General features: G+C 61.6%; 45 protein-coding genes and 1 tRNA gene. 38 read left to right on the forward strand and 8 right to left on the reverse strand.

All coding sequences use genetic code 11. The features are described 5' to 3' along the window. Positions 1–7436: retention module-containing protein (locus tag AAEZ10_RS11310; protein WP_350569226.1), on the reverse strand; the 7436-nt coding region annotated here is incomplete at its 3' end. A 361-nt stretch (positions 7437–7797) separates the two neighbouring features. On the opposite strand from AAEZ10_RS11310, the gene AAEZ10_RS11315 reads away from it, so the two are divergent. The 24 genes from AAEZ10_RS11315 (at position 7798) to pgaD (ending at position 36611) form a co-directional block, all read left to right on the forward strand. After that, complete coding sequence (locus tag AAEZ10_RS11315; RefSeq protein WP_350569228.1) at positions 7798–9150, forward strand: TolC family outer membrane protein; 1353 nt, start codon at positions 7798–7800, stop codon at positions 9148–9150. A gap of 33 nt (positions 9151–9183) precedes the next feature. Beyond that, positions 9184–11340 carry a type I secretion system permease/ATPase gene (locus AAEZ10_RS11320; RefSeq protein ID WP_071174003.1) on the forward strand — a complete coding sequence of 719 codons (2157 nt, stop codon included), beginning with the start codon at positions 9184–9186 and terminating at the stop codon, positions 11338–11340. Then, positions 11330–12697 (forward strand): HlyD family type I secretion periplasmic adaptor subunit, encoded by a 1368-nt coding sequence (locus AAEZ10_RS11325; protein ID WP_024011116.1) that lies wholly within the window; start codon positions 11330–11332, stop codon positions 12695–12697. The genes AAEZ10_RS11320 and AAEZ10_RS11325 overlap by 11 nt, the downstream gene beginning before the upstream one ends. A gap of 333 nt (positions 12698–13030) precedes the next feature. Further along, the gene (locus tag AAEZ10_RS11330) at positions 13031–13927 is read left to right on the forward strand and encodes a TauD/TfdA dioxygenase family protein (protein WP_350569231.1); all 897 of its coding nucleotides are present in this window, start codon (positions 13031–13033) and stop codon (positions 13925–13927) included. 17 nt (positions 13928–13944) lie between these two features. Then, positions 13945–14805, forward strand: a complete 861-nt coding sequence (locus AAEZ10_RS11335) for an ABC transporter ATP-binding protein (RefSeq protein ID WP_323167856.1) — start codon at positions 13945–13947, stop codon at positions 14803–14805. Between the two features lie 20 nt (positions 14806–14825). Further along, complete coding sequence (locus AAEZ10_RS11340) at positions 14826–15692, forward strand: ABC transporter permease (RefSeq protein ID WP_041477414.1); 867 nt, start codon at positions 14826–14828, stop codon at positions 15690–15692. A gap of 132 nt (positions 15693–15824) precedes the next feature. Next, on the forward strand, positions 15825–16742 hold the full coding sequence (locus AAEZ10_RS11345) for a LysR family transcriptional regulator (RefSeq protein ID WP_243241557.1): 918 nt from the start codon (positions 15825–15827) through the stop codon (positions 16740–16742). 223 nt (positions 16743–16965) lie between these two features. Then, the gene (locus AAEZ10_RS11350; protein WP_122705342.1) at positions 16966–18504 is read left to right on the forward strand and encodes an MFS transporter; all 1539 of its coding nucleotides are present in this window, start codon (positions 16966–16968) and stop codon (positions 18502–18504) included. Between the two features lie 27 nt (positions 18505–18531). Continuing rightward, a complete protein-coding gene (locus AAEZ10_RS11355) occupies positions 18532–19599 on the forward strand; it encodes an HlyD family secretion protein (protein WP_122705340.1) in 1068 nt (355 codons plus the stop codon). Next, complete coding sequence (locus AAEZ10_RS11360) at positions 19596–21164, forward strand: efflux transporter outer membrane subunit (RefSeq protein ID WP_350569234.1); 1569 nt, start codon at positions 19596–19598, stop codon at positions 21162–21164. Before AAEZ10_RS11355 ends, AAEZ10_RS11360 begins: the two co-directional genes overlap by 4 nt. A 78-nt stretch (positions 21165–21242) precedes the next feature. Next, positions 21243–21488 (forward strand): DUF2789 domain-containing protein, encoded by a 246-nt coding sequence (locus AAEZ10_RS11365; RefSeq protein WP_110644740.1) that lies wholly within the window; start codon positions 21243–21245, stop codon positions 21486–21488. Between the two features lie 90 nt (positions 21489–21578). Beyond that, positions 21579–21824, forward strand: a complete 246-nt coding sequence (locus tag AAEZ10_RS11370; protein WP_041477418.1) for a type II toxin-antitoxin system Phd/YefM family antitoxin — start codon at positions 21579–21581, stop codon at positions 21822–21824. Continuing rightward, the gene (locus tag AAEZ10_RS11375; RefSeq protein WP_071174010.1) at positions 21814–22095 is read left to right on the forward strand and encodes a type II toxin-antitoxin system RelE family toxin; all 282 of its coding nucleotides are present in this window, start codon (positions 21814–21816) and stop codon (positions 22093–22095) included. The genes AAEZ10_RS11370 and AAEZ10_RS11375 overlap by 11 nt, the downstream gene beginning before the upstream one ends. A gap of 361 nt (positions 22096–22456) precedes the next feature. Next, positions 22457–22885 (forward strand): MarR family winged helix-turn-helix transcriptional regulator, encoded by a 429-nt coding sequence (locus AAEZ10_RS11380; RefSeq protein ID WP_016772266.1) that lies wholly within the window; start codon positions 22457–22459, stop codon positions 22883–22885. After that, positions 22882–24945: an FUSC family protein gene (locus AAEZ10_RS11385; RefSeq protein WP_350569236.1), complete on the forward strand. Its 2064-nt coding sequence runs from the start codon at positions 22882–22884 to the stop codon at positions 24943–24945. The genes AAEZ10_RS11380 and AAEZ10_RS11385 overlap by 4 nt, the downstream gene beginning before the upstream one ends. After that, entirely contained in the window at positions 24942–25151 is a 210-nt protein-coding gene (locus AAEZ10_RS11390) for a DUF1656 domain-containing protein (protein ID WP_016772264.1), read from the forward strand. Before AAEZ10_RS11385 ends, AAEZ10_RS11390 begins: the two co-directional genes overlap by 4 nt. Continuing rightward, complete coding sequence (locus AAEZ10_RS11395) at positions 25148–26035, forward strand: efflux RND transporter periplasmic adaptor subunit (RefSeq protein WP_071174012.1); 888 nt, start codon at positions 25148–25150, stop codon at positions 26033–26035. Before AAEZ10_RS11390 ends, AAEZ10_RS11395 begins: the two co-directional genes overlap by 4 nt. Next, positions 26032–27474 carry an efflux transporter outer membrane subunit gene (locus tag AAEZ10_RS11400; RefSeq protein ID WP_350569238.1) on the forward strand — a complete coding sequence of 481 codons (1443 nt, stop codon included), beginning with the start codon at positions 26032–26034 and terminating at the stop codon, positions 27472–27474. The genes AAEZ10_RS11395 and AAEZ10_RS11400 overlap by 4 nt, the downstream gene beginning before the upstream one ends. 93 nt (positions 27475–27567) lie before the next feature. Next, positions 27568–28203 carry an NADH:ubiquinone oxidoreductase subunit N gene (locus AAEZ10_RS11405; protein ID WP_071174014.1) on the forward strand — a complete coding sequence of 212 codons (636 nt, stop codon included), beginning with the start codon at positions 27568–27570 and terminating at the stop codon, positions 28201–28203. Positions 28204–28494: 291 nt separating this feature from the next. Beyond that, positions 28495–30000 (forward strand): YdgA family protein, encoded by a 1506-nt coding sequence (locus AAEZ10_RS11410; RefSeq protein WP_016772258.1) that lies wholly within the window; start codon positions 28495–28497, stop codon positions 29998–30000. A gap of 236 nt (positions 30001–30236) precedes the next feature. After that, positions 30237–32717, forward strand: coding sequence for a poly-beta-1,6 N-acetyl-D-glucosamine export porin PgaA (gene pgaA, locus AAEZ10_RS11415; RefSeq protein WP_350569241.1), 2481 nt, complete (start codon positions 30237–30239; stop codon positions 32715–32717). A gap of 12 nt (positions 32718–32729) precedes the next feature. Beyond that, positions 32730–34727 (forward strand): poly-beta-1,6-N-acetyl-D-glucosamine N-deacetylase PgaB, encoded by a 1998-nt coding sequence (gene pgaB, locus AAEZ10_RS11420; RefSeq protein WP_350569243.1) that lies wholly within the window; start codon positions 32730–32732, stop codon positions 34725–34727. A gap of 1 nt (position 34728) precedes the next feature. Continuing rightward, a complete protein-coding gene (gene pgaC, locus AAEZ10_RS11425) occupies positions 34729–36084 on the forward strand; it encodes a poly-beta-1,6-N-acetyl-D-glucosamine synthase (RefSeq protein WP_073471480.1) in 1356 nt (451 codons plus the stop codon). Continuing rightward, complete coding sequence (pgaD, locus tag AAEZ10_RS11430; protein ID WP_350569245.1) at positions 36081–36611, forward strand: poly-beta-1,6-N-acetyl-D-glucosamine biosynthesis protein PgaD; 531 nt, start codon at positions 36081–36083, stop codon at positions 36609–36611. Before pgaC ends, pgaD begins: the two co-directional genes overlap by 4 nt. Positions 36612–36629: 18 nt before the next feature. On the opposite strand, the gene AAEZ10_RS11435 is transcribed toward pgaD, so the two are convergent. After that, positions 36630–38153, reverse strand: a complete 1524-nt coding sequence (locus tag AAEZ10_RS11435) for an FAD-dependent oxidoreductase (RefSeq protein ID WP_350569247.1) — start codon at positions 38151–38153, stop codon at positions 36630–36632. Between the two features lie 139 nt (positions 38154–38292). Here AAEZ10_RS11435 and AAEZ10_RS11440 point away from each other — a divergent pair, with 139 nt between their 5' ends. Further along, positions 38293–38853, forward strand: coding sequence for a YbhB/YbcL family Raf kinase inhibitor-like protein (locus AAEZ10_RS11440; protein WP_016772253.1), 561 nt, complete (start codon positions 38293–38295; stop codon positions 38851–38853). Between the two features lie 94 nt (positions 38854–38947). Further along, positions 38948–39169: a hypothetical protein gene (locus AAEZ10_RS11445; RefSeq protein WP_502947687.1), complete on the forward strand. Its 222-nt coding sequence runs from the start codon at positions 38948–38950 to the stop codon at positions 39167–39169. A gap of 77 nt (positions 39170–39246) precedes the next feature. Here the strand turns inward: AAEZ10_RS11445 and AAEZ10_RS11450 are convergent. Beyond that, a tRNA-Arg gene (locus AAEZ10_RS11450) sits at positions 39247–39323 on the reverse strand. Between the two features lie 432 nt (positions 39324–39755). Here AAEZ10_RS11450 and gabD point away from each other — a divergent pair. The 3 genes from gabD to AAEZ10_RS11465 all read left to right on the forward strand — a co-directional run bounded on the left by gabD (position 39756) and on the right by AAEZ10_RS11465 (position 44007). Further along, the gene (gabD, locus tag AAEZ10_RS11455; RefSeq protein ID WP_350569251.1) at positions 39756–41198 is read left to right on the forward strand and encodes an NADP-dependent succinate-semialdehyde dehydrogenase; all 1443 of its coding nucleotides are present in this window, start codon (positions 39756–39758) and stop codon (positions 41196–41198) included. Between the two features lie 185 nt (positions 41199–41383). After that, positions 41384–42661 carry a 4-aminobutyrate--2-oxoglutarate transaminase gene (gabT, locus tag AAEZ10_RS11460; RefSeq protein ID WP_016772251.1) on the forward strand — a complete coding sequence of 426 codons (1278 nt, stop codon included), beginning with the start codon at positions 41384–41386 and terminating at the stop codon, positions 42659–42661. Between the two features lie 134 nt (positions 42662–42795). Beyond that, positions 42796–44007 carry a response regulator gene (locus AAEZ10_RS11465; RefSeq protein WP_110602277.1) on the forward strand — a complete coding sequence of 404 codons (1212 nt, stop codon included), beginning with the start codon at positions 42796–42798 and terminating at the stop codon, positions 44005–44007. A gap of 135 nt (positions 44008–44142) precedes the next feature. Here AAEZ10_RS11465 and AAEZ10_RS11470 read toward each other — a convergent pair whose 3' ends face one another. Both AAEZ10_RS11470 and desA read right to left on the reverse strand, forming a co-directional pair. Next, on the reverse strand, positions 44143–45132 hold the full coding sequence (locus tag AAEZ10_RS11470; protein WP_151551823.1) for a GGDEF domain-containing protein: 990 nt from the start codon (positions 45130–45132) through the stop codon (positions 44143–44145). Between the two features lie 195 nt (positions 45133–45327). Then, complete coding sequence (gene desA / locus AAEZ10_RS11475) at positions 45328–46512, reverse strand: delta-9 fatty acid desaturase DesA (protein ID WP_071174023.1); 1185 nt, start codon at positions 46510–46512, stop codon at positions 45328–45330. A 147-nt stretch (positions 46513–46659) separates the two neighbouring features. Here desA and dibA point away from each other — a divergent pair, with 147 nt between their 5' ends. The 6 genes from dibA (at position 46660) to AAEZ10_RS11505 (ending at position 53037) form a co-directional block, all read left to right on the forward strand. Continuing rightward, on the forward strand, positions 46660–48579 hold the full coding sequence (gene dibA / locus AAEZ10_RS11480) for a phosphodiesterase DibA (RefSeq protein WP_350569254.1): 1920 nt from the start codon (positions 46660–46662) through the stop codon (positions 48577–48579). A 298-nt stretch (positions 48580–48877) separates the two neighbouring features. Beyond that, positions 48878–49060 carry a sulfur starvation response protein OscA gene (oscA, locus tag AAEZ10_RS11485; protein ID WP_007917682.1) on the forward strand — a complete coding sequence of 61 codons (183 nt, stop codon included), beginning with the start codon at positions 48878–48880 and terminating at the stop codon, positions 49058–49060. A gap of 139 nt (positions 49061–49199) precedes the next feature. After that, positions 49200–50213 (forward strand): sulfate ABC transporter substrate-binding protein, encoded by a 1014-nt coding sequence (locus AAEZ10_RS11490; protein ID WP_024011134.1) that lies wholly within the window; start codon positions 49200–49202, stop codon positions 50211–50213. Between the two features lie 127 nt (positions 50214–50340). Continuing rightward, positions 50341–51159: a sulfate ABC transporter permease subunit CysT gene (gene cysT, locus AAEZ10_RS11495; protein WP_016772245.1), complete on the forward strand. Its 819-nt coding sequence runs from the start codon at positions 50341–50343 to the stop codon at positions 51157–51159. 12 nt (positions 51160–51171) lie between these two features. Beyond that, positions 51172–52044, forward strand: coding sequence for a sulfate ABC transporter permease subunit CysW (gene cysW / locus AAEZ10_RS11500; protein WP_007917679.1), 873 nt, complete (start codon positions 51172–51174; stop codon positions 52042–52044). Between the two features lie 3 nt (positions 52045–52047). Further along, entirely contained in the window at positions 52048–53037 is a 990-nt protein-coding gene (locus AAEZ10_RS11505) for a sulfate/molybdate ABC transporter ATP-binding protein (RefSeq protein ID WP_024011135.1), read from the forward strand. Positions 53038–53119: 82 nt separating this feature from the next. Here AAEZ10_RS11505 and AAEZ10_RS11510 read toward each other — a convergent pair whose 3' ends face one another. Further along, positions 53120–53644, reverse strand: a complete 525-nt coding sequence (locus AAEZ10_RS11510; RefSeq protein WP_122508379.1) for an Mpo1 family 2-hydroxy fatty acid dioxygenase — start codon at positions 53642–53644, stop codon at positions 53120–53122. An 84-nt stretch (positions 53645–53728) separates the two neighbouring features. Here AAEZ10_RS11510 and AAEZ10_RS11515 point away from each other — a divergent pair, with 84 nt between their 5' ends. Continuing rightward, on the forward strand, positions 53729–54406 hold the full coding sequence (locus AAEZ10_RS11515; protein ID WP_350569258.1) for a Crp/Fnr family transcriptional regulator: 678 nt from the start codon (positions 53729–53731) through the stop codon (positions 54404–54406). A 159-nt stretch (positions 54407–54565) separates the two neighbouring features. On the opposite strand, the gene uraH is transcribed toward AAEZ10_RS11515, so the two are convergent. Both uraH and AAEZ10_RS11525 read right to left on the reverse strand, forming a co-directional pair. After that, positions 54566–54976 (reverse strand): hydroxyisourate hydrolase, encoded by a 411-nt coding sequence (gene uraH / locus AAEZ10_RS11520; RefSeq protein WP_042610175.1) that lies wholly within the window; start codon positions 54974–54976, stop codon positions 54566–54568. An 11-nt stretch (positions 54977–54987) separates the two neighbouring features. Beyond that, positions 54988–55473, reverse strand: a complete 486-nt coding sequence (locus AAEZ10_RS11525) for a GlcG/HbpS family heme-binding protein (protein WP_350569260.1) — start codon at positions 55471–55473, stop codon at positions 54988–54990. A 136-nt stretch (positions 55474–55609) separates the two neighbouring features. On the opposite strand from AAEZ10_RS11525, the gene AAEZ10_RS11530 reads away from it, so the two are divergent. Next, positions 55610–56290, forward strand: coding sequence for a heavy metal response regulator transcription factor (locus tag AAEZ10_RS11530; RefSeq protein ID WP_041477440.1), 681 nt, complete (start codon positions 55610–55612; stop codon positions 56288–56290). Then, positions 56280–57668 (forward strand): heavy metal sensor histidine kinase, encoded by a 1389-nt coding sequence (locus AAEZ10_RS11535; protein WP_350569262.1) that lies wholly within the window; start codon positions 56280–56282, stop codon positions 57666–57668. The genes AAEZ10_RS11530 and AAEZ10_RS11535 overlap by 11 nt, the downstream gene beginning before the upstream one ends. Positions 57669–57671: the final 3 nt, after the last annotated feature.

Here is a 57671-nt window from a genome sequence, read left to right on the forward strand (position 1 = left end):
AGCGACAGATTGGTAGTGTCGGCAACGTCGGTGACAGAAGTCGAAACCGGAGTTTTGTCTGCAACCAGATCTTCGAAGTTGCCACCGGTTACGCCAGTGATCGAATTGGTGATCGGAGCGTTGCCCGTCAGCGCATCGTTCGAAGCAACAGCAGTTGCAGTGCCAGTAGTCTGACCGACGCCGATGGTGATGGTCTGGCCGTTGGCCAGAGTCACGACCACAGGCGAGCCAGTAACTGGCGCACCAACCGTGGCGGTGTAAGTCACGGTGCCGCCTTCGGCCACCGATGTATCGGCGGTCAGTTTGACGGTCGAAGTGTCGATGGTGTCGGTGACATTCGTCACCGCTGGAACCGCGCTTGGCACCAGGTTCTCGAAGTTGCCGCCGGTCGCACCCTCGATGGTCACTTCGACTTTGCCGGCATCTTTATAGACGTCATCTTTCGGTGCGTCGACGGTCACGGTGCCGGTGGTTTTACCCGCGTCGATAGTGATCGTGGCGCCATTCGACAGGGTCACGGTCACCGGTGTGCCGGCCGGGTTGGTCAGGGTTGCGGTGTAGGTGATCTGGCCGCCTTCGGCGACCGAATCGCTGGCGGTCAGGTTCAGGTTGGTGGTGTCGGTGGTGTCGGAAACCACGGTGTCTGCGGACTTGCCGTCGACCACCAGTTTTTCGTAATTGCCACCCGTGGCGCCATCAATGGTCACGCTCAACGAGCTGCCGCCCGCCAGCGGGCTGTTCGGCGCGACGTAGTTGACGCTGCCGGTGGTTTCGCCAACGGCGATGGTGATGGTCTGGCCGTTGGACAGGCTGACGGTGACCGGCGAACCGGTCACTGGCGCGCCCACCGTGGCGGTGTAGACCACGGTTTCGCCTTCAGCGACGTTTGCAGTGGCGCTCAGCGACACGGTGGTGGTGTCGATGGTGTCGTTGACCGTGGTCACCGCCGGCGCTGTGCTGGTGACGAGGTTTTCGAAGTTGCCGCCGGTTGCGCTCTGGATGGTCGCTTCAACGCTGCCGGCGTCTTTGTAGAAGTCGTCTTTCGGAGCATCGACAGTCACGGTGCCGGCGGTCTTGCCGGCCTCGATGAGGATGGTCGCACCGTTCGACAGGGTCACGGTGACCGGTGTGCCGGCGGCGTTGCTCAGGGTTGCGGTGTAGGTAATCTGGCCGCCTTCGTTCACCGCGCCGGTCGCGCTGAGCGACAGGTTGGTGGTGTCGGCGGTGTCGGTCACGGTGGTGCTGACCGGGGTCTGGTCGGCGACAAGATTTTCGAAATTACCGCCGCTGACGTTGGTGATCGAGTTGGTCAGCGGCGCGTGGCCGGCGAGGACGTCGTTCGGCGCGGTGGTGCTCACGCTGCCGCTGGTCTTGCCGACTTCAATAGTGATGTTCTGACCATTGGCCAGGGTCACGACCACAGGCGAGCCGGTGACCGGCGCGCCGACGGTGGCGGTGTAGGTGACGGTGCCACCTTCGGCCGCGGTTTCGGTGGCGGTCAGTTTGACCGTCGAGGTGTCGACGGTGTCGGTGACATCAGTGACCGCTGGCGTGGTGCTTGGCACCAGGTTTTCGAAGTTGCCGCCAGTGGCGTCCTTGATCGTGACTTCAACTTTGCCAGCGTCTTTATAGACGTCGTCGGCAGGTGCCGGAACGGTGACGGTGCCGCTGGTTTTGCCGGCCTCGATGGTGATCACCGCGCCGTTGCTCAGATTCACGGTCACGGGGGTACCGGCCGGGTTGCTCAGGGTTGCGGTGTAGACAATCGAACCGCCCTCGGCCACGGAGCCGGTCGCGGACAGCGACAGGTTGGTGGTGTCGGCAACGTCAGTTACCGAGGTCACCGCCGGGGTCTGGTCAGCCACGAGATTTTCGTAATTGCCACCACTGGCGCCGTCGATTTTCACGCTCAGAGTGTTGCCGCCGGCCTGTGCATCGTTCGGCGCGGTGAAGTTGACGCTGGCGCTGCTGGCGCCGACCGGAATGGTGATGGTCTGGCCGTTGGACAGGGTCACCAGCACTGGCGAACCAGTGACCGGGGCGGTCACGGACGCGGTGTAGACAACCACGCCGCCTTCCACCGCGCTGGCGCTGGCGGTCAGCGAAACAATGCTGTTGTCGATGGTGTCGGTGACATCAGTTACCGCAGGCGTCTTGTCGATCACCAGGTTTTCAAAGTTGCCACCGCTGGTCTTGGTGATGCTCGCATCGACCTTGCCGGCGTCCTTGTACACGTCATCGCCAGGCGCGGCTACGGTCGCAGTGCCAGTGCTCGCACCCTTGGCAATGTTGATCACCGCGCCGTTGCTCAGGGTCACGCTCATGGCGGTGCCGGCCGGATTGCTCAGGGTCGCGGTGTAGACGATCGAGCCGCCCTCGGCAACGCTGCCGGTGGCGCTCAGGCTGATGTTGGTGGTGTCGACGGCGTCGGTGACTTTGGTCACCACAGCCGAACGATCGGCCTCGACGCGCTCGAAATTGCCGCCGCTGTGGCTGGCGATCGCCGTCCGCACGTTGCTGCCATCGATGTACGGCGTATTGGCGGGCGCCGGGAAATTCACCGAACCGCTGGTCGCACCGGCCGCGATGTTGATCACCGCGCCGTTGGCCAGGGTCACGGTCATCGCAGTGCCGGCCGGGTTGCTCAGGGTCGCGGTGTAGGTGATCTGGCCACCTTCGCTGACGGTATCGCTGGCGGTCAGGGTCAGTGCGGTTGTGTCGACGGTGTCGTTGACCGTGGTGCTGACCGGAGTCTTGCTGACGTCGAGTTTCTCGAAGTTGCCACCGCTGGCGTCGGTCATGGTCACGGTGAGCTTGCTGAGGTCCTTGTAGACGTCATCGCTCGGTGCGGCGATCGTCACCGAACCGCTGGTCTTGCCGGCTTCGATGGTGATGGTCTGGCCGTTGCTCAGGTTGACGGTTACCGGCGTTTGCGCGGCGTTGGTCAGCGTTGCGGTGTAAGTGATCGAAGAGCCTTCGAGCACATAGCTTTCTGCGCTGAGGGTCAGGTGCGTGGTGTTGACCGTGTCGGCAACATTGGTCACCGCAGGCGTAGTGCTCGGCACCAGATTTTCGAAGTTGCCACCGGTGGCGTCCTTGATGGTCACTTCGACTTTGCCGGCGTCTTTGTAGACATCGTCGGCAGGTGCCGGAACGGTCACGGTGCCGGTGGTCTTGCCCGCTTCAATGGTGATGACCGAACCGTTGCTCAGATTGACGGTTACCGGCGTGCCGGCCGGGTTGCTCAGCGTCGCGGTGTAGGTGATCTGCCCACCTTCGTTGACGTTGCCGGTGGCAGTCAGCGCGACGCTGGTGGTGTCGACGGTGTCGGTCACGGTGGTGCTGACCGGGGTCTCGTCGGCGACCAGATTTTCGAAGTTGCCGCCGCTGACGTTGGTGATCGAGTTGGTCAGCGGTGCGTGACCGATCTGCACGTCATTCGATACCGGGGCGGTAACGCTGCCGGTGGTCTGGCCGACGGCGATGGTGATGTTCTGGCCGTTGGCCAGGGTCACGACAACAGGCGAGCCGGTGACGGGCGCGCCGACAGTGGCGGTGTAGGTGACGGTGCCGCCTTCAGCGACCGAGGTGTCGGCGGTCAATTTGACCGTCGAGGTATCGATGGTGTCGGTGACTTGAGTGACCGCTGGCGTGGTGCTCGGAACGAGGTTCTCGAAGTTGCCGCCGGTGGCGCTGGTGATGGTGGCCTGCACGGAACCGGCGTCTTTGTAGACGTCGTCGGACGGAGCCGGGAAGGTCACATTACCGCTGGTTTCGCCTGCCTTGATGGTGATGACGGCGCCGTTCGACAAGGTCACGGTCACTGGCGAACCAGCAGCATTGGTCAAAGTGGCGGTGTAAGTGATCTGGCCGCCTTCAGCCACGGAAGCGGTCGCGCTCAGCGACAGATTGGTGGTGTCGGCCACGTCGGTGACGGTGGTCGAAACTGGGGTTTTGTCAGCCACCAGATTTTCGTAGTTGCCACCGCTTACGCCAGTGATCGAGTTGGTCAGCGCAGCGTTGCCGGTCAAGGCATCGTTCGGTGCGGTGTAAGTGACGGAGCCGGTGGTCTGGCCGACGGCGATGGTGATGTTCTGGCCGTTGGCCAACGTCACGACCACAGGCGAGCCGGTGACTGGCGCGCCGACGGTGGCGGTGTAAGTTACGGTGCCGCCTTCGGCAACCGAGGTGTCTGCGCTCAGCTTCACCGTCGAGGTATCGACGGTGTCAGTGATTTCGGTCACTGCCGGCGTAGCGTTCGGCACCAGATTTTCGAAATTGCCGCCGGTGGCGTCCTTGATGCTGACTTCGACCTGGCCGGCGTCCTTGTAGACGTCATCGGCCGGCGCTGGAACGGTAACGGTGCCGGTGGTTTTGCCGGCATCAATGGTGATCACCGAACCGTTGCTCAGGGTCACGGTTACCGGGGTGCCGGCCGGATTCGTCAGCGTGGCGGTGTAGGTGATCTGGCCACCCTCGGCCACAGAACCGGTGGCGCTGAGGCTCAGGCCAGTGTCATCGACCGAGTCGGTAATCGTGGTAACGGCTGGCGTGGTGCTTGGCACCAGATTTTCGAAGTTGCCGCCGGTAGCGCCGGTGATGGTGGTGCTGACGGTGCTGCCATTGTTGTAAACGTCATTGGCCGCAGTCGGCACGTTGACGGTGCCAACGGTTTCGCCAGCCGCAATGGTGATGGTCGAGCCGTTCGACAGAGTGACGGTCACCGGGGTCTGCGCTGGATTGGTCAGTGTCGCGGTATAGGTGATCTGACCGCCTTCAACAATGTTGTTGGTCGCGGTCAGCGTCAGGCCGGTGTTGTCGACCGAGTCGGTGATCGTAGTGACTGCTGGCGTGGTGTTCGGCACCAGGTTTTCGAAGTTGCCGCCGGTAGCCCCGGTGATCGTCGTGCTGACGGTGCTGCCATTGTTGTAAACGTCATTGGCCGCAGTCGGCACGTTCACGGTGCCAACGGTCTCGCCCGCAGCAATGGTGATGGTCGAACCGTTCGACAGGGTGACGGTAACTGGCGTCTGCGCTGGATTAGTCAGCGTTGCGGTGTAAGTGATCTGACCGCCTTCAACGATGTTGTTGGTCGCGGTCAGCGTCAGGCCGGTGTTGTCGACCGAGTCGGTGATCGTAGTGACTGCTGGCGTGGTGTTCGGCACCAGGTTTTCGAAGTTGCCGCCGGTAGCCCCGGTGATCGTCGTGCTGACGGTGCTGCCATTGTTGTAAACGTCATTGGCCGCAGTCGGCACGTTGACGGTGCCGACGGTTTCGCCAGCCGCGATGGTGATGGTCGAGCCGTTGGACAGCGTGACGGTTACCGGGGTTTGTGCCGGGTTGGTCAAGGTCGCGGTGTAGGTGATCTGGCCGCCTTCAACAATGTTGTTGGTCGCAGTCAGGCTCAGGCCAGTGTCATCGACCGAGTCGGTAATCGTGGTAACGGCTGGCGTGGTGCTTGGCACCAGATTTTCGAAGTTGCCGCCGGTAGCGCCGGTGATGGTGGTGCTGACGGTGCTGCCATTGTTGTAAACGTCATTGGCCGCAGTCGGCACGTTGACGGTGCCGACGGTCTCGCCGGTAGCAATGGTGATGGTCGAACCGTTGGACAGAGTGACGGTTACCGGCGTCTGCGCTGGATTAGTCAGCGTCGCGGTGTAGGTGATCTGACCGCCTTCAACGATGTTGTTGGTAGCGGTCAGGGTCAGCCCGGTGTTGTCGACCGAGTCGGTGATGGTGGTCACCGCTGGCGTGGTGTTTGGCACCAGATTTTCGAAGTTGCCGCCGGTAGCGCCGGTAATGGTGGTGCTGACGGTGCTGCCATTGTTGTACACGTCATTGGCCGCAGTCGGCACGTTGACGGTGCCGACGGTCTCGCCGGCTGCAATGGTGATGGTTGAGCCGTTCGACAGAGTGACGGTAACTGGCGTCTGCGCTGGATTAGTCAGCGTTGCGGTGTAAGTGATCTGACCGCCTTCAACGATGTTGTTGGTCGCGGTCAACGTCAGACCGGTGTTATCAACCGAATCAGTGATCGTGGTAACGGCTGGCGTGGTGTTTGGCACCAGATTTTCGAAATTGCCGCCAGTTGCGCCAGTGATCGTGGTGCTGACGGTGCTGCCATTGTTGTAAACGTCATTGGCCGCTGTTGGCACGTTGACGGTGCCGACGGTTTCGCCAGCCGCGATGGTGATGGTCGAGCCGTTCGACAGAGTGACGGTCACCGGGGTTTGCGCCGGGTTGGTCAACGTCGCGGTGTAGGTGATCTGACCGCCTTCAACGATGTTGTTGGTAGCGGTCAGGGTCAGCCCGGTGTTGTCGACCGAATCAGTGATCGTGGTAACGGCTGGCGTGGTGTTTGGCACCAGATTTTCGAAGTTGCCGCCAGTTGCGCCAGTGATCGTGGTGCTGACGGTGCTGCCATTGTTGTACACGTCGTTCGCTGGCGTCGGCACGTTAACAGTGCCGGTAGTCTGGCCAGCGCCAATGGTAATGGTCGAGCCGTTCGACAGAGTGACGGTTACCGGAGTTTGCGCCGGGTTGGTCAAAGTCGCCGTATAGGTAATCTGGCCGCCTTCGGTCACGCTCGAACCAGCCGTCAGCGTGACGGTAGTGGTATCGACGGTGTCGGTGACCTGCGTGGTCGCCGGGATAGTTGGCGGGGTCACGGTGATGCCGTTGCCGCCGCTGGTGCCGGTGACGGTCACGTCGATCTGGGTCGGGTCGTTGTAGACCGTGTCGTTCGGCGCCAGCGGCACGTTGACGGTGCCGGTGGTGGCGCCGGCCGGGATGACGATTACTGCGCCATTGGACAGGGTGATGGTCAGGTCGGTCAGCGGCGCCTGGGTCAGGGTCGCGGTGTACACCAGCACGCCGCCGGCTTCGGTGATGGTCGGCGTGGCGCTGAGGCTCAGGGTCGAGTCGCGCAGCGCGTTGGTGGTGGTGTCGGTGGTCAGGCCGCCGGTGGTGTCCTGCGCGACTTGGCCGGCAGAATTGATGCCCGCCGTCGGAAAGCCAATGGTCGGATCGACGCGGCCAGCGGTGGCGTCGAGCATGACAAAGCTGTGACCACCACCGGCGGCGCCACCGGTACCTGCGGCGGTCGGGCCGGCCGCGGTGGATTCGAGTGCGGTGGTCGGGTCGACACCGGCGGCGATGGCTTGCTGCAGTTCTTCTACAGAAGGCGCAGCCTGCGCGGTGGCTTCGGCCAGGTCAGTGCTGGAGTCAGGCGAGCTGGCGCTCCACTGGGTGTCACGGCCCAGATCGAGCATGCGGCCATCGGCCAGTTCCAGCGACACCGCGCCGGACAGGCCGGTATCGATCTGGTCGCCGACATACAGGCGATCGCCTTCAACGAGTACGCGACGCACGCCCTCTGGGGACACCACGAAAACCTGACCGACAATGCTTTTGACGACGGCAACAACACTGCTCATTGAAGACTCTCCGGGGTGTCACATTCAGTTGACTTCCATGGACCTGACGGGCGTCGGCGCCACTTCAGTCTGGACGTACTTTCTATAAATGGATAACTTATTGACGCTGTATTTCCGTCAATAATCTGGCTATAAATTATCGCGATTAACTTTATGCCAAACTATTGACCTTCTGGGAGCCATCCTAAACAATCGCCCCACTAATGTCACATTGATATTTCCGCGGCGACCTGTCCTTCAGCCTGTCATCCAGTTCCTGTTTTGAACTTTCCGACATACGGTCTTTCGGGTTGCCATCATCCGACGCAGCACCACGTTTCTGCTGTGATTCAAGACAAGAAGTTCCGGGAAAATTCCAACCATGCGTTCGCTTTTGCTCCTTGCCGCTCCCTTCGCTCTCGCCGCCTCTTTTGTACAAGCACAATCCTTACCAGAAGCCATGCAACAGGCGCTGGATGTCCATCCGGAGATTCAGGCGGGGGTCAATAGTCGATTGGCGGCGGATTATCAGTTAAAGGCTGCGAAAGGGGGATACCTGCCCAAGGTCGATCTGCTCGGCGGTTATGGCCGTGAAGGCACCGACAGTGTGACCACTCGAGCGAACGGTGGAAGCAATCACTGGGAGACGTTGAACCGCAGCGAGTCAAGTTTACGTCTCTCGCAAATGGTTTTTGACGGTTTCGCGACGTCCAACGAAGTTGCGCGTCAACAAGCCAACGTCAGCTCCCGTGCTTACTCGTTGCTGGGCACTTCCGAACGCACTGCGCTGACCGTCGCCCAGGTTTATCTGGACGTGCTGACCCGTCGCGAATTCGTCCGTCTGGCCGAGGAAAACCTCAAGAGCCACCAGCGCATCTACGATCAGATCCAGCTGCGCACCCAGCGCGGCGTCGGCAGCGGTGCCGACCTTGATCAGGCCGAAGCCCGTATGGCCCAGGCCCGCAACAATCTGATCACCGAACAGACCAACCTCGCCGACGCGGAAACCAACTTCCTCAGCGCCGTCGGCCAGATGCCCGACCAGCTCGAGCGCCCGGCGCCGTTCATGGCGATGATGCCCGCCAACCTCAATGAAGCCCGCGCGCAGATGCTGGAAAACAGCCCGATCCTGCGTTCCGCCGAGTCGGATATTGCCGCTGCCGAGAGGCAGTTCGCCACCGCCAAATCGACCTTCTACCCGCGCTTCGACGCTGAGCTGGGCCGTACCGCCGACAACGATCTCGACGGCCAGAACGGCCACAACAACGAATGGCAGGCCATGCTGCGCATGCGTTTCAACCTGTATTCCGGTGGCAGCAACAAGGCCGATCTGGAATCCAAGTCGTACCTGGCCAACCAGGCGCTGGACATCCGCAACAACGCCCTGCGTCAGTTGAACGAAGAGCTCGGCCTGGCCTGGAACGCGCTGAACAACGCCAACGCTCAGGTGCCGATCGCTCAGCAGTACGTCGATCGCAGCACCTCGGTGCGTACTGCCTACCAGCGTCAATTCAGCCTCGGCGAACGCACCCTGCTGGATTTGCTCGACAGCGAAAACGAACTGTTCACCGCCTCGCGGCGTCTGGCGGAAATCAAGAACATTCAGTTATTTACTCAGTACCGAATCAAGGCGACCATGGGCCAATTGCTCAAAAGCCAGGGAGTGGTCGCGCCGTTGGCATCCGTTGTGCAGAACGACGTGAAGCCCAAGGTCCAGCTGCCTGGGATGAACTGAGTTATCCCTTTCAACTGTTAAAGAGTGTCGAGCGTGGAATCAGAAGTCAGTCGAGTTCAACTCAGCCATGATCCACGCGCGTTGCATGACGATCCGTTGCTGGATGGTCTGCTCGCCCTGTGCATGCTGCACCAGAAGCCTGCCAGCGCGGCGATGCTGACCACTGGCCTGCCGCTGCCCAAACAACGTTTGAGTGTCGAGTTGCTGCCGCGCGCAGCGGCTCGCGCCGGGCTGCAGGGGCGGGTGTTGCAGCGCAAGCTCGAAGAAATTCCGGCGATCGCCATGCCCGCGCTGTTGCTGCTCAAGGATGGCCGCAGCGCCGTCCTGCTGGGCTGGCAGGGCGACAACGAAGCACGAGTGCTGCTCAGCGAAAGCGATGGCGGCGAGTCGGTGGTCAGCCGTGAACTACTGACCGACGATTACACCGGCAAAGTGTTCTTCGCCCAGCCGCAGCACAAATTCGACGTCAACCACGGCACGCTGATCCCGCGTGCACGCTCGTGGTTTCGCGACACCCTCAAGCGTTCGCGCTGGCTGTACGCCGATGCGATCGCCGCCAGTTTCCTGATCAACATCATCGCCATGGCCGCGCCGCTGTTCGTGATGAACGTCTACGACCGCGTGGTACCGAACCAGGCCGAAGCAACCCTTTGGGTGCTGGCGCTGGGCATCACCGGCGCTTACATCTTCGACTTGATCCTCAAGAGCCTGCGCAGCCTGTGCCTGGATCTGGCCGGGAAGAAAACCGACCTGATCATCTCCGCCACGCTGTTCGAGCGCATTGTCGGCATGGCGATGAAATACCGCCCGGCGCGGGTCGGCAGTTTTGCCCAGAACATCCACGAGTTTCAAAGCCTGCGCGACTTTCTCGCGTCGCTGACCCTGACCAGTCTGATCGACCTGCCGTTCACCATCCTGATTTTCATCGTCATCGCCATTCTCGGCGGGCATCTGGTGTGGATTCCGGTGCTGGCGTTCCCGATTGCCCTGTTGATCGGCTACGCCTTGCAGAAGCCGCTGATCGCGACCATGGAGCGCACCATGGCGCTGGGCGCCGAGCGCCAGTCGAGCCTGATCGAAACCCTCGCCGGCCTGGATGCGGTCAAGGTCAACAACGCTGAAAGCGAGCGCCAGTATCAGTGGGAGCAGACCATCGGCACCCTCAGCCGTCTCGAGCTGCGAGTGAAAATGCTCTCCGGTCTGGCAATGAACATCACCTTGCTGATCCAGCAACTGGCCGGGGTGATCATGATCGTCTTCGGCGTGTACCAGATCATCGCCGGCAACCTGAGCATGGGCGGGCTGATTGCCTGCTACATGCTCAGTGGCCGCGCCCTCAGCCCGCTGGCGTCGCTGTCCGGCCTGCTCACGCGCTATCAACAGGCGCGGGTGACCATGACCTCGGTCGACCAGATGATGGAGCTGCCGCAGGAGCGCAACTTCGAGGAGCGCCCGTTGAGCCGCAAGGTTCTGCAGGGTGCGATCGAATGCCGTCAGCTCAGCTTCACCTACCCGGACCAGCAGAACCCGGCGCTGAAGAACATCAACCTGGTGATCCGTCCCGGCGAGAAGATCGGCATCATCGGCCGCAGCGGTTCGGGCAAGAGTTCGCTGGCGAAACTGCTGGTGGGCCTGTACCAACCGGACGACGGTGCGTTGCTGGTCGATGGCGTGGACATCCGCCAGATCGACGTCAGCGAACTGCGCTACAACATCGGCTACGTACCGCAGGACATTCAGCTGCTGTCCGGCACCCTGCGTGACAACCTGGTGTCCGGCGCGCGTTACGTCGAAGACGAGCTGGTGCTGCAAGCCGCCGAACTGGCCGGCGTCCACGAATTCGCCCGTCTGCACCCGCAAGGCTACGAGCTGCAAGTCGGCGAGCGTGGGCAAAACCTCTCCGGCGGCCAGCGGCAGAACGTCGCCCTGGCCCGGGCGCTGTTGCTCAATCCACCGATCTTGCTGATGGACGAGCCAACCAGTGCGATGGACAACACCGGCGAAGAACGCCTCAAGCAACGCCTCGCAGCAGTGATTGAAAACAAGACCGTGGTGCTGGTCACGCACCGGGCATCGCTGTTGTCGCTGGTCGATCGCCTGCTGGTGATCGATCGCGGGCAGATTCTCGCCGACGGCCCGAAAGCCGCCGTGATGGAAGCGTTGAAGAAGGGGCAGATCAGTGTTGCTTAAGTCCGGTGTCAAGGAGTCGATCCGTCGCTACTTCAAGGGCTCTGCCTCGCTGCAGGGCCAGCCGCTGCCGGAGGTCAACAAGGCGCTGATCGAAGACGCCCCGCGCGTCGTGCGCCTGACCATCTGGGCGATCATCGGCTTTTTCGTGTTCCTCATGCTCTGGGCCAACTTCGCCGTGATCGACGAGGTGACCAAGGGCGACGGCAAGGCGATTCCGTCGTCGAAGATCCAGAAAATCCAGAACCTGGAGGGCGGTATCGTCTCCGAGCTGTTCGTCAAGGAAGGCCAGATCGTCGAGGCCGGCGCGCCGCTGATTCGTCTCGACGACACGCGTTTTGCCTCCAACGTCGGCGAAACCGAGGCTGATCGCCTGTCGATGTTGCTGCGGGTCGAGCGTCTGAGCGCGGAAGTCGATGATCGTCCGCTGAATTTCCCCGAGGACGTGCTCAAAGCCGTGCCGGGCCAGGCGAAAAGCGAAGAGTCGCTGTACATCAGCCGCCGTCAGCAGTTGCACGATGAAATCGGCGGCCTGCAGGAGCAATTGATCCAGCGTCAGCAGGAGCTGCGTGAGTTCAGCTCCAAGCAGGCGCAGTACCGTCAGCAACTCGGCTTGCAGCGTCAGGAAATCAACATGTCCGAGCCGCTGGTGGCGCAGGGCGCGGTCTCGCCGGTGGAAGTGTTGCGCCTCAAGCGTGCCGAAGTGGAAACCCGTGGCCAGCTCGATGCGACCACGCTGGCCATCCCGCGCGCCGAATCGGCGATCAAGGAAGTGCAGCGCAAGATCGACGAAACCCGCGGCAAATTCCGCAGCGAAGCGCTGACCCAGCTCAACGAAGCACGCACCGATCTGAACAAGGCCCAGGCCACCGGCAAGGCGCTGGAAGACCGCGTCAGCCGTACGCTGGTTACCTCGCCGGTGCGGGGCATCGTCAACAAGTTGCTGGTCAACACTATCGGCGGCGTGATCCAGCCGGGCAGCGACATGGTCGAAATCGTGCCGCTGGATGACACCCTGCTGGTCGAAGCCAAGATTCGCCCGCAAGACATTGCGTTCCTGCATCCGGGACAGGAAGCGATCGTCAAATTCACCGCCTATGACTACACCATTTACGGCGGCCTGAAGGCACAGCTGGAGCAGATCGGTGCGGACACCATCACCGACGAAGACAAGAAAACCACCTACTACGTGATCAAGGTGCGCACCGAGCGCAGCCACTTGGGCACGGATGAAAAGCCACTGCTGATCATCCCGGGGATGGTCGCTTCGGTGGATATCATCACCGGCAAGAAGTCGGTGTTGAGCTATTTGCTCAAGCCGATCATCCGCGCACGGGCTGAGGCGTTGCACGAGCGCTAGATTTTCGGCGCTGGTGACGGCCTATTCGCGAGCAGGCTCGCTCCCACAGGAGATTGCATTCCAACTGTGGGAGCGAGCCTGCTCGCGAAGGCGCCCGCTGGGGCGCTGCATATCCGTCGGTAAGTGACACAAATGGTCACCCACGCCCTCACCATTCGCCATATCGTTATTCATTAACGGTATTTAATTTCCAATTCTTATAGCTATAAAGTCACCCACCTGCGTACCTGCCGACCAATCGGCGCGCCGCACGACCTGAACCGACACGCAATCCAGCGTGAGTGTCTGATCGACGAGCGCGTCCATGAGCGCGCCGTGCGTGGGAGATAATTGATGTCCGCCGCTACTGCCACCGAAAGCGCCGCAACTGCCGCGCCGCAAATCTTCGAAATTCGCCCCTTCAGCGGTGCCGTCGGCGCCGAGATCGTTGGCCTCGACCTGCGCCGGCCGGTCAATGATCAGGACTTCGCGCGGATTCACCGCGCGCACCTGGATTACCACGTCGTGGTCTTTCGCGATCAGCAGATCACCCCGCAACAGCAAATCGATTTCAGCCGCCGTTTCGGCGTGTTGCAGATCCACGTGCTCAAACAATTCCTCTTGGCCAACCACCCGGAAATCCTCATCGTTTCCAACATCATCGAGAACGGCCAGAACATCGGTCTCGGTGACGCCGGCAAATTCTGGCATTCCGATCTCTCCTATAAGGAACTGCCGAGTCTCGGCTCGATGCTGCACGCCCAAGAGCTGCCCGCCGAGGGTGGCGACACGCTGTTTGCCGACATGCACAAAGCCTGGGATGACTTGCCCGCTGCCTTGCGCACTGCGGTCGAAGGACGTTCCGCTGCGCATTCCTATACCGCGCGCTACAGCGAAACCAAGTTCGAAGGCAACTGGCGCCCGACCCTGACCCCGGAACAGTTGGCTCAGGTCGCCGAAGTGGTGCATCCGGTGGTGCGCACCCATCCGGAAAACGGCCGCAAGGCCTTGTTCGTCAGCGAAGGCTTCACCACGCGAATTGTCGGTCTGCCGGAAGACGAAAGTCGTCAGTTGCTCGGCGAACTCTTCGCCCACAGCGTGCTGCCGCAAAACATCTACCGCCATCAGTGGGAACCGCATGATCTGGTGTTCTGGGACAACCGCTCGCTGATCCACCTCGCCGCCGGCTGCCCCGCGCATCTGCGCCGCAAGCTGTATCGCACGACCATTCAGGGCGACGCGCCTTTCTGATTTGCCGGAGATCGATCATGAATGCCCCTTTGCCAGGCCACGCGGCCAGCAACCCGATCGCCCGCAGCGAAGCGTTGCTGGCCGTCGATCACGTCAGCCTCGAATACCGCACGCCGCAGCGGGTGGTGCGCGCCACCCACCAAGTCAGTTTCGCCGTCGACCCGGCTGATCGTTTCGTCCTGCTTGGCCCGTCCGGTTGCGGGAAATCGACCTTGCTCAAAGCGGTCGCCGGATTCATCCAGCCCTGCGAAGGAGAGATCCGCCTGCAAGGCCAGCGCGTCGATGCGCCGGGGCCGGACCGCATTGTGGTGTTTCAGGAATTCGACCAGTTGCCGCCGTGGAAAACCGTTAAGCAAAACGTGATGTTCCCGCTGCTCGCCTCGCGCACCTTGAACAAGAAAGAAGCCGAAGAGCGTGCGTTGCATTATCTGGAAAAGGTCGGCCTCGCAGCATTCGCCGACGCCTATCCACACACCTTGTCCGGCGGCATGAAAGCACGGGTGGCGATCGCCCGGGCGTTGGCCATGCAACCTAAAATTCTTTTGATGGACGAACCCTTCGCTGCACTCGACGCGTTGACTCGCCGCAAGATGCAGGAGGAATTGCTGCTGCTCTGGGAAGAGGTGCGCTTCACCCTGCTGTTCGTCACCCATTCGATCGAAGAAGCCTTGGTGGTCGGCAATCGCATCCTCTTGTTGTCGCCACATCCGGGCCGGGTGCGCGCCGAAGTGCACAGCCATCAATACGACCTGCACAGCCTCGGCGGCGTGGCGTTTCAGGAATCGGCGCGGCGCATTCATCGTCTGCTGTTCGATGAGGGCCAGGCGCTGGAGACCGAGCGTGATCACGACTTCAACGACATTCGCATCGCCTATTGAGCGGCCAGGAGGACTACCCGATGAGCCATTCATCATCCGTGCGTGAAGAATTCGAAACCGTGCTCGAGCCGCTGACCGCAGTGCCGGTCGAGCGCGAATTGCCGCTTGGCACGCGCCTGTGGCAACAGGGCTGGTTGCGTAAAAGCCTGATCCTGATCGTGCTGGCGATCATCTGGGAAGTGGTCGCGCGGATTCAGAACAACGACCTGATGCTGCCGAGTTTTCTGCAAACTGCGCAGGCCCTGTTCGACGGGCTGCTCAGTGGCGAGTTGCTGGCCAAGGTGTGGATATCCCTGGTGGTGCTGATCAAGGGCTACCTGATCGGCATCGTCCTCGCGTTCGCTCTGACGACATTGGCGGTCTCGACCCAGTTGGGACGTGATCTGCTCAGTACGATGACTTCGATGTTCAACCCGTTGCCGGCGATCGCCCTGTTGCCGCTGGCACTGCTCTGGTTCGGATTGGGGCAGAACAGTCTGATTTTCGTGCTGGTGCATTCGGTGCTGTGGGCGCTGGCGTTGAATACCTATGCCGGATTTCTCGGCGTCTCCGAAACGCTGCGTATGGCCGGGCGCAATTATGGTCTCAAGGGGTTGCGCCTTGTGTTGTTCATACTGATCCCGGCGGCACTGCCGTCGATTCTCGCCGGTTTGAAGATTGGCTGGGCGTTTGCCTGGCGCACCTTGATCGCTGCCGAACTGGTGTTTGGCGCGACCAGTGGCAAGGGCGGGCTGGGCTGGTACATCTTCCAGAATCGCAATGAGCTGTACACCGACAAGGTGTTTGCCGGGTTGGCGGTGGTGATCCTGATTGGTCTGCTGGTGGAGAATCTGGTGTTTGCCACCCTTGAGCGGGTGACCGTCAAGCGCTGGGGTATGCAGCGCTGACTTGAAAAGATCGCAGCCTTCGGCAGCTCCTACATGGGAAAACCATCCTCTGTAGGAGCTGCCGCAGGCTGCGATCTTTTGATCTGCTAGCATTGCGCCTGGATCAATCCAGATCAGCCAAGAGTGCTCAGCATGCAACTCCCGGACATGAACCTTCTGGTTGCCCTCGATGCCTTGCTCGACGAGGGCAGTGTGGTCGGTGCGGCGCGGCGGATGAACCTCAGCCCGGCGGCCATGAGCCGCACGCTGACGCGGATTCGCGAAGCCATCGGCGATCCGATTCTGGTGCGCGCCGGGCGTGGCCTGGTGCCGACCCCCAAAGCCCTCGAACTGCGCGAACAGGTGCGCGACGTGGTCGAGCAGGCGGCGCTGCTGTTCCGCTCCGCCGACAGCGTCGAGCTGTGCACCTTGCGCCGGCGCTTCAGCATCCGCGCCAATGATTTCTTCGTCGGCGTTTACGGCGGCAAGCTGTTCGACACCCTCGACCAGCTCGCCCCGTATTGCGAATTGCGCTTCGTCCCGGAAGGCGACGGCGACGATGAGGCGCTGCGCGAAGGACGCATCGATCTGAGCGTCAGCAACACCCGTCCGCTTACGCCGGAAGTGAAAGTGCAGAACCTGTTCTCCACGCATTTCGTCGGCCTGGTGCGCGAGAATCATCCGTTGCTCGATGGCGAAATCACGGCTGAGCGCTACGCCGGTTTTTCCCACATCAGCATGTCGCGGCGTGGCATCGCTCGCGGCCCGATCGACACGGCGTTGAATGCGTTGGGGCTGGAGCGTCGAGTGGCGGTGATCGCGCCGAGCTTCCACGCGGCGATGTTTGCCTTGCCCGACTCCGACCTGATCTTGCCGGTGCCCAAAGAAGCACTGCTCAGCGTGCGGCGGCTGGGCCTGAAACTGCGTTCGTTCGACCTGCCGATTCCGCTGCCCATGCTCATGCTGACCCAGGCCTGGCACCCGCGCTTCGACAAGGACCCGGCCCACCGCTGGCTGCGTGAAACCCTCAAGACCTGCTGCGATGAGACATGGCTGGCGGCACAGCCCTGATCTCTGCGCCAACACCAAACCCTGTGGGAGCGAGCTTGCTCGCGAATGCGTCAGGTCAGCTGTATTAACGGCGACTGACAAACTGCTTTCGCGAGCAAGCTCGCTCCCACAGGGGGATTTAAATACTGCACGCAATGCACTTATAACCTGCCCATAAGTCAATTTTCGTCAGCATCAAGCCCCACTAAAATGCTCCGGTATTTCACCCCCGGAGTTTTCATTCATGACATCCCTGACGGTCCCGGCGCCTCTCGCCGCGACCAGCCCGGCAACGGCGGCTGCGCCTGCGGTGTTCGGGGCGCGGATCATCATTGGTCTGGTCGGCGTGCTGTTGGCCGTGCTGGTCTCGGGCCTCAACGAGATGGTCACCAAAGTCGCACTCGCCGATATTCGCGGCGCGCTGCACATCGGCTACGACGAAGGCACTTGGCTGGTCGCCAGCTACACGGCGACGTCGGTCGCGGCCATGGCCTTCGCGCCGTGGTGCTCGGTGACCTTCTCGCTGCGCCGCTTCACCCTCTGCGCGATCGGCCTGTTTACCTTGCTCGGCGTGCTGTGCCCGTTCGCCCCGAACTACGAAAGTCTGCTGCTGATGCGCATCCTCCAGGGCCTCGCCGGTGGTGCATTGCCGCCGATGCTGATGACCGTCGCACTGCGCTTTCTCCCAGCGAACATCAAACTCTACGGACTGGCCGGCTACGCACTGACCGCGACTTTCGGCCCGGGACTCGGCACGCCGCTGGCCGGTCTGTGGACTGAATACGTCGGCTGGCAGTGGACGTTCTGGCAGATCATCGTGCCGTGCCTGATCGCCATGGCCGCAGTGGCTTACGGATTGCCGCAGGATCCGCTGCGGCTGGAACGTCTCAAGACGTTCAACTGGAAGGGCCTGCTGCTGGGCTTTCCGGCGATCTGCATGCTGGTGATCGGTTTGTTGCAGGGCAATCGACTGGACTGGTTCGAGTCGAATCTGATCTGTGGATTGCTTGGTGCCGGTTCGCTGCTGCTGGTGGCGTTTCTGATCAATGAGTGGTCGCAGCCGATTCCGTTTTTCAAACTGCAGATGCTCGGCATCCGCAACCTGTTGTTCGCCCTGATCACCCTCGCGGGGGTGTTGATCGTGCTGCTGGCGGTGGTGTTGATTCCGTCGAGTTATCTGGCCCAGGTGCAAGGTTATCGTCCGGCGCAAACCGCGCCGATCATGCTCATTGCCGCGCTGCCGCAGTTGATCGCGCTGCCATTGGTGGCGGCGCTATGCAATTTGCGCTGGGTCGATTGTCGCTGGGTGCTCGGCATGGGTCTGAGCATGCTCGCGCTGTCCTGCCTCGGCGGTTCGCACCTGACTTCGGCGTGGATTCGCGATGATTTCTACGTCCTGCAATGGCTGCAGATTTTCGGCCAGCCGATGGCGGTGTTGCCGCTGTTGATGTTGTCGACCGGCAGTATCACGCCGATGGAAGGACCGTTCGCGTCGGCGTGGTTCAACACCGTCAAGGGCCTTGCCGCCGTGGTCGCCACCGGCGTCATCGAAGCGCTGACCACCGCGCGCCTGCATTTTCATTCGAGCATGTTGGTCGACAGCCTCGGCAATTCGCCGCTGGCCGATCACAGCGATCCGGGTCTCGCTCACCGCGTGCACGAGCAGGCGGTGGTGCTGACTTCGTCCGATTTGTACCTGTGCATGGCCGGCGTTGCCGTGGCGTTGATCCTGCTGATTTTCTGGCTGCCGACGCGGATTTATCCGCCGCGCGCGCCGACCTGATCGCTGTACTGAAACTGAAGGTTTTTTATGACTCAATCCAAGCAAAAACTCGCGGTGGCCGTGGCTGCCGCGCTGGCGGTGGGCGTGCTGGTGTACCTGGCAATGCCCGGGCTGTTCGGCCAACGCACCGAGCAAACCACCAACGACGCCTTCGTCTCCGCCGACTACACGCTGGTGGTGCCGCGCGTGGCCGGGTTCATCAAGCAGGTGCTGGTCGAAGACAATCAGCAGGTCAAGGCTGGGCAATTGTTGGCGCTGATCGATGACCGTGATCTCCGCGCAGCGGCGGAAGCGGCGGATGCGCAAACCCTGGTCGCGCGTGCGCAGTTGCAGAACGCCAGCGCGACCCTGGAGCGGCAGGCTTCGCTGATCGCTCAGGCGCAGGCCACCGTGGTCTCGGCCAAAGCGGAAATGGCTTTTGCGCAGCAGGAACTGAACCGCTACAACCATCTCGCCGGTGTCGGCGCCGGCACCGTGCAGAACGCGCAGCAGGCGCGCACGCGCATTGATCAGGCCTCGGCGCGTCTCGACACCGCGACGGCGAAACTGGCGGCCGAACGCAAACAAGTCGAAATCCTCACTGCCCAGCGCAACGCCGCTGAAGGCAATCTGAAACACGCGCAGGCGGCACTGGAAATCGCCAGTTTCAACCTCTCTTACACGCGCATCACCGCGCCGCAGGACGGCATGATCGGCGAGCGCGCGGTGCGCGTCGGCGCCTACGTCACCCCGGGCAGCAAGCTGTTGGCGGTGGTGCCGTTGCAGCAGGCCTACGTGGTGGCTAATTTTCAGGAAACCCAGTTGACCGATGTGCAGCCCGGGCAGGATGTGCAAGTCCGAGTGGATAGTCTCGGTGGCGAAGCCCTGACCGGCCGCGTCGAGAGCATCGCGCCGGCGACCGGCGTGACCTTCGCTGCGGTGAAACCGGATAACGCCACCGGTAACTTCACCAAAGTGGTGCAGCGGATTCCGGTGAAGATCGTGCTGGAACCGGGCCAGCCACTGGCTGAGCGCTTGCGGGTGGGGATGTCGGTCGAGGCGAGTATTGATACCGCCAGCTCAAAGGCGTCCGGGCGCGAGGTGACGCAGCGATGATCGGTGTTGAATCGGCTGTCGCCTTCGCGAGCAGGCTCGCTCCCACAGGGACAACGCATTGCAGAATGTGGGAGCGAGCCTGCTCGCGAAAAAACCAGTGGCAGCAGCTAACCTTCAGTGCCTTGCTCACAATGAGTCTCACCGCCTGCACTGTCGGCCCAGACTTCCAGAAACCCGAAACCAAGCAGCCTGCCGACTGGGCCAAACCGAGCCAATCCGCCCCGAGCCAAGCCGTCAGCGAGCCCCTGAACGAACGCTGGTGGGAAACCTTCCACGACCCGCAACTTTCCGCACTCACCCAGCGCGCGCTGAACAACAACCTCGACCTGCAACTGGCCAGCAGCCGCCTGCAACAAAGCCGCGCCGCGCGCCAGGTGATCACCGCCGAGCGTTATCCGCACAGCACCGCCAGCGGCAGCTACGGGCGCAAACGCAACAGTGGCAAAGGCTTGAACGATCCATCGGGAAATAACGGCGACGAGGCCTTCAACCTGTGGGATGCCGGCTTCTTGGCGTCATGGGAACTGGACTTCTGGGGCCGCGTGCGCCGTGAAACCGAAGCCGCTGATGCCAATCTCGAAGTGGCAGAAAACGACCGTCGTGACGTACTGCTGACCGTGCTCGCCGACACAGCGCAAAACTACATTCAGCTGCGCGGCGTGCAGAACACCCGCGCCGTCACCGAGCAGAACCTCGACGTCGCTCGCCACAGCCTGAAACTCTCGCAGCTGCGGCTGGCCGATGGCGTGGCGACCGACCTGGACGTCGCCGAAGCTGCCGCGCAAGTCGCCGCCATCGAGGCACGGCTGCCGGCGCTCGAGCAGCGTCAGGCGCAACTGATCAACGCGATCAGTCTGTTGATGGGCGAACCACCGCAGGCCCTCGCTCAAGCGTTATCCACAGACGCGGCAGTGCCGCAGTCACCACTGCAAGTCGCCATCGGCCTGCCGTCACAATTGGCCGAACGCCGCCCGGATATCCGCCAGGCCGAAGCGCGTCTGCACGCCGCCACCGCCAACATCGGCGTGGCCAAGGGCGATTTCTATCCGCGCATCACCCTGTCCGGCAACCTCGGTTCACAGGCCATGCAGCTGAGCGATTTCGGTTCATGGGGCTCGCGTGCCTTTGCCATCGGCCCGCAATTCAGCCTGCCGTTGTTCGACGGCGGACGCCTGCGCGGCATGCTGCAACTGCGTGAAGCGCAACAGCAGGAAGCGGCCATCGCCTACCAGCGAACCGTGCTGCGCGCCTGGCATGAAATCGATGATCAACTGACCGCCTACAACGCCAGCCAGCGCCGTCGCGACAGCCTCGCCGAAGCCGTGCGCCAGAACCAGATCGCCCTGCGCACCGCGCAACAGCAATACATCGAAGGCGTGGTCGATTTCGTCAACGTCCTCACCGTGCAGAGCGCCTTGCTCGCCACGCAGGAACAATGGGTGGAAAGCTCGACCGGCGTGTCCCTGGCGATGGTCGGTTTATACAAAGCGTTGGGCGGCGGATGGCAGTCGGTCTATCCGGCAGCGCAACTGGCCGCAGGCTCACCTGACGTCGCCAGACCCTGAACCCGCAGTGACAGCTATGATCAACTCCACTGCAGCGAACGGCGCAACGCCGGACCTGAATTGCAGAGGAGTTGCATCATGGAAAATCCGCAGCACAGCCTACCGGCCCTGTTCAAACAACTCGGCCTCGATGACGATCCGACCGGCATCGAACAATTCATCGCCAGCCATTCACCGCTCAAACCGGATTTGCATCTGGCTGACGCGTTTTTCTGGACGGCAGGTCAGGCGCAGTTTCTGCGCGAGGAGATTCTGGATGATGCGGATTGGGCGGAAGTGGTGGATCAGTTGAATGTGATGTTGCGTAAGGGGCGGGTGGGGTGATCATCGCGAAGTTGTATCCTCGTTGAACGCCACAGTTGTCCACATGGCATAAATAGACCAAAATCACGTCCTAATTTGAGGTTCTTAATTATGCAAAGCGTTCTCGCCGATATGGCTGTCAGTGTCTCTGAACTGAAGAAAAATCCTACTGCCGTGTTGAACGGTGCACATGGGGGGGCCGTCGCTGTCCTCAACCACAATCGCGTCATGGGCTATATGGTGCCGGCCGAAGTTTATGAAGCAATGATGGAGCGGCTTGATGATCTTGAGCTGGCTGACATTGTTCGTTCGCGCCTCCACGAAACGCCCATTTCGGTAAGCCTGGATGACTTATAAGCTTGAGTTTCTGCCGTCTGCGCACAAAGAGTGGAACAAGCTGGGTCATACGTTGCGGGAGCAGTTCAAAAAGAAGCTGGGTGAGAGGCTGAAGCTTCCGAGAATCCCGGCTGACGCCCTCCACAGCATGCCCGACTGCTACAAAATCAAACTCAAAGCCTCGGGATATCGATTGGTTTACCAAGTCATCGACGAACGAGTCGTGGTTTCCGTGCTAGCGGTTGGCAAGCGCGAACGCAGCAGCGTTTACGATGCTGCCAGGAACCGTTGAACGAGCCCCCGCTTTATTCAAGTGGCCGATGTTTGTCGATGAGATTCTTGAGTGACCGGACTGGGCCACCAAAGTGTGGGATCAGTTGATGTATCGTCTGGCATGAGGCGCAGCATGTAAAAAAATTGCGCGAAAAGGCTCAGATGTAAAAAAAACCTCCTTACTGTAAAAAAATTTCGTTTTGTCCGTCGCATTAGATTTTTCCTTCGAAAAATTACAAATCCAACTCGTGGTACGCCTCGGCCAAGCGTGGGGAGATTTGTTTCAAAACTTGACTGAAATTCCCCTCCAATGCGATATTGATAGTTAGCAAACTAACAGTGTCCGTTATCCCGTGTCCGATTCCCTCGACAGTCTCCAGATGAACATCAGCAGCGCCATGGTGGTGGCCGCGCGGCATTGGCGGAAGATCTGCCAGACCACGCTGGTCAACTATGGAATTTCCGAAGCCTGCGCCGTGCCCTTGTTGATGATCGGGCGTTTGGGCGAGGGCGTGCGTCAGGTGCAAGTCGCCCAGGCTGCGGGGATGGAGAGTCCTTCGCTGGTGCGCTTGCTCGATCAGCTGTGCCACGCCGGTTACGTCTGTCGCACCGAAGATGCTCAGGATCGCCGCGCCAAGTGCCTGAGCCTTACCGATACCGGCCGCGAGCTGGTGCAGGCGGTGGAGGCCGAGCTGGTGCGCTTGCGTCATGAGGTGCTGGAAGGCATCGAGCGCAGCGATCTGGAAGCTACGCTTCGGGTACTGAGGGCTTTTGAGGCGGCGAGTTCGCCTGTGGTGGTCAATTCTTGAACGGTTTTTTCACTGGCATGCCGCCGGCCCGTGACTGGTTTTACGGGGTCCGTACTTTTGCAGCGTCGATAATTGCGCTGTACATCGCCTTGCTCATGCAAATGCCGCGTCCGTATTGGGCGATGGCCACGGTGTACATTGTCTCCAGCCCGTTTCTCGGCCCGACCAGTTCCAAAGCGCTGTACCGCGCGGCGGGCACTTTCCTGGGCGCGGCGGCGGCGGTGCTGTTCGTGCCGATGTTCGTGCAGAGCCCCTATGTGCTGGTGGTGGTGATCGCGTTGTGGACCGGCATTCTGCTGTTCATGTCCCTGCATCTGCGCACGGCCAACAGCTATGCGCTGATGCTGGCCGGCTACACCTTGCCGCTGATTGCCCTGCCGGTGGTCGATAATCCGCTGGCGGTGTGGGACGTGGCCGAGGCGCGTACCGAAGAGATTTTCCTTGGCATCGCCGTCGCTGCGGTGGTCGGTGCGATGTTCTGGCCGCGACGGCTGGCGCCGGTGTTCAACGATGCGGTGAGCAAGTGGTTCGCCGATGCGACGAGCTACAGCCTGAAGTTTCTCAGCCGCGATGTGCAGCCGGAAGAAGTCACCGCGCTGCGCATGGCCATGGTCGCCAACTTCAACAGCCTCGAGTTGATGATCGGCCAGTTGCCCCACGAAGGCGCGCGGCCACAAACCGTGCGCAACACCAAGGAATTGCGCGGGCGCATGATCCATCTGTTGCCGGTGATCGATGCCCTTGAGGATTCGCTGTACGCCCTCGAACGCCGCACCCCGGAACTGGTGGAGAAATTCCAGCCGTTGCTGACCGCGACCCGGGAATGGCTGGGCTACGCGGACGCCAGTCTCGAGCGCTGGCAAGCACTCAGAGATCAACTCGACGCGTTGCAACCGAGCGCCGAAGCGCTGGAGGAGCGCAAACAGTTGCTGTTCTCCAATGCGATCTACCGCCTCGGTGAGTTCATCGATCTGTGGCAGGACTGCCGCAGCCTGCAGGATGCGATTCTGTGCGAGCGCCAAGACAGCTGGCGCGCGGTGTACCGCCATTGGCGCCTGGGCCGGTTGACGCCGTTCATCGATCGCGGGCTGATGCTCTACTCGGTGACCTCGACCATTCTGGCGATCATCGTTGCTTCGGTGCTGTGGATCCTGCTCGGCTGGCCGGACGGCGGCAGCGCGGTGATCCTGGCAGCGGTGGCGTGCAGCTTCTTTGCCTCGATGGACGACCCGGCGCCGCAGATTTACCGATTCTTTTTCTGGACCGGAATGTCGGTGCTGTTCGCCAGCCTTTATCTGTTTCTGATTCTGCCCAACCTGCATGATTTCCCGATGCTGGTGCTGGCGTTTGCCGTGCCGTTCATTTGCGTCGGCACGCTGACCGTGCAGCCGCGCTTCTACCTCGGCATGCTGCTGACGCTGGTTAATACCTCGTCGTTCATCAGTATTCAGGGTGCTTACGACGCGGACTTTTTCGCCTTCGCCAACTCCAACCTCGCCGGGCCGCTGGGGCTGTTGTTCGCTTTCATCTGGACGCTGGTGGCGCGACCGTTCGGCGCCGAGCTGGCGGCCAAGCGTCTGACCCGGTTCAGCTGGAAAGACATCGTCAGCATGACCGAGCCGGCCAGTCTCGCCGAGCATCGGCATTTGGGCGTGCAGTTGCTCGATCGGCTGATGCAGCACCTGCCGCGTCTGGCCCTGACCGGTCAGGACACCGGTATTGCCATGCGTGAAGTGCGTGTCGGTCTGAACATGCTCGATCTGCTTGCCTACACCCCGCGCGTCACCGGCGTGCCAAACGCCCTGTTGCGACAAGTGGTGGGCGAGGTCGGCGAGTATTTCCGCGCGTGCCTCAAAGCCGACGAACGCCTGCCGGCACCGAGCGGTCTGCTGATGACCCTTGATCGCACCCGCCGTGCGCTGAACGGCCAAGGCGACGATGAAACCCGTCGACACCTGTTGCACGCCTTGAGCGGTCTGCGTCTGGCCTTGCTGCCCGGCGTCGAGTTCGTCTCCAGCGCCGAGCCCGAAGAACCGCTGCCCGATGGAGCGCCCCTATGATCGGTGATCTGGATATCAGCGGCATCTTCCTGCCGACCCTGCTGGTGCTGATGGGCATCACTTACGTGCTGTTTTTGTTGGTGCATGGCGTGCTGCAACGCCTGCACTTTTACCGTCTGGTCTGGCACCGGGCATTGTTCAACGTGGCGCTCTACGCCGTGCTGCTGTACGGCGTGGACTCACTCAGTCGATACCTGATGACATGAAAAAACCGTTTCTGACCATCGGTCGCGTGGTCCTGACCCTGCTGATCGTGACTTTTGCCGTTGTCCTCGTCTGGCGCATGGTGATGTATTACATGTTCGCGCCGTGGACCCGCGACGGCCACATTCGCGCCGACATCATCCAGATCGCCCCGGACGTTTCCGGGCTGATCCAGCAGGTCGAGGTAAAGGACAACCAGTTGATCAAGCGTGGCCAGGTGCTGTTCAGCATCGACCAGGATCGCTTCAAACTGGCTCTGCGCCAGGCCAAGGCCGCCGTTGCCGATCGCGAAGAAACCCTCGCCCAGGCGCAGCGTGAAGCCAAGCGTAACCGTGGCCTCGGCAACCTGGTGCCGGCCGAACAACTGGAAGAAAGCCAGTCGCGCGTCGCCCGTGCACAGTCGGCATTGGCCGAAGCCTTGGTGGCGGTCGACAGTGCGCAGCTCAACCTCGATCGCTCGGTGATCCGCAGCCCGGTCGATGGTTACGTCAACGACCGCGCGCCGCGTCCGCAGGAATTCGTCACCGCCGGGCGCCCGGTGTTGTCGGTGGTCGACAGCAACTCCTTCCACATCGACGGCTATTTTGAAGAAACCAAACTCGACGGCATCCACGTCGGGCAATCGGTGGATATCCGCGTGATCGGCGACCGCGCCAGGTTGCGCGGGCATGTCGAAAGTATCGTCGCCGGCATCGAAGACCGCGACCGCACCAGCGGCAGCAACCTGCTGCCCAACGTCAACCCGGCGTTCAGTTGGGTGCGCCTGGCGCAGCGGATTCCGGTGCGCATCGCTTTTGATGAGGTGCCGGCCGACTTCCGCATGATCGCCGGGCGTACCGCCACTGTGTCGATCATCGACGATCAAGCCCGGGAGCCGCAGCCATGAGCAAGGCCTGGTTGGTCGCCGGGTTGGGCGTGATGCTCTCGGCCTGTCAGATGGTCGGCCCGGATTATCAGGTGCCCACCGACGCGGCGGTGCAGCGCAAGGATATTCAGGGTGAGCTGGCAGTCGCCGGCAAACCGGTGGTCTCGGCGCCGGTGCCGACCGACTGGTGGCGGCTGTATAAAGACCCGCGCCTTGATCAACTGGTGCAGCAGGCCATGGCTTCCAATACCGATTTGCGTGTAGCGGCGGCGAACCTGTCGCGGGCACGTGCTCAGGTGGATGAAGCCGAGGCCGCTGGTGGCTGGAGCGGCGGGGTGAAAATGGGCGCGCAACGTTTGCAGGAATCCGGTCAGGCGTTCCTGCTGCCGGAGAAAGTCCCGGTGGCCAACATTGCCGATATCGGCATCAGCGCTTCGTACCAGTTTGACCTGTGGGGCACCTTGCAACGCGGCATCGAAGCGGCCAAAGCCAATGCCGATGCGACTCAGGCCGCCGCCGACACGGCGCGCATCACTTTGGTGGCGGACGTGGTTCGTGCTTACACCCAGGTCTGCGCAGCCAACGAAGAGCGGGAAATCGCCGAGCATTCTCTCGACCTGCAATCGCAGAGCACCACGCTGATCCAGCGTCTGCGTGACGCCGGGCGGGGCGACGAGACCCAGGTCACCCGTTCGCAGACCCAATTCAAATCCCTGCGCGCCGACTTGCCGCGCTATGAAGCAGCGCGTCAGGCCGGGCTGTTCCGTCTGTCGATGCTGCTGGCCAAACCGGTCGAACAGTTGCCGGCAGGTACCGCCAGTTGCGCTGAGTTGCCGAAGATCGCGCAACTGGTGCCGGTCGGTGACGGCGCTGCGCTGCTCAAGCGCCGCCCGGATATTCGTCAGGCCGAGCGGCGTCTCGCAGCGGCAACCGCCGGCATCGGCATCGCCACCGGTGAGCTGTACCCGGACATCAGCATCGGCGCGACCATCGGCACGGTCGGCATCATCGATGACCTCGGTGATCCATCGACCAACCGCTGGGGCTTCGGTCCGTCGTTGAGCTGGAAAGTGCCGACCAACGGCGCCCGTGCGCGCATTCGTGAAGCCGAGGCCAACACTCAAGGCGCGCTGGCGCATTTCGACGGCGTGGTGCTCAACGCCATCCGCGAAACGCAGACCGGTCTGGCCCAGTACAGCGCGCTGCTGCAACGCCGCGATGCGCTGGCCGAAGCCGAGCAGTCGGCCAAGCTCGCCGCCGAGCAGACGCACCGCTTCTTCCAGGCCGGCCGCGAGTCGTTCCTTGCCGACCTGCAAGCGACCCGCACCTACACCGATGTCACCGCGCAACTGGCCGCCGCCAACACCCAGGTCGCGATGAGCCAGATCGATTTGTTCCTCGCCTTGGGCGGTGGCTGGGAAAGCGGACGAACGAACACCTCGAGCGCCAGCAAACCCTGAGGCCGTTGCTATGCTTTGAAGTGTTGGAGGGGCGCCCCATGCCAAGCGCTCCTGCAATGCACATTGCTCGTGCTGGCCCAGGGGAAACCAATAATGAAAAACCCTTACGCTCTCGGCTTCTGGTGCGCTCTGGTCGCACTGGTGCTGCTCTCGGCCACGTATTTCTACGGGATCATGCTGGCCCACCAGATCGATACGGCGATGATCTTCCTCGACAGCGCCGTTGCGCTGATCGCGGTGATGGCGATCGTCGTCGTCGCGTGGACCTCGATTCAGCTGCAACGGGTCAAGAAGCGCCAGCTCGAACGCGGCAGGATGCTCGTGCTGATCTGGGACACCAAAGTCGCCCTGCGCCGGGTCGAAACCGTGTTCGACCGCTACTTCTGGGGCAGCTATTGGCAGCCCGGGCGAACCTTCGCCGAAGTCATGGGCGAGCTCACCGGCACGCCGCTGGAAAAAAGCCTCGAAGCCCTGAAGAAGCAATGCCTGGAACTCGACAAGCAGATCGCCGATGACGGCTGGCACTGGCTGAACAACGCCCGCGAGCTGTCCGACGTCGCCACGGCCATGGCTCGTGAACGCTATCAGCTGGATTTCTGCGATGTGCGAGCGGATACCACCGGCGGAGCGGTGATCGATCGCGACTTTGAAGTGCTGGTGTATACCTGGACCGCGCGGCTGAAGAGCTTTGATCATCAGCTGGATGAAATCGAGGTTCAGTACTCCTGATTTGCTGTGAATCCACCGACCTCTTCGCGAGCAGGCTCGCTCCCACAGGTACAGCACTATCCTGGTGGGAGCGAGCCTGCTCGCGAAGAGGCCCGCAAAAACACCGAAACTCTTCGCTCCTGCCGACTGTCCATTCCCTCCATAGACACTCTTTAACCTTTAAACATTGGGCCGTCGCCCGCGCCCGGTGCTAATCTCCACCGCTTAATTGCGCACAGTCGAGCCGCGACCCGATCCCGGGTTCAAGGAAGACGACTTCATCCACAGCCACGGAAACCGATCAGGTCATTCATGAATAAATCAGCAGGCGTGCTTCTCGGAATTGTTGTTGCCATCGGCGCGATCAGCGCAGGCGGGGCGTGGTACACCGGGACCAAGATCGAAGGCGTACTGAACAACGCCGTGACCAACGCCAACAAAGAGTTGCAGACCGCCATGGCCGGCTCCAACGGCACCGCGTCGCTGGAACTGGTGTCGCTGGAGCGCCACACCTTCACCAGCACCGCGCACTATCGCCTCAAGGGCGAGGGCGAGATGTTCGGCGATGCGCCGGTCGAGCTGCTGTTCGTCGACCACATCGAACACGGCCCGCTGCCGTTCTCGCGTCTGGTTTCGCTGAAGTGGCTGCCGGTCATGGCCACCAGCAACTACGAGCTGGAAAAGAGCCCGTCCACGGAAAAATGGTTCGCCGCCACCAACGGCGCCGCGCCGCTCAAGGGCGTGACCAACATCGGCTACGACGAATCGACCACCAGCACCCTCAACCTGGTGCCGTTCGAAACTGCGCTGGATGAGCAGTCGAGCCTGAAGTTTTCCGGTCTGAGCATGGACATCGCCGCCAGCGCCCAGGCGCAGAAGGTCAAGGCCGACGGTTACATGGATAACCTGAAACTGGTCACCGTGTCGGAAGACCAGGCGCCGGTGCAGGTCGAGCTCAACGGCCTGACCCTGGCCAGCAACCTCGCCAAGAGCAGCTACGGCTACTACACCGGGGAAAACACCCTGGAAGTGACCAGCAGCAAAACCACCTTCGGCGCCAAGCCGATGGTGCTGGGCGTGAAGAACTTCGAAATGAAGAACCGCACCGAAGAAAGCGGCAGCAACGCCTCGGGGCGTGCCGACTACAAAATCGGCGAAGTGACGCTCAACGACAAGAAAGTCGGTTCGGCGGCCATGGCCATGAGCCTGAAGAACCTCGACATTCCGTCGACCATGTCGCTGATGCAGATCTACCAGACCAAATTGCAGCCGTATGAAAAAGCTGCCGCCGAGGCCGCCGCACAGGGTTTGCCGGCACCGGAGCTGAATCTGACCGAAGCGGAAAACGCCCAGGTCAAAGCCGATCTGCAGAAGTTGCTGGCGGCCGGCCCGCAACTGGCGCTGGAGAATCTGTCGTTCAACACCGCCAACGGTGAAAGCCGCGCCAATCTGGTGATCGACCTGACCAAGCCGCAATCGATGGACCTGCCGCCGGATCAACTCGGCAAGCAACTGATCGCGCTGCTCGACCTGAACATTCAGGTGTCCAAGCCGATGCTCGTCGATCTGCTCAGCGTGCAGGCGCAACTCGATGGCCAGACTGACGCCAAAGCCATCGTCGATCAGTCCAAGGAAGCGGCAGACATGTTCGCCGGCATGGCGGTCGGCTCGCAATTGGCTGTCGCCGACGGCACCAACGTGGTGACCAAACTGCATTACGCGGCCAATCAGGTCGAATTCAACGGCCAGAAGATGACCGTCGAGCAGTTCATCGGCTTCCTCATGAGCAAGTTTGCCGGCGTCACCCAAGAGCAATAAGCCCACCGCGCGCCCTCCAGACGCCCGGCCCCTGTGTAAACAGGCGCCGGGCGTTTTGCTGTACGGGTTTTGTACAGACAGGCCGATTCTGAACAATTATTGCGTTGTGAAAACTCGACTACGCTTGCGTGCAGACTGCCTCACCAAGCTTGGCCGAAGGCTGTTTTTGTCGGCCACCGTTACGAATGGGCAAGGAGGGCATTGCGACCCGGCTGGCCATGTAAGGATGCTGACAAATGCCGCGTATTGATGGCCCTGTATTACATCGTGGTTTACGCCCTTTGTTCCGATTCGCCCTGTGCAGCCAGTTGCTCTGGCCGCTGCTGGCGTTGGCCGACACACCCTACGACGAGATGGTGCGCGATGCCCGGGCCGGGCATTACACGCCTGCGTTGACCGTGCTGCGTCAGGTGCCGCCTGGCCAGGCCAGCGATGGCCAGATCAGCGATCATCTGCAAATCGCCAGTTGGGCCGGGCTCGATGCCGAAGTGGTCAAGGTCTATGAAACCCAAGGCCGTGACCGCGTCCTGCCGGTGCAGGCACTGACCGCCGCCGCGCGTGCCTATCGCAACCTCAAGCGCTGGGATCAGGCTACCCAGGTGTACAACAAGGCGCTGGCGCTGGAGCCGGACAACGCTGACCTGCAACTGGGCCTCGCGCTGACTCAGGCCGATGCCGGCAAGCCCGATCAGGCCGTCACCCGCGCGCAGTCGCTGGTTGCCGCCAAACCCGACGATCCGTCACGCCGTCTCGCCTTGGGCTACGCACTCGGTCGCGCCGGCAAACCTTACGATGCGCTGTTCGAGTTCGATCAGGCCTTCATCCGTGCCGGCAACAAACCGGAAGTCGCCCGCGAGTACGTGGTCGCCCTGCAAAAGGCCCGCCTGCCAGAACCGGCGCTGCGGCTGGCCAGTCAACGTCCAGGCCTGATTGATCCGGTGACCTTGCGCCGGCTCGAAGGCGATCTCGCCGCCGAACGCGTGCGCCTCGCCGAACTGGCCACCCGCAGCGAAAAGGAACGCTACGTCATCGCCGACCGCGCGCTGGCCGATTACGACAAATTGCTCGCAACCTGGACCCCTGACGCCACTGCTCACGATGACGTGACGCGCTGGCGCATCGACCGCATGGGCGCGCTCAAGGCCCGCGCGCGCACCGCCGACGTCATCAGCGAATACCAGAAACTGCAAGCCGAGGGCGTGGAAATTCCGACCTATGCCCTGCGCTGGGTGGCAGCGTCTTATCTCGATCAGCGTGAGCCTGAGATTGCCACCGATCTGTATCGCCAGGTGCTTTCGGCGCCGGACGCCGATGTCGGTGATCGCCTTGAGGACAGCACTGCGCTGTACTACTCGCTGCTGGAAAGCGACCGCGCCGATGAGGCGCGCAAGGTCGCCGAGGACGCAGCGAAAGCTCAGCGTCCGCGCGTCGAGCTCAAAGGTCTGCCCATCGGCAACCCCAACGACGAATGGATGGACGCCCAGCAACTCGCCGCCCAGGCCGGTACCTACGGTTCCGATCTTCCGCACGGTGAAGAGCGTTTGCAGACGCTGGTCGATCAGGCGCCGGGCAACCTTGGCTTGCGTCTGGCCCAGGCCGATCTCTACCTCGCCCGCCAGTGGCCGCGCCGCGCGGAAAATCAGCTCAAGGAAACCGAGAGCATGGCGCCGCGCGATGCCGGCCTGGAGGTCGCTCAGGCGCGCACCGCGATGGAGTTGCAGGAGTGGCGGCAGAACGATGCGCTGGTCGACGACGTGGTCGCGCGCTATCCGGACAACCGCCAAGTGCAGCGCCTGGCTCGCGAACGCGAAGTCCATGACATGGCCGAACTGCGCGTCGAAGCCTACGGCGGCAAGGCCAACGGTGGCGGCAGCGGCGATGCCGGTGCGGTCAGCGGCAGCCGTGATTTCGGTATCCAGAGCACCCTTTACAGCCCACCGATCAACGAGGACTGGCGGGTGTTTGCCGGCGCCGGTTATGCCACCGGTGATTTCGCCGAAGGCACCGGCCACCATCGCTTCCAGCGCGTCGGCCTGGAACGGCGCACCCGTGACATGACCCTCGAAGCCGAGGTGTCGAATCACGATTACGGCTTCGGTGACAAACAAGGCGCACGCCTGGCGATAGCCCGCGACATCAACGATCACTGGCAGTACGGCGGCAGCCTCGAATACCTCTCGGCGGAAACCCCGCTGCGCGCGCTCAACAGTGATATCAAGGCCAACGGCGGCAGTGCGTTCCTGCGCTGGCGCGCCAACGAAAGCCGCGAGTGGCGCGTGTCGGTCAGCCCGTCGCACTTCAGCGATGGCAACAACCGCGTCGAAGCCTTGGTGACCGGGCGCGAGGGCATCTACACCGCGCCGAACATTCAGGTCGACGCCGGCCTGGAAGTCGGCACTAGCCACAACTCGAAATCCGACGACGTGCCGTACTTCAACCCGAAGTCGGACTTCAGCGTGATGCCGCTGGTCAACGTCAACCACGTGCTCTACCACCGCTACGAGACTTCCTGGAGCCAGCAATTCCAGGCCGGCGCGGGCACCTACAGCCAGCGCGACCACGGCACCGGCGGCATGGCATTGCTCGGTTACGGCCAACGGTACGCCTGGAACGACGTGTTCGATGTGGGCGGCATGTTCAGTGTGATCAACCGGCCTTACGACGGTGATCGGGAAACTGATCTGCGTCTGCTTGTCGACCTCACTTTCCGCTTCTAGAAGAGTTTGAAGATGCCTTTTATCTCGCGTTTCATCCTTCTGCTGGGAGCGCTGCTGATCAGCGCCTGCGCCCAGCAAGCCCCGGCCTTCGCGCCGCCCTCCGAGCGCCCGGTCGCGGCCAGTGAACAACCGTGGCCAAAAAACCACGTGCTCGGCATCGCCTATCACGATGTCGAAGACCGTGATCCCGATCAGGCCGTGGTGGCGGTGCGCACCGAGCGCATGATCGAGCAGCTCGCCTGGCTGCGCGAGAACGGCTACAAACCAGTGACGGTCGACCAGATCATGGCCGCACGCAATGGCGGCCCGGAGCTGCCGGCGAGAGCGGTGCTGCTCAGTTTCGACGACGGTTACGCCAGCTTCTATACCCGCGTGCTGCCAGTGCTGCGCGCCTACAACTGGCACGCCTTGCTGGCGCCGGTCGGCACCTGGATCGACACGCCGCTCAATCAACCGGTGGATTTCGCCGGCACGCCGCGTAACCGTGAGAACTTCCTGACCTGGCAGCAGATCCGCGAAATTTCCAGGTCCGGGTTGGTAGAGATCGCCGCTCACACCGATGCCAACCACAAAGGCATCCTTGGCAACCCGCAGGGCAACCTGCAGCCGGCCGCCGCGACCCGGCGTTATGACCCGGTGACCAAGCGCTATGAATCCGAAGCCGATTTCCAGGCACGCATTCGTACCGACGTGAAGAACATTTCCGAGAAGATCCGCAAGGCCACCGGTTACAAACCACGGGTCTGGGTCTGGCCGTACGGCACCGCCGACGGTACCTCGCTGACCGTGGTCGGTGAGGAGGGCTATGAAATGGCCCTGACGCTGGACGACGGCCTCGACACCCTCGATAACCTGATGAGCGGGCCGCGCTTTCTCGTCGCCTCCGATCCTGACGGCGAGCATTTCGCCAACAGCATCGTCTCGGTGCAGGCCGAAGCGCCGATGCGCGTGGTGCATGTCGATCTCGACAACGTCTACGACCCGGACCCGGCCCAGCAGGACATCAACCTCGGCAAACTGGTGCAGCGCATGGCTGACTTGGGCGCCAGCACGGTGTTCCTGCAAGCCTTCGCCGATCCCAAGGGCGATGGTCTGGTGCATTCGCTGTACTTCCCCAACCGTCACTTGCCGATGCGCGCCGACCTGTTCGACCGCGTCGCCTGGCAATTGCGCACCCGTGCCCACGTGAAGGTCTTTGCGTGGATGCCGGTGCTGAGTTTCGAACTGGATTCGAAACTGCCGCGTGTAACCCGCTGGGACCCGAAAACCACCATCACCTCGGTCGACCCGAAGCAGTACAAACGCCTGTCACCGTTCAATCCCGAAGTGCGCAAGATCATCGGTGAAATCTATGAAGATGTGGCGCGGCTGACCTCGGTCGACGGCATTCTCTACCACGACGATGCGGTGCTCTCGGATTTCGAGGACGCCAGCCCGGATGCCCTGAAGGCCTATGCCGCTCAAGGTCTGCCGGGTTCGATTGCCGCGCTGCGCGACGATCCGGCGGCGATGCAACGCTGGACGCGTTTCAAGAGCCGCTACCTGATCGACTTCACCAACGAACTGACCGCCAAGGTCCGTGCGATTCGCGGCCCGCAAGTGCTGACCGCGCGCAACATCTTCGCCGAACCGATGCTCAATCCAGAGAGCGAAGCGTGGTTCGCGCAGAACCTCGATGACTTCCTCGCCACCTACGACTGGACGGCGCCAATGGCCATGCCGTTGATGGAAAAACAGACGCTGGCCGAGTCCGGCCCGTGGCTGGAAGAACTGGTCGCCACAGTGAAGAAACGTCCCGGCGCGCTCAACCGCACCGTGTTCGAATTGCAGGCGCGTGACTGGAACCAGAAGGATCAGGCCGATATCGACGCCGTGCATCTGGCGGACTGGATGGGCCGGCTCAAGCGTCAAGGCGCAACCAGCTTCGGTTACTACCCGGACAACTTCCTCGACAACCTGCCAGACCTGAAAACCGTAAGGCCTGCACTCTCCAACAAATGGAATCCATAACATGCTGGATAGACTGTTAGCCCTGCTTGTTCTGGCGATTGTCCTTGGCGTGCCGCTGGGGCTGATCTTCCTCGTGACCGGCCAGTTCCTGATGTCGTTCGTGTTCTTCTACCCACTATTCATGTCCGGGTTGTGGATCGCCGGCGGCCTGTATTTCTGGCTGCACTGGGAGCGCCACTGGCCATGGCAGGACGACACGCTGCCGCCGCCGCTGGAAGGCGAGCCGCTGATTTCGATCCTGATTCCTTGCTACAACGAAGGCGATAACGCTGCCGATACCATTTACGCGGCGCTGGCCCAGCACTACCCGAACATCGAAGTGATCGCGATCAACGACGGCTCCAAGGACAACACCGCCGAAGTGCTCGATGCGCTGGCCAAGGAAGATCCGCGACTGCGGGTGCTGCATCTGGCGGAAAACCAGGGCAAGGCTGTGGCTCTGCGCATGGGCGCGATCGCTGCGCGCAGCGAGTATCTGGTATGCATCGATGGCGACGCCTTGCTGGCGCCGAACACGGCGGCGTACCTGGTCGCGCCGATGCTGGATAACGCACGTCTTGGCGCAGTGACCGGCAACCCGCGGATCCGCACGCGTTCGACCTTGATCGGGCGGGTGCAGGTCGGCGAGTTCTCCTCGATCATCGGGCTGATCAAACGTACGCAACGGGTGTTCGGGCGCATCTTCACCGTCTCCGGCGTGATCGTCGCGTTCCGCCGTACTGCGCTGAACCGGGTCGGCTACTGGAGCCCGGACATGATCACCGAAGACATCGACATCAGCTGGAAGCTGCAACTGGATCACTGGAGCATCTTCTACGAACCGCGCGCGCTGTGCTGGATCCTCATGCCGGAAACCATCGGTGGCCTGTGGAAGCAGCGTCTGCGCTGGGCTCAGGGCGGCGCCGAAGTGCTGTTCAAGAACATTCGCGGCATCTGGCAGTACCGCCATCGCTACCTGTGGCCGCTGCTGTTCGAGTACTGCCTGTCCACCGGTTGGGCGTTCACTTTCCTGCTGTCGGTGATTTTCTGGGGCATGGGCAAGTTCATGGTCATGCCCGACGCGATCGCCGTCGATCACCTGATGCCGCCGGCCTTCACCGGTCTGTTGCTGGCGTTCGTCTGCCTGGTGCAGTTCGCTGTCAGCATCATCATCGATCGGCGCTATGAACCGGGTCTGGGCAAGACCATGTTCTGGGTGGTCTGGTATCCGCTGGTGTTCTGGCTCGTCAGTCTGCTGACCACCCTGGTCAGTTTCCCCAAGGTGTTGTTCAGCCAACACAAAAAACGCGCGCGCTGGGTCAGTCCTGATCGGGGTATCAAACCGCTGGGCGACGACCAGGAGGAAGTCATCAAATGAAAATTATCCGGACTCGCCAACGGCCCTTTCTGGTGGTGATCGACGTGATCCTCACCGTCATGGCCTGGGTCGGCCTGCTGTTCCTGCTGGTACGCGGGTTATGGCCATTGATCGAAACCAGCGGCGGCCCGCGCATCGATCATTCGGCATTCGATGCCCTGGGCACTTTGCAGGTTTATATGTGGGTGGCGCTGGTCAACGCGGTGATCCTGATCGGCTGGGCGCGTTATCAGCAACGCAAAAGCCGCAGCTTCGCCCAGCGCCGTTTGCCGTCGCCGGTAATTGGTGATGAAGGTCTGAGCAAGAGTTTCAAACTGTGCGACGAGCGTTTCCAGAAACTGCGCAAGCCGGGGGTGATGACCATTCACAACGACCAGGACGGCGACATCAGCCATGTGGAAACGCATTTGTGGCCGCTTCAGCAGCAAGCACTACCGGCGCCGCTGGCACCCTTGGAGCATCCACGGGTAATCTTTCTGCATGCCGAAGAAGACGACAGTCGCGAGCCGGTGAAACGCCTGACCTGATCTCGTACAGCATCGGTGTCAGGCCTGAATCAGCGTCCAGGCCTCTTTCATTCGCAGAGGTTGCTTCATTCGCTCGGCCAGCAGCGCCATTGCGCGTTGCTTGTCGCAGGCCACCGCCGCAACGACGATGCCGTCTTTTGCAAACAGGCCAATGAACGGCGGCTTTTCCGGCTCGCCGTTGAACTCGACCTCGTCCCATTCCTGCGCGTGACCGAGATAGTCGTAGTTCTTGCCGAAGTGGTATGTCCAGAAAAACGGCACATCCAGATAATGCTCCTCGCCACCCAGCATGTTGCTGGCGGCGATCCGCGCGTGTTGCTGGGCCAGGCGCCAATGCTCGATGCGAGTTGGCTGGCCGCTCAGCGGAAACGTGGCGATATCGCCGATCGCCCATAAACCATCGCTCACGCGCATGCCCCCGTCGACACGCAACGATTGGTCTTCTTCCTTGGGCAATGATTCGAAAGGTTCAGTGGCCGGGTGAACGCCGACGCCGGCGAGAACCAGATCCGCTGCCAAGCGCAGACCGTTGTCGAGCAGCACGCCCTCGACCTTGTCCTCGCCAAGAATCTGCGTAGCCTCGTGTTCGCTGATGAACTTCACCCCGTGCTCTTCGTGCAACCCGCGAATCGCTTTGCCCACGGCCTCGCCGAATTGTTTGGCAAACGGGACTGAGTGGCGTGCCAGCACGGTAACGTCGAGGCCGTACTCGCGCAGGGCCGATGCGCATTCGAGGGCGATGAAACTGTCGCCGATGATCACCGCGCGCTGGCCCGGTTGAGCGGCGTTGATGATCTGTTCAGCCTGGGCTTTCGACCGCAGGACGAAAACGTTCGCCAGCCCGGCACCAGGCAACTCCAAAGGATTGGGCGCGCCACCGGTGGCGAGTACAGCGGCGTCGTATTGCAGGATGCCGCCGTTGTTCAAATGCAGTGTTTTGCCTGGGGCGTCGAGTGAAGTCACTTCGCCTTGCACACGTTCAATCCGTTGCGCTTGATAGAACGCCTCATCGCGCAGCGGCGGGACATCTTTGGGCGACATTTCCCCGGCGAGGACAAATTTGCTCAACACCGTGCGGTCGTATCCGGCACCCGGTTCGCCATCGACCAGCACGATGCGCCCGCCAAAACCTTTCTCCCGCAGGGTCGCCGCGCAAGCCGTACCCGCCGCCCCGGCGCCGACCACCACGAACGTTCTTGGGTCGTCAGCGGGCGGGGTGTGCGGATCGGGCAACGGCTGGTCATCGACCCATACTTCATCGCCGCGCAACTCCAGCGGATAGCGCTTGAGACTGTCCAGCGACGGCGGCTCGCACAGGCCACCGTCCTCGGCGCGGTACGCGGCTTTGTGCCAAGGGCAAATCAACCTGCCGTGACACAACGCACCCTCGGCCAGTGGCGCACCGGCGTGTGGACACAGGCCCTGAAACGCTCGCAACTCGCCCTTGGCACGCAGCAGGACGATCTTGCAGTCGCCGATTTCGACTTGCAGGCCACGGTCTTGCGGGACATCGGCGAAACGGGCGACACGGTGCAGGGACATTTTCGGCTTCCTCGCAGGCATTTCTCTTGTGAGTTGGCGGCGCCGCGCGAGGTTCAGCCATTTGCTACTGCCAAGGCACGAACGGTACGGCTATAGTTTGCGGGCCGACGACGGCCTCACTGCACAAGGTGCTCCCGGAATGACCCGATTGACCTCTCTCAACCCATGGCTGGCGGCCATCGCCGTGACCCTTTGCGTGCAGTTCCCGGCACAGGCCCAGGAACGCTTCACCCTGAGCATCCCCGGCGTGTCGGATAACCGTCTGTTCACCTCGGCAGCGGCAAGTGACGCACCCGGTTGCGGCGGCAAGAACCAGTCGCCGGCGTTGAGCTGGAACGCCGGCCCGGCCGGTACCCAGAGCTACGCCATCGTCATGCACGACCCGGATGGCCAGAAAGGCTTGGGCGTGGATCACTGGATTCACTACGGCATCAAACCCACCACCCACCAGATCGCGGCCGGCGTCGGTGCCAAATCCGCCCTCGAAGGCGTCGGCGGCACCAACAGCAAAGGCAACACCCATTACATGGGGCCATGCCCGCCAGTGGGCGACAGCGCGCACCACTACATCATCCAGATCTACGCCCTCGACCTCGCCCCGGATGCCCTGCCTGCCGGCCTGACCCGCGCCGAGCTGATGGAGAAAATCAAAGGCCATGTGCTGCGCAACAGCAGCGCGGTGCGGCGTTATCACCGCTGAGGTTCGGCCGCTCCCGGGCGGCTGATTGCCCTGAATCTCCAGCCATTTGGCATTGCCCCGCGAAAACGCGCACTATCAAGTCATTGCCAATGCGATGGAGGACACCGTGGCAGCAAAAATCGACCGCATCGCCCAGCTACTCAACTGCCCGGAAAAGGGCGAACAAATGCGGCGTGCAGTAACCGAGACACGTAAGGAATTTCTGCTGAATCAGCCGGAAGAAGACCTCGTTGAAGAAGATGAGGTATTTGACGAGGCTGAGGAGGAGGGGGATGACGACGATGAATATGATGAGTTTGACTGGACGACGGAGTGACGGCGTTCCAGCGACCTCGTCATAGCTCACAAAAAAGCCCCGGACCATCACAGTCCGGGGCTTTCTCATTTGATTCATGGTGCACCAGGCGGGATTCGAACCCACGACCCCTGCCTTCGGAGGGCAGTACTCTATCCAGCTGAGCTACTGGTGCAGCGGGCGACATCATACCTAGGTCGGCTCGGGGCGTCCATGCCGGGTTTGGCGGGTTTTGTCAGTGTGCGTGTCGGCGCGAAATCGCTGCATTCCTTAAAGCGGTAACGTCCTGCAAAACCCTCGCTTGGCGCTTTGCCGGGGTTGATCTAAGGTTTTTCCTGCGGCACGGGTTTTCAGTACGTTGATCTGAAAAGCGGCATTTTTGTTCTTTTTTTCGAACGACCTATTGTCCTTTACCCCCTTTGAACCTACGATCCGTTTGAGATTTCAAACGCTCTTTGGCGGGTGTTGCAGCACAGGTGCGCCCGGTCGTGCACTGTTGATGCGCCACAATCCGTTCACTGATTTCCCTGACGGCAGCCTTGCGAGGCGCCTTTCTACAATCATAATTTGCTCCGCGCAGGCCGCGGTGCTGTTAAGGAAAGCCGACATGCAGCTTAAAGACACCCAGTTGTTCCGCCAGCAAGCCTTCATCGATGGCGCTTGGGTCGATGCCGACAACGGTCAGACGATCAAGGTCAACAACCCGGCCACCGGCGAAATCCTCGGCACCGTGCCGAAGATGGGCGCCGCTGAAACCCGCCGTGCCATTGAAGCTGCTGACAAAGCGCTGCCGGCCTGGCGTGCGCTGACCGCCAAAGAGCGTGCCGGCAAGCTGCGTCGCTGGTTCGAACTGATGATCGAGAACCAGGACGACCTCGCGCGCCTGATGACCCTCGAGCAAGGCAAGCCGCTGGCCGAAGCCAAGGGCGAAATCGTTTACGCCGCATCGTTCATCGAGTGGTTCGCCGAAGAAGCCAAGCGCATCTACGGTGATGTGATTCCAGGCCACCAGCCGGACAAGCGCCTGATCGTGATCAAGCAGCCGATCGGCGTCACCGCTGCGATCACCCCGTGGAACTTCCCGGCGGCAATGATCACCCGCAAGGCCGGCCCGGCGCTGGCCGCCGGTTGCACCATGGTGCTCAAGCCAGCATCGCAAACTCCATTTTCCGCTTTCGCCCTGGCCGAACTGGCTCAGCGCGCGGGCATTCCGGCGGGTGTGTTCAGCGTGGTGTCCGGCAGCGCCGGCGATATCGGCAGCGAGCTGACCAGCAACCCGATCGTGCGCAAACTGTCCTTCACCGGCTCGACCGAAATCGGTCGCCAGTTGATGGCCGAATGCGCCAAGGACATCAAGAAAGTCTCGCTGGAACTGGGCGGCAACGCGCCGTTCATCGTGTTCGACGACGCCGATCTGGATAAGGCCGTCGAAGGCGCGATCATCTCCAAGTACCGCAACAACGGCCAGACCTGCGTCTGCGCCAACCGTCTGTACATTCAGGACGCGGTCTACGATGCGTTCGCCGAGAAGCTGAAAGTGGCTGTGGCCAAACTGAAGATCGGCAACGGTCTGGAAGATGGCACCACCACCGGTCCGCTGATCGACGAAAAAGCCGTGGCCAAGGTTCAGGAACACATCGCTGACGCCGTAAGCAAAGGCGCCACCGTACTGGCGGGCGGCAAGGCGATGGAAGGCAACTTCTTCGAGCCGACCATTCTGACCAACGTGCCGAAAAACGCGGCCGTGGCCAAGGAAGAAACCTTTGGTCCGCTGGCGCCGCTGTTCCGCTTCAAAGACGAAGCCGAAGTGATCGCCATATCCAACGACACCGAATTCGGTCTGGCTTCTTACTTCTACGCTCGTGACCTCGGCCGTGTGTTCCGTGTCGCCGAAGCGCTGGAGTACGGCATGGTCGGCGTCAACACCGGGCTGATCTCCAACGAAGTCGCGCCGTTCGGCGGCATCAAGGCCTCGGGCCTGGGCCGTGAAGGCTCCAAGTACGGCATCGAAGACTACCTGGAAATCAAATACCTCTGCCTGGGCATCTAAGCCGGGAAAGGGATTGCTGCAAACGCAAAGGGCACGAGAGCGCTGTCCCTTTGCGTCGTTTCAAACAGGAATTTTCTCTGCGGCCAGGAACGCCGTGGCAGTCGATCATCGCATGCTGCTACCGCCGATTTCTCCCGCTTCATCCTTGAACCACGCCGCCCGATGAGCGGCGAATGAGGACTGTAATGAGCAAGACTAACGCTGAACTGATGGCCCGCCGCACCAATGCCGTACCTCGTGGTGTTGGCCAGATTCACCCGATCTTCGCCGAGTCGGCAAAGAACGCCACCGTGACCGACGTTGAAGGTCGTGAGTTCATCGACTTCGCCGGCGGTATCGCCGTACTGAACACCGGCCACGTGCACCCGAAAATCATCGCCGCCGTGACTGAACAGCTGAACAAGCTGACCCACACCTGCTTCCAGGTGCTGGCTTACGAGCCGTACGTTGAGCTGTGCGAAAAAATCAACGCCAAGGTGCCAGGTGATTTCGCCAAGAAAACCCTGCTGGTCACCACCGGTTCCGAAGCCGTTGAAAACGCCGTGAAGATCGCCCGTGCCGCCACTGGCCGCGCTGGCGTGATCGCTTTCACCGGCGCTTACCACGGTCGCACCATGATGACCCTCGGCCTGACCGGTAAAGTCGTGCCGTACTCGGCCGGCATGGGCCTGATGCCAGGCGGCATCTTCCGCGCGTTGTACCCGAACGAACTGCACGGCGTGAGCATCGACGATTCGATCGCTTCCATCGAACGCATCTTCAAGAACGACGCCGAGCCGAAAGACATCGCTGCAATCATCATCGAGCCGGTGCAGGGCGAAGGCGGTTTCTACGTCGCGCCGAAGGAATTCATGAAGCGTCTGCGCGCGCTGTGCGACCAGCACGGCATTCTGCTGATCGCTGACGAAGTGCAGACCGGCGCTGGCCGTACCGGTACGTTCTTCGCCATGGAACAGATGGGCGTTGCCGCCGATCTGACCACTTTCGCCAAGTCCATCGCTGGCGGCTTCCCGCTGGCCGGCGTGTGCGGCAAGGCCGAGTACATGGACGCCATTGCTCCGGGCGGCCTGGGCGGCACCTACGCCGGTAGCCCGATCGCTTGCGCCGCTGCGCTGGCAGTCATGGAAGTGTTTGAAGAAGAGCAACTGCTGGACCGCTGCAAGGCTGTCGGCGAGCGCCTGGTCACCGGTTTGAAGGCGATTCAGGCCAAGTACCCGGTCATCGGTGAAGTGCGTGCGCTAGGCGCGATGATCGCGGTCGAGCTGTTCGAAAACGGCGACAGCCACAAGCCAAACCCGACTGCCGTGGCTGCCGTGGTGGCCAAGGCGCGTGACAAGGGCCTGATCCTGCTGTCCTGCGGCACTTACGGTAACGTGCTGCGTGTGCTGGTTCCGCTGACGTCGCCAGACGAGCAACTGGACAAAGGCCTGGCGATCATCGAAGAGTGCTTCTCTGAACTCTGATCCATTGCTGTGACCCGCTCGACAAAAACCCGCTTCGGCGGGTTTTTTTCGCTCCTTGAAACACATCGGACGGGTTTGCGCTGTATCGAATCGCCAGCATTGACTAAGGTTCAGACATTGCAAGGAGAGCGCGCATGACTGCCGTTGATTTACCCGCCGTACCCCGGGTGTTGATTGCCGAGGCCGATCCCTGGTCCCGTGACCTGCTCAAACAAGTGCTGCTCAATGTGCGCTGCGATGCGCGCCTGGATTTGTGTGCCGATGGCCAGCAGGCAATGTCGTTGCTCAGCGAGGTGCCCTATGACTTGGCCATCGTCGATTGGGAGCTGCCTGGCATCGACGGATTGCATGTGCTGCGCAGCGTCCGCCAGCGCAAACGCAATCCGCCGTTGCCGTTCATTCTGATGAGCAGCCGCAACGACAGCGCCAGCGTGCGCGAAGCGATTCCGCTGGCGCCGACGGCGTACCTGACCAAACCGTTGAACATGGAAGGCCTGACCGAGCGCTTGCAGGGCTTGCTGCTCAACGCTGGCGAAGCGGTGGTTTGCGAAGTGCCGGCACTGGCGCCGGGTATGACCCTGTCGGTGTTCCTTGAGCGGCGTCGCGAGCAGGCCGATGGCGCGCCGCTGATGACCGACGTGCAAGTGGCGGTCAAGCGCAGCCTCAATCCCGAGGGGCTGGACCTCAAGCTGCTGGAAGAAGAGGTGCGCACCGATCCGCAGATTACCGCCGTGCTGATCGCAGCCGCCAACAGTGCCGCGCAACACTACGGCGCGCCGGTGCAAACCCTGGCCCAGGCGCTGCACCGACTCGGCACCGGGCAGAGCATGAACCTGATTCTCGGCCTGGCGCTCAAACGCAGCGCGCGGCTCAGCGATCCATGCCTGGCGGATTACGCCGAGCGCTATTGGGGGCTGTCACTGCACACGGCGGAATACGCCCGCACGCTGGCGCGCCTGCTCGATCTGGATCAGGAGCGCTGCTATTGCGCGGGCATGCTGCATCGGCTCGGCGATCTGGCGCTGCTGCGCTGCCTGCAGGAATGGCAGCAGGCCGGCGGCGAGCTGGACGAGTTGGAGGAGGTCGGTGAAGCGTTGGCGAAGTTTGGCGCTTCTTATGGCTCGGCATTGCGCGCCCGCTGGCGTCTGCCGCTGGAGTTGCGCGAGTTAATTGCTTCGGCCTACCAGCTCGGTGGTGGCGTTTACAGTCGCGAGGCGCTGGTGATGCACATGGCCGCGCAGATGGCGCGGCTGACCGAGCATGAAGGTGTCGAGGAGCTGGCGAAGAGCCGGACGGCGCGGTTGCTCAAGATCGGGCTGCCGGAGTTGATGCGGATGCGCAAATGACAGATCACCACATTCCAATGTGGGAGCGAGCCTGCTCGCGAAGGCGCCAGCGCAGGCAACATTTTTGTTGAAGGTGCAGGCCTCATCGCGGGCAAGCCCGCTGTCACAGGAATTGCGGCAGCCACAAAATACGGATCAGGCCGCAATAATCCGGTTCTTGCCCTGCCGTTTCGCCTCGTACATCGCTGCATCCGCGCGGGCGAACAGGCTGTCCAGGCTCTTGTCTTCGTCGGTGAGGTTGGTCAGGCCCTGGCTTACGGTGATGCTGAATGCTTGGCCGTCGTGGTTGAAGCGCAGTCGCTGGATCTCCTGCTGCAGGCGCTCCGCCACTTGCACGGCCATCTCCGGCGCACAGCCGGGGAACACCGCGGCGAACTCCTCACCGCCAATCCGCCCGAACAGGTCGCCACGGCGCAATGAGCCGCGCCCGCATTCGGCGATCCGTTGCAGCACATTGTCGCCTTCGGGGTGGCCGTAGCTGTCGTTGATCACTTTGAAATCGTCGATGTCCAGCAGCAGGAAGGCCAGCGGTGTGCCTTGGCGGCGCGCCTCGGCGAACTCGCGGTGGGCGCATTCGAAGAAGTGGCGGCGGTTGCTGCTTTGCGTCAGCACATCGGTGGTGGCCAAGCGTTGCAGCTCGGTTTCCATGTGTTTTTTGTCGGTGATGTCTTCGGCGATGCCGACGATGATCACCGGCTGCCCGGGCTCGTCCTGGCGATTGATAAAGCATTTGTCGCTGAGCCAGCGCACCTGGCCATCGGCGGCAATGATGCGGTACTCGCGATCTTCCATTGCACCTCGGTGCAGGACTTCGGCAAGGCTTTGTTCGGCGTACTCCAGATCATCGGGGTAAATGCTGTCGCGCCATTGGTTGTAGTCCGCCAGCAGAAGCGCGGCGGAGCGGCCGAAGATCCGTTCATAGGCCGGACTGACGTACAGCACCTGGCGGGTTTCCCAGTTGAAAGCCCAGAGCACGGCGTTGACGCTAACCAGCAGTGAACTGATCAATTGTTCGCGCTCGCTCAGCCGCGCGACTTCGCCTTGCGCGTGCATCAGCGCCATCAGCGTTTGCGCGGCCTCGGGCCATTGGGTGAAGGATGTGTCTTTCTGGTTGTTGTTGACCATCGGCACAAATCTCAAAGGGCGCGCCGCAATGTTGACAACGGCCACAGGACAGCCCGCCGGGATGGCGAAGTGTCATTGAGATAGAGGATTTTCGGCGAAGTTCCCGGCCATTACCGAGTCCCGCCGGGCGGCCGGGTTAAGGAGGCGCCGTATGCAACGAGGCTGCGATCTTCGAGATCGCAGCCTCGTTGCCGATCAGGCAGTCGCAGGACGCAGCGAGTAGGTTTTCAGCTGATCAGCAAAGTCACGCAACGACTGGATGCCACTGGCCTCGGCCTCGTGAATCCATTCCTTGATGGCGGCGAGCATGTCGTGGCCATTGGAACTGGTCTTGACCCAGATCTGCTGCAAAGCCAGGCGTTTCTCGTAGATCACTTTCAGCGCATGGCTGTGTTCGAGCATGGTCTGGATGCGCAAGTGATGACGGTCTTCCAGCAGGCTGGTTTCCCGCGACAGCAGGCGTTTGGCCCGGTGGAACTGGTGGCGCACCGAGTGATCGACCTTGGCCAGCTCTTGCTTGACCAGCGGGCCGATCACCAATTTGCGGTACTGGGCCATGATCTGGAAGCGGTTGTTGAGGATCGCCATGGCGGTGTCCATGTCCAGGCTGCCCTTGCCTTCGACGCGGTGGGCAATCGGTGCGACCCGCTGCACCTTGGCCAGACGCAGGAAGCAGAAGACCTTGATCCACGCCCAGCCGAGGTCGAATTCCCACTTTTTCACCGACAGCTTGGCCGAGTTGGGGTAGGTATGGTGGTTGTTGTGCAGTTCTTCGCCGCCGATCAGGATGCCCCACGGCACCAGATTGGTCGCTGCGTCACGGCATTCGAAATTGCGGTAGCCGACGGCATGGCCCAGACCGTTGATCACGCCAGCGGCCCACACTGGAATCCACATCATCTGGATGGCCCAGATGGTGATGCCGATGGTGCCGAACAGCAGCAGGTCGATCACGCCCATGATCGCCACACCCAGCAGCGGATAGCGGCTGTAGAGGTTGCGTTCGATCCAGTCTTCCGGGCAATTCTTGCCGTAGATACGCAAGGTTTCCGGGTTCTGCGCTTCGCTGCGGTACAGCTCGGCACCGGTGCGCAGCACCGTGGACAGGCCCTTGATGACCGGGCTGTGCGGGTCATCCTCGGTTTCGCATTTGGCGTGGTGTTTGCGGTGGATGGCGGTCCACTCGCGGGTGTTCTGCGCCGTGGTCAGCCACAGCCAGAAACGGAAAAAGTGCTTGAGACCCGCATTCAGCTCGAGCGAGCGGTGGGCCGAGTAACGGTGCAGATAGACCGTGACGGCAACAATCGTCACATGGGTCATCAGCAGGGTGACCGCGACCAGTGACCAGGCCGACAAGCCAAGAAAACCTTCGTACCACATAGGCTATAGGGCCCTCGATAAAGATAAAAACAGCCGTTGCATTATCACTAAGCACACAGATAAAACCAGTCGCCCTTTCAGATAAGAAGTCGCTGAATGTTTCTTCACCTATAATTCCAACCTTTTTGTAGGGACATGGACGACCGAATGTCTGCGACTTACCGCGATGCCTTGCGTGCAGCGCTGCTCTACCTCGTACTCGCCGCCGTGTGGCTGCAGGTTTCCGATCATTTATTAAGCAGATTCTTCGATGACTCCAGTGCGCTGGCCCGCTGGCAACTGATCAACGGTTATTTGCTGGCAGCGGTCAGCGCCGGGCTGATTTTTCTTGCGCGGGCGCGGCTGTGTCGGTTTCTCGGCATCGGTGCCCGCCTGCGCGAGCGCCACAGCGACCGGGAGCGCCTGCGTCAGGCGGCCGCCGTGTTCGATTGCACCCGCGAAGGCGTGCTGGTAACCGATCACCGTGGTCTGATCGTTCACGTCAACCGCGCCTTTATCGAGATCACCGGTTATCGGCGCGACGAAGTCATCGGCCAGCAGCCGAGTCTGTTCAAGTCCGGCCATCATCCGCCGGGCTTCTATCAGGCGATGTTCGCCACCCTAGAGGCTGAAGGTGAATGGAGCGGTGAGATCTGGAACCGGCGCAAGACCGGCGAGATTTATCCACAGTGGCAGACCATTCGGGTGATTCACGATGATTTCGGCCGGCTCAGCCATTACGTGGCGGTGTTTTCCGACATCAGTGCGATCAAGGATTCCGAGTCCGAGCTCAAACACTTGGCGCATCACGATCCGTTGACCGATCTGCCCAATCGCCTGCTGTTCAGCGACCGCGCCGAGCAGGCGCTGGCGTCGGCACAGACACACAAGCGTGGCTGCGCGCTGCTGATGCTCGATCTGGATCATTTCAAGCTGATCAACGACAGCCTCGGGCATAACGTCGGCGATCGGTTGTTAAAAGCGGTGGCGACGCGGTTGCAGGAACTGTTCGGCCACGGCATTACCTTGGCGCGGCTCGGCGGTGACGAGTTCGCGGTGCTCGCGGAAAGTTGTCCACAGCCGGCCCAGGCCGCCGCGCTGGCGCAACGGACTCTGGACGCCTTGAAGGAGCCGGTGCTGGTAGATGGCAATCAACTGTTCATCAACGCAAGCATCGGTATCAGCCTGTTTCCCAGCGATGCCCTCAGCGCCGAGCAGTTGTTACGCAATGCCGACAGTGCGTTGTTCAAGGCCAAAAGCAGCGGGCGCAATGGCTACGCGCTGTACACCGAAGAACTGACCGCCCATGCCCAGCAACGGGTCGAAATCGCCTTCGAGCTGCGCCGCGCACTGGAGCAGGAGGAACTGCGCGTCTACTACCAACCGGTGCATGACCTGCAAAGCGGCCGTCTGGTCGGCGTCGAAGCACTGGTGCGCTGGCAGCATCCGCAGCGCGGGCTGGTGTCGCCGGCGGAATTCATTCCGATTGCCGAGCGCACCGGGCTGATCGCCGAGATCGATGGCTGGGTGATGCAGCAGGCCTGCCGACAGATGTGCCAATGGCAGCAGAGCGGTGTAGTGCTGGCGTTCGTCGCGGTGAATGTCTCCTCGCGGCTGTTTGCCCGACGTGAGCTTTTCCAGCAGGTAGCGCAGGTGCTGCACGACACGGGGCTGGATCCGGCGTATCTGGAACTGGAAGTTACCGAAAGCGCGGTGATGGATGATCCGGAAGTGGCGCTGGAACAAATGCATCGCTTGCGCGAACTGGGTGTGCGTCTGGCCATCGATGATTTCGGCACCGGCTATTCGTCGTTGCTGCGGCTCAAGCGCCTGCCGGTGCAGAAACTCAAGATCGATCAGGGCTTCGTCGCCGGGTTGCCGTGGGATGAGGATGACGTGGCGATTGTCCGGGTGATCATCGCGCTGGCGCGGAGCATGGGTATGCAGGTGCATGCCGAGGGGATCGAGCAGGCTGAGCAGGCGGCATTTCTGTTGGCGCAGGAATGCGATCTGGGGCAGGGCTACTGGTTTGGGCGGCCGGAGTCTGCGGATCGGCTTGATTGGGCGAAAACGCCATTGACTGGCTGAAAAGACCTATCTGGCTATCACCGACCTTGTGGTGAGGGGATTTATCCCCGTTGGGTCGCGTAGCGGCCCCAAGACATGGGAATGCTACGCAGTCCAACGGGGATAAATCCCCTCGCCACAAGTTCTTTTGACGAGTTCAAATCAGCGCAAACCCCTTGCCCCCTCTCATATTATTTTCTGGTTATATAAACATTCTTAAATAGTCTTTTTAAGAATATCCATGCCTCTCTTATATTGCTCCCACGCCGAACGCAGTGCCGCCCACTGCCAGGCAAACCCCCTTCAAAGGAGCAGCACCATGAGCGCATCCCTTCGCAGCGTTGACGGTCAGGACGAAAGCACCATCTTGCGGGAAATCCAGAGCGCCCTGCGCGATCTGCGGTTCGGCGCGGTGGAGATCACTGTGCACAACGCGCAAGTCGTACAGATCGAACGCAAAGAGAAATTCCGTTTGCAGCAACCCGGTAAGCAACCGGGCTGAAATCAAAAGATCGCAGCCTTCGGCGGCTCCTACAGGGGGCTGTGTGCAGGAGCTGGCGAAGGCGGCGGTCTTTCAACGGGACCCGATTCCAGCAATACATAAGAACAAGCCACCACCAGGAATTCCAGGAGCTTTCACCATGTCGTCGATTCGCCGTTATGCTTTGGCCGCGCTGGCCAGTGCCGTGTTTGCCGGTTCCGCCGTTGCCAAGGATTACGAGCTGCTCAACGTGTCGTATGACCCGACGCGCGAGCTGTATCAGGAATACAACGCCGAATTCATCAAGTTCTGGCAGCAGGATCATGCCGGCGACACGGTGAAAATCCAGCAGTCCCATGGCGGTTCGGGCAAGCAGGGCCGTGCGGTGATCGACGGTCTGCGTGCTGACGTGGTGACCCTGGCCCTGGCTGGCGACATCGATGAAATCGCCAAGCTCGGCAAGAGCCTGCCCGCCGACTGGCAGAAGCGTCTGCCGGAGGCGAGCACGCCGTACACCTCGACCATTGTGTTCCTGGTGCGCAAGGGCAACCCGAAAGGCATCAAGGACTGGGGCGATCTGGTCAAGAACGATGTCTCGGTGATCACGCCAAACCCGAAAACTTCGGGTGGCGCGCGCTGGAACTTCCTCGCCGCGTGGGCCTATGGCCTGAAAGCCAACGGCGGTGACGAAGCCAAGGCCAAGGAATACGTGCAAACCCTGTTCAAGCACGTGCCGATCCTCGACACCGGCGCCCGTGGTTCGACCATCACCTTCGTCAACAACGGTCAGGGCGACGTGTTGCTGGCCTGGGAAAACGAAGCGTTCCTGGCGCTGAAAGAAGACGGCGGCGCAGACAAGTTCGACATCGTCGTGCCGTCGCTGTCGATCCTCGCCGAACCACCCGTGGCGGTGGTCGACAAGAATGCCGAGAAGAAGGGCAACGCGCAGATCGCCGAAGCCTACCTCAAGCATCTGTACAGCCCGGCCGGCCAGGAAATCGCCGCGAAAAACTTCTATCGTCCACGTGACAAGGACGTAGCGGCCAAGTACGCACAGCAGTTCCCGAAACTGGAACTGGTGACCATCGACAAGGACTTCGGCGGCTGGAAATCCGCACAGCCGAAATTCTTCAACGACGGCGGCGTGTTCGACCAGATTTATCAGGCGCAGTAATCTCGCCTTCAACCGGCCTGATGTCTGGGCACATGACATGTGGGACTGAGCTTTTGTGGTGAGGGGATAAATCCCCTCACCACAAAAGCTCAGTCCCACATTGATGCGTTTTCAACCAGGGACTTTTATGTCGCGTCGTATCTCCCCCGTCATACCCGGCTTCGGGCTGACGCTGGGTTACACCTTGGTGTACCTCAGCCTGATTGTGCTTATCCCGCTGGCGGCGATGTTCGTCCATGCCGCCCAGCTGACCTGGGATCAGTTCTGGACGATCATCTCCGCACCACGGGTGCTGGCTGCATTGAAGCTGAGCTTCGGTACCGCGCTGTGTGCGGCGATCATCAACGGCATCATCGGCACGCTGCTGGCCTGGGTGCTGGTGCGCTACACCTTCCCCGGACGCAAGGTGATCGACGCGATGATCGATCTGCCGTTCGCCCTGCCGACAGCTGTGGCCGGTATCGCGCTGACCGCGCTGTACGCGCCGGCCGGGCTGGTCGGGCAGTTCGCTGCCGACCTCGGTTTCAAAATCGCCTACACCCCGTTGGGCATCACCCTGGCGCTGACCTTCGTCACGCTGCCGTTCGTGGTGCGCACGGTGCAGCCGGTGCTGGCCGATATTCCCCGTGAAGTCGAAGAAGCGGCGGCGTGCCTGGGTGCGAAGCCATGGCAGGTATTTCGCCACATTCTGGTTCCGGCCTTGCTGCCCGCCTGGCTGACCGGTTTTGCCCTGGCGTTCGCGCGTGGCGTCGGCGAGTACGGTTCGGTGATTTTCATTGCCGGCAACATGCCGATGAAAACCGAGATCCTGCCGCTGCTGATCATGGTCAAACTCGACCAGTACGATTACACCGGCGCTACCGCCATCGGCGTATTGATGCTGGTGGTTTCCTTCATCCTGTTGCTGCTGATCAACTTGCTGCAGCGGCGCATCGAAACCCCATAAGGAGGCGCGAACATGTCCCAATCGTCCATTGCGGCCGCCTCTTCGGCCAACGCAGCGCGCCGTGGCAGCGCCACTTCGCGCAGAATCCTGATCGGTCTTGGCTGGCTGATTTTTTTCCTGTTTCTGCTGCTGCCGTTGTTCATCGTCGTATCGCAAGGTCTGAAAAACGGCCTCGGCGCGTTCTTCACCGCGATCTTTGAGCCGGACGCGCTTTCGGCACTGAAACTCACCGTGTTCGCGGTGCTGATCTCGGTGCCGCTGAACCTGGTATTCGGTGTCAGTGCGGCATGGTGCGTGAGCAAATACTCGTTCCGTGGCAAGAGCATGCTGGTGACGCTGATCGACCTGCCGTTCTCGGTGTCGCCGGTGATTGCCGGTCTGGTCTACGTGCTGATGTTCGGCGCTCAGGGCCTGTTCGGGCCGTGGTTGCAGGATCACGACATCCAGATCGTCTTCGCCCTGCCTGGCATTGTGCTGGCGACGATTTTCGTCACCGTGCCGTTCGTGGCCCGTGAACTGATTCCGCTGATGCAGGAACAAGGCACCCAAGAGGAAGAAGCCGCGCGTCTGCTCGGTGCCAACGGCTGGCAGATGTTCTGGCACGTCACCGTGCCCAACATCAAGTGGGGCCTGATTTATGGCGTGGTGCTGTGTACGGCGCGGGCCATGGGCGAGTTCGGAGCGGTGTCGGTGGTTTCCGGGCACATTCGCGGGGTGACCAACACCCTGCCGCTGCACGTCGAGATCCTCTACAACGAATACAACCACGTGGCCGCGTTCGCCGTGGCGAGCCTGTTGCTGATCCTGGCGCTCTTCATCCTGCTGCTCAAGCAGTGGAGCGAAAACCGTATCAACCGCCTGCGCGCCAGCGCCGCGGAGGAATAATTCATGTCGATCGAAGTGCGTAACGTCAGCAAGAATTTCAACGCGTTCAAGGCGCTGGACAACATCAGCCTGGATATCCACAGCGGTGAGCTGGTCGCGCTGCTTGGCCCGTCGGGCTGCGGCAAAACCACCTTGCTGCGCATTATTGCCGGTCTGGAAACCCCGGATCAGGGCAACATCGTTTTTCACGGCGAGGACGTTTCCGGCCACGACGTGCGTGATCGCAACGTCGGTTTCGTGTTCCAGCATTACGCCTTGTTCCGCCACATGACGGTGTTCGACAACGTCGCGTTCGGCCTGCGCATGAAACCGAAAAACCAGCGCCCGAGCGAAAGCCAGATCGCCACCAAGGTTCATGAACTGCTGAACATGGTGCAACTGGACTGGCTGTCGGATCGCTACCCGGAGCAGTTGTCCGGTGGTCAGCGTCAGCGTATCGCTTTGGCCCGTGCTTTGGCGGTGGAGCCGAAAGTGCTGCTGCTGGATGAACCGTTCGGCGCCCTCGATGCCAAGGTGCGCAAGGAACTGCGGCGCTGGCTGGCGCGGCTGCACGAAGACATCAACCTGACTTCGGTGTTCGTGACCCACGACCAGGAAGAAGCGATGGAAGTCGCCGACCGTATCGTGGTGATGAACAAAGGCGTGATCGAGCAGATCGGCTCACCGGGCGACGTCTACGAAAACCCGGCCAGCGACTTCGTTTATCACTTCCTCGGCGACTCGAACCGCTTGCTGTTGAGCGATGACAACCATGTGCTGTTCCGCCCGCACGAAGTGTCGTTGTCCAGGCATGAGCTGGAAGATCACCACGCCGCTGAAGTGCGCGATATCCGCCCGCTGGGCGCGACTACCCGGGTGACCTTGAAAGTGGAGGGGCAGACCGATCTGATCGAAGCGGAAGTGGTCAAGGATCACGACAGCCTGATCGGTCTGGCCAAGGGTGAAACCCTGTTCTTCAAGCCGAAGGTCTGGCAGAAAGTCGCCAATATTTAAAGGCAAAAGCTTCGCGAGCAGGCTCGCTCCCACAGGGAAAACTCATTCCAAATGTGGGAGCGAGCCTGCTCGCGAATACGATCTAGACAGCAGCGCGATTCGGATTGACCCGCACCACCCCCGCCCGCAACTCGATCTCTTGTTTCAATTCCTGCCGCATCCCGAGCAAAAACGCCAGCTCGGCCACGACAAACAACGGCCCGACAATCAGTCCGCTGATGTCATCGACAAATGCCGGTTTGCGCCCTTCATAGTGATGCCCGACAAACTGGATCACCCAGCCGATCACGAACATCGCCAGGCCGCTGCTCAGCCAGACCAGGGTGCTCTGCTGCGCCAGTGCATGCCCGGCCCAGACCGACAGGCCCATCAGTACGGTCATCAATGCGCCGAGCTTCAATTCCAGGCGCAGGTAAAACCACGCCGAGGCCAGCGCCACCACAACGGCTGGAGATATCCACAACCCGCCCAGTGCCCATTGCGGCCGTGACAGCAGGACAGCCACCGCCACCACGATCAGCGGAATGCCGATAAAGTGGCTGGCGATGTTGCGCGGGTCGCGGTGGTAGGCGGCGTATTGACTGAGGTGGTCGACGAGGCTTTTCATTGTTGTTCCTCCAGTGGGGTTGAATGCATCATCCCTCGGGATCCGCGTTCGCTCTGTCGGGCAGGCGACACTCCAGGAGTGGTTATGCAAATTCGTGCACGGTTGCTCAGCGGCCAGTGGTTCAGTCATCTGCCTGCATCTTTTCAGGATAGCCTGCTGGCGCTGGCCCGGGAGCGGCGGCTGACGGCGGGACAACGACTGTTCCAGCGTGGCGATGCGCCGTGCGGTCTGTATGCAGTGCTCGATGGCGCCGTGCGCATCGGCGCGGTCAGCGAGCAGGGCAAGGAGGCCTTGCTGAGTCTGGTGGAGGCGCCGCACTGGTTCGGCGAAATCTGCCTGTTCGACGGTCAGCCACGCACCCATGACGCCTATGCGGTCGGGCCGTGTACCTTGCTGAATATCCCGCAGGCGACGATGCTCAAATTGCTCGACGAACAGCCGCAGTACTGGCGGCATCTGGCGCTGTTGATGAGCCACAAATTGCGCCTGGCCTTCATCAACCTCGAACAGCTGAGTTTGCTGCCAGCCCCGGCACGTCTGGCGCATCGCTTGCTGATGATCGCCGAAGGCTACGGCGAACTCGACGCACCGCGTCGGGTGCTGCAACTGCCGCAGGAGCAGTTGGCGGCGATGCTGTCGCTGTCGCGGCAGACCACCAATCAGATCCTCAAGGATCTGCAGGGGCAGGGGATTATCGGGTTGGCTTACGGCGAAATCGCAATCCTCGATGCCGCAAGACTGCGTGCCCTGGCTACGATCTAAAAACTCACGCCGATCCAATGTCGGAACTGGCACCTGTGGCGAGGGGGTTTATCCCCGCCGGGGCGCGCAGCGGCCCTGAAAAAGGGACTGCTGCGCACTCCAGCGGGGATAAATCCCCTCACCACAAAGGCTCACTCCTACAAAGGATCTGCGTTTGGATTACGAACCGCGATAGGTCGAGAAACCGTACGGGCTCAGCAGCAGCGGGATGTGGTAGTGCTGATCTGTCTGCTTGACCTGGAAGATCACCGGAATTTCCGGGAAGAACGTCTCGTGCTTGATCTTCTGGTAGTACTCGCCGGTCTTGAATACCACGCGGTATTCGCCTGCTTCAAAAGGCTGTTTGGCCGGGAACAGTTCGGCAATCCGCCCTTGTTCGTTGGTGGTGCCTTGGGCCAGTGGCTGCCAGTTTTCGCCGACGTGTTTTTCCAGGGTGACGTTGATGCCCGGTGACGGCAGGCCGTTTTCCAGGTTGAGCACGTGCACGCTCAGCGGATTGCCGGCGGCCAGCGCCAGGCTGGAAACAGCGCTCAGGCCGAGCGCGGCGAGAGTCATGCGCAGGGTGGTCATGGTGGATCTCCTTAGTGGGAACGGGTGATGGTCAGGCCGGCTTTGTCGGCGGCGGCGCGGGCGCAGTTTTCGTCTTGCTCACCGCCGCCGGAACCGGCCACGCCCATGGCGCCGACCAGTTCGCTGCCGGCGAACAGCGGAATGCCGCCGCCGAGCAAGAGCAATTCATCGAGGGTGTTGAGGTTGGCGGCTTCCGGATTGCTGCGGGCGCGCTCGGCGAACAGCCGCGTCGGCGTCTTGGTCGACAGCGCGGTGTAGGCCTTGCGCTGGCTGGCGGCGGTGTTGTGCGGGCCAACCCCGTCACCACGCAGAGTCACCAGCAGGTTGCCGCCACGGTCGAGCACCGACACCGTGCCGGTGCAACTGCTCATCGCCTTGTCCGCCAGCCAGCGTGCGGTTTTCAGGTCGAGATCGGCGTGGCGCGGCAGTTCTGGCGTGGCGCTCGCGGCGCCGCTGAGGCCGAGGATCAGGCTGGCGACAAGGTATTTGACGGTCATGTGCAGGCTCCGATTGAGAAGGTCTGCACCTTAACCGGCGCACTTCGTCAGAACCCCGTCAGGCGGATTACAAGTTTGTAATGGGCAACGGCGGCGAACACGCCTAGCCTGTGTACCTGATCAATCGAGGTGTGCCATGCGTTTGCTGGTCGTAGAAGATGAAGCCAAAACCGCGAATTTCCTCGCCAAGGGCCTGGGCGAGTCGGGTTTCGCCGTGGATGTGGCGCTCAATGGCCTCGACGGCCGCTATTTTATCGAGCAGCAGGAATATGACCTGATCATCCTCGACGTGATGCTGCCCGGCCTCAACGGCTGGCAATTGCTCCAGCTGATTCGCCAGCGCGGCGCTACACCGGTGCTGTTTCTCACCGCCAAGGACGCCATCGAAGACCGCGTCCGTGGTCTTGAGCTGGGCGCCGATGACTACCTGCTCAAACCCTTCGCCTTCGCCGAACTGCTCGCGCGCGTGCGCACGCTGCTGCGACGCGGGCCGATGCGCGAAGCCGAGTCGTACAGCATTGCCGACCTGGAAATCGACGTATTGCGCCGCCGGGTCAGTCGCGGCGGCCAGCGCATTGCCCTGACCAACAAGGAATTCGCCCTGTTGCAGTTGCTCGCCAGCCGCCAGGGCGAAGTGCTCTCGCGCACGCTGATCGCCTCGCAGGTGTGGAACCTGAATTTCGACAGCGACACCAACATGGTCGAAGTCGCCGTCCGGCGTCTGCGCGCCAAGGTTGACGATCCGTACATGCCGAAACTTATCCACACCGTGCGCGGCGTCGGTTATCAACTGGAAGCGCCGGACGATGTGGAGTAAGTCGATCGCCTGGCGATTGGCGCTGGCCTTCGCCATGGTCTGCGCGCTGGTGCTGAGCGCAATCGGCGTGTTTCTCTACCGCTCGCTGGCCTCGGAATTGGCCTTTCGTGACGACATGGCCCTGCTCGGTCGCCTGGAGCAAGTGCGCGCCTTGCTCGCCGACAGCGACAGCCTCGACGCTTTGCAGGCGCGACCACGGTTGTATCAGAACATGCTCGGCAATCTCGACAGTCTGCTGCTGGTGCGCCGGGCCGACGGTTCCAGCGTGATCGCGATCAACCCGCGCCAACGTGAATTGCCGGCGCTCAATGCATTACCGCGAGAGCAAATGCCGCAGCGCCGTGACGTGCTCACCTGGCAGGCCAGTGACGGCGCCGAGCTGGCCTTGCTGTCCGGCCAGGCCCAAGGCCCCAACGGTGAAACCCTGACGGTGATCGCCGGCAAGGTGCTCAGCGAGCGCGAGCAGATGCTCGGCAGTTATCGCCTGCGTCTGTATCTGTCCGTCGGCCTCGGCGCGGTGCTCGCGTTTGCTCTGGGCCTGCTGTTGCTGCGGCGTGGCTTGCAGCCCTTGCATCAGTTGAGCGAAGCGGTGCGCAGCATCGATCTGCGCAGCCTCGATCGACGCCTGCCTACCGAGGGCACGCCGAGCGAACTGCGCGAACCGGTGCACGCGCTCAACACCATGCTGGCGCGGCTGGACGACAGCGTGCAGCGCCTGTCGCAGTTCTCCGCCGACCTCGCGCACGAAATCCGTACGCCGCTGCACACCTTGCTGGCCAGCAACGGCCAGGCCCTGAACCATCCGCGCAGCACGGCCGAATATCAGGAAGTGCTGGCCTCGAACATGGAAGAGTTCGAACGGCTCAAGCGCATGGCCGAGAACCTGATGTTCCTCGCCCGCGCCGAACAGGCCGAGCGTGCGCTCAGTCTGCAAACACTGGACTTGCACAACGTCGGCGACGAGCTCTGCGATTACTTCGAAGCCCTGGCCGATGACCGCGACCTGCAACTGCAAAACCGCATGCACGGCGAATTGCTCGCCGACCAGCAACTGCTGCAACGCGCCCTCGGCAATCTCCTGGCCAACGCCGTACGCCACGCCGACCCCGGCACCCTGATCAGTCTGCAACGCTTCGATGAACCGGGTATGTGCTGGCTGCAAGTGCACAACCACGGCCCGGTCATCGCGCCAGAGCATCTGGGCAAACTGTTTGACCGCTTCTACCGCGTCGATCCTTCACGTGCGGAACCGGGAGATTCGGGTGGGCTGGGTTTGGCGATCGTGCAGTCGATCATGCAGTTGCATGGCGGGCAGGTGCGGGTGAGGAGTGACGCCGACGGCACTGTTTTTGAGCTGGGGTTTGTGGGGCGGTGTTAAGAC

It is taken from the genome of Pseudomonas sp. H26/SER47-MNA-CIBAN-0231, from assembly GCF_040310465.1.
GTDB classification, from domain to species: domain Bacteria; phylum Pseudomonadota; class Gammaproteobacteria; order Pseudomonadales; family Pseudomonadaceae; genus Aquipseudomonas; species Aquipseudomonas atacamensis.

Bases quoted from the DNA above. Each gene is read 5' to 3' on its own strand.
- AAEZ10_RS11315 (WP_350569228.1), top strand. From the start codon at position 7,798: ATGCGTTCGCTTTTGCTCCTTGCCGCTCCCTTCGCTCTCGCCGCCTCT.
- AAEZ10_RS11330 (WP_350569231.1), top strand. From the start codon at position 13,031: ATGTCCGCCGCTACTGCCACCGAAAGCGCCGCAACTGCCGCGCCGCAA.
- AAEZ10_RS11335 (WP_323167856.1), top strand. From the start codon at position 13,945: ATGAATGCCCCTTTGCCAGGCCACGCGGCCAGCAACCCGATCGCCCGC.
- AAEZ10_RS11340 (WP_041477414.1), top strand. From the start codon at position 14,826: ATGAGCCATTCATCATCCGTGCGTGAAGAATTCGAAACCGTGCTCGAG.
- AAEZ10_RS11345 (WP_243241557.1), top strand. From the start codon at position 15,825: ATGCAACTCCCGGACATGAACCTTCTGGTTGCCCTCGATGCCTTGCTC.
- AAEZ10_RS11350 (WP_122705342.1), top strand. From the start codon at position 16,966: ATGACATCCCTGACGGTCCCGGCGCCTCTCGCCGCGACCAGCCCGGCA.
- AAEZ10_RS11355 (WP_122705340.1), top strand. From the start codon at position 18,532: ATGACTCAATCCAAGCAAAAACTCGCGGTGGCCGTGGCTGCCGCGCTG.
- AAEZ10_RS11360 (WP_350569234.1), top strand. From the start codon at position 19,596: ATGATCGGTGTTGAATCGGCTGTCGCCTTCGCGAGCAGGCTCGCTCCC.
- AAEZ10_RS11365 (WP_110644740.1), top strand. From the start codon at position 21,243: ATGGAAAATCCGCAGCACAGCCTACCGGCCCTGTTCAAACAACTCGGC.
- AAEZ10_RS11370 (WP_041477418.1), top strand. From the start codon at position 21,579: ATGCAAAGCGTTCTCGCCGATATGGCTGTCAGTGTCTCTGAACTGAAG.
- AAEZ10_RS11375 (WP_071174010.1), top strand. From the start codon at position 21,814: ATGACTTATAAGCTTGAGTTTCTGCCGTCTGCGCACAAAGAGTGGAAC.
- AAEZ10_RS11380 (WP_016772266.1), top strand. From the start codon at position 22,457: ATGAACATCAGCAGCGCCATGGTGGTGGCCGCGCGGCATTGGCGGAAG.
- AAEZ10_RS11390 (WP_016772264.1), top strand. From the start codon at position 24,942: ATGATCGGTGATCTGGATATCAGCGGCATCTTCCTGCCGACCCTGCTG.
- AAEZ10_RS11395 (WP_071174012.1), top strand. From the start codon at position 25,148: ATGAAAAAACCGTTTCTGACCATCGGTCGCGTGGTCCTGACCCTGCTG.
- AAEZ10_RS11400 (WP_350569238.1), top strand. From the start codon at position 26,032: ATGAGCAAGGCCTGGTTGGTCGCCGGGTTGGGCGTGATGCTCTCGGCC.
- AAEZ10_RS11405 (WP_071174014.1), top strand. From the start codon at position 27,568: ATGAAAAACCCTTACGCTCTCGGCTTCTGGTGCGCTCTGGTCGCACTG.
- AAEZ10_RS11410 (WP_016772258.1), top strand. From the start codon at position 28,495: ATGAATAAATCAGCAGGCGTGCTTCTCGGAATTGTTGTTGCCATCGGC.
- pgaA (WP_350569241.1), top strand. From the start codon at position 30,237: ATGCCGCGTATTGATGGCCCTGTATTACATCGTGGTTTACGCCCTTTG.
- pgaB (WP_350569243.1), top strand. From the start codon at position 32,730: ATGCCTTTTATCTCGCGTTTCATCCTTCTGCTGGGAGCGCTGCTGATC.
- pgaC (WP_073471480.1), top strand. From the start codon at position 34,729: ATGCTGGATAGACTGTTAGCCCTGCTTGTTCTGGCGATTGTCCTTGGC.
- pgaD (WP_350569245.1), top strand. From the start codon at position 36,081: ATGAAAATTATCCGGACTCGCCAACGGCCCTTTCTGGTGGTGATCGAC.
- AAEZ10_RS11435 (WP_350569247.1), bottom strand. From the start codon at position 38,153: ATGTCCCTGCACCGTGTCGCCCGTTTCGCCGATGTCCCGCAAGACCGT.
- AAEZ10_RS11440 (WP_016772253.1), top strand. From the start codon at position 38,293: ATGACCCGATTGACCTCTCTCAACCCATGGCTGGCGGCCATCGCCGTG.
- AAEZ10_RS11445 (WP_502947687.1), top strand. From the start codon at position 38,948: ATGGAGGACACCGTGGCAGCAAAAATCGACCGCATCGCCCAGCTACTC.
- gabD (WP_350569251.1), top strand. From the start codon at position 39,756: ATGCAGCTTAAAGACACCCAGTTGTTCCGCCAGCAAGCCTTCATCGAT.
- gabT (WP_016772251.1), top strand. From the start codon at position 41,384: ATGAGCAAGACTAACGCTGAACTGATGGCCCGCCGCACCAATGCCGTA.
- AAEZ10_RS11465 (WP_110602277.1), top strand. From the start codon at position 42,796: ATGACTGCCGTTGATTTACCCGCCGTACCCCGGGTGTTGATTGCCGAG.
- AAEZ10_RS11470 (WP_151551823.1), bottom strand. From the start codon at position 45,132: ATGGTCAACAACAACCAGAAAGACACATCCTTCACCCAATGGCCCGAG.
- desA (WP_071174023.1), bottom strand. From the start codon at position 46,512: ATGTGGTACGAAGGTTTTCTTGGCTTGTCGGCCTGGTCACTGGTCGCG.
- dibA (WP_350569254.1), top strand. From the start codon at position 46,660: ATGTCTGCGACTTACCGCGATGCCTTGCGTGCAGCGCTGCTCTACCTC.
- oscA (WP_007917682.1), top strand. From the start codon at position 48,878: ATGAGCGCATCCCTTCGCAGCGTTGACGGTCAGGACGAAAGCACCATC.
- AAEZ10_RS11490 (WP_024011134.1), top strand. From the start codon at position 49,200: ATGTCGTCGATTCGCCGTTATGCTTTGGCCGCGCTGGCCAGTGCCGTG.
- cysT (WP_016772245.1), top strand. From the start codon at position 50,341: ATGTCGCGTCGTATCTCCCCCGTCATACCCGGCTTCGGGCTGACGCTG.
- cysW (WP_007917679.1), top strand. From the start codon at position 51,172: ATGTCCCAATCGTCCATTGCGGCCGCCTCTTCGGCCAACGCAGCGCGC.
- AAEZ10_RS11505 (WP_024011135.1), top strand. From the start codon at position 52,048: ATGTCGATCGAAGTGCGTAACGTCAGCAAGAATTTCAACGCGTTCAAG.
- AAEZ10_RS11510 (WP_122508379.1), bottom strand. From the start codon at position 53,644: ATGAAAAGCCTCGTCGACCACCTCAGTCAATACGCCGCCTACCACCGC.
- AAEZ10_RS11515 (WP_350569258.1), top strand. From the start codon at position 53,729: ATGCAAATTCGTGCACGGTTGCTCAGCGGCCAGTGGTTCAGTCATCTG.
- uraH (WP_042610175.1), bottom strand. From the start codon at position 54,976: ATGACCACCCTGCGCATGACTCTCGCCGCGCTCGGCCTGAGCGCTGTT.
- AAEZ10_RS11525 (WP_350569260.1), bottom strand. From the start codon at position 55,473: ATGACCGTCAAATACCTTGTCGCCAGCCTGATCCTCGGCCTCAGCGGC.
- AAEZ10_RS11530 (WP_041477440.1), top strand. From the start codon at position 55,610: ATGCGTTTGCTGGTCGTAGAAGATGAAGCCAAAACCGCGAATTTCCTC.
- AAEZ10_RS11535 (WP_350569262.1), top strand. From the start codon at position 56,280: ATGTGGAGTAAGTCGATCGCCTGGCGATTGGCGCTGGCCTTCGCCATG.